Source organism: Kitasatospora sp. NPDC057595 (genome assembly GCF_042800875.1).
Lineage (GTDB): Bacteria > Actinomycetota > Actinomycetes > Streptomycetales > Streptomycetaceae > Kitasatospora.
Genome location: NZ_JBHVGL010000005.1, coordinates 251,741 through 307,744, shown reverse-complemented (window position 1 = coordinate 307,744; position 56,004 = coordinate 251,741). Strand labels below are relative to the sequence as shown.

The following is a 56,004-nucleotide window of genomic DNA, read 5'->3' as shown; positions in this document are numbered from 1 at the left end:
GCTCGGCGGTGCGGTGCTCGGTGGTGCGGTACCGAGCGGGCGGCGGGTCAGCCGGCGGGCTGGTCGTGGGTGGAGCAGTGGATGCCGCCGCCGCCGGAGGCGAGGGTGTCGATCTGCAGCGGGACGATCTCGCGCCCGGGGAACAGCTCCCGGAAGACCTCTTGGGCGTGGTCGTCGGCCCGGGGGTCGCCGAACAGCGGCAGGTAGACGCCCTTGTTGCCGACGTAGAAGTTCATGTAGGAGGAGACGAAGGCGTCGCCGCGGCCGGTGATCCGGTCCGGGTCGGGCTGCGCGACCTCGATGACCTTGAGCTTCTTGCCGGTGGCGTCGGTGGCCTCGGCGAGGACGGCGCGGGCCTGGTCGGCGGAGCGGGACCAGACGTCCGCCGGGGTGCCGGGGAAGGCCCGGTCCAGCAGGACGACGCCGGGGGCGGCGAAGCGGGCCAGACAGTCGACGTGGGCGTCGGTGATGTCCTTGCCCCTGACCCCCGCGAGCCAGACGATCTTGCTGAGGCCCAGCGCCCGCTTGAGCTCCGCCTCGATCTGGTCGCGGGTGCGGCCCGGGTTGCGGTTGTCGTTGACGATCGAGCTCTCGGTGATCAGCAGGGTGCCCTGGCCGTCGGTCTCGAAGGAGCCGCCCTCGGCGGTGAGCGCGGTCTCGATCCGCTCGGTCCCGTACTTTTCCAGGACGGTGCGCGCCACGCGGGCGTCGTTGCCGTGCTCCTGCTTGCGGCCCCAGCCGTTGAAGTTGAAGTCGACGCCCTTGACCTTGCCGCCCTCTTCCACGAAGACCGGCAGGGTGTCGCGGGCCCACAGGTCGTCGACCGGGACGCTGAGCAGCTCGACGTCCGTGCCGCAGGCGTTGCGGGCGGAGGCCTCCTGGCCGGGACGGACGAGCAGGACCACCGGCTCGCGCCCGCCGATGGCGCGGGCGACCGCGGCGATGTCCTTGCGGACGCCCGCGAGCTCGTTGCCCCAGACGTTCTCGGAGGCCGGCCAGGCCATGAAGGTCCGCTCGTGCTTCTCCCACTCGCCGCCGAGCCGTCGCCCCCGCTCGGGGGCGGGGACGGGGGCGGGGGCAGCCGTGGCGCCGGGATCGGCGGCCGTGGCGGAGGCGGACGGGGCCGCCGGGTCGGCCGGATCGGTCAGCTCGTCGATGCCGGGCAGGCAGGCGCTCGCGCCGAGGGCGACCAGGCCGGCGCCGGCGAGGGAACGCAGCACCGTGCGGCGCGCGAGGGGGGAGTGGGACACGGTGGCCTCCGGTGGGGCTCGGGGTGGATCGGTCCGGCGCGAAGGCGAGGGGCTCCGGGGGAGCGGTGCGCACGGGCGCCGGGCGGGCGGCGGGCGGACTCGCCCGGCATCGCCTGGACTGAACTGTCGCACTGACTGAAAAATCAGTCAAGCTCAGGGCCGGCGGGCGCCACGGACCCCGGCCATCGGGGCGCGTAGGGCGGAGAGCGCTCAGCCCTTGCGGCGGTAGCGGTCCAGCGAGACGGTGACCGGCCCGTCCGCTCCGGCGGCCGACAGCACCCGGACGACGGCGAGGTCCCGTCCGTCGGCGGAGCGGACGCAGAAGGCGCCGCGCGGCCCGAGGGCGCTGAACGGCACCTGCCGGGACGGGCGGGTCGCGAGCCCCTGGAGGCAGTCGGGGACGCCCAGGCCGGCGTCCCGGCCGATGAAGGCACCGGCGCTCTCCGGGACGAGGAACTCGCCCTCGCCGCGGCCGACGTACCAGGTGGCGCTGTCGGCCGGGACCACGGTGCCGGTGGAGAGGTCGAACTCGTAGCCGGAGTCCGCCGAGGTCAGCTCGGCCCCGCGGGAGAGGGCGGCGTAGTCGGCGGCCGGCCCCGTGGCGGCGGCCGGCGGGGTGGTGGCCGCGGGGGTGGGGGCCGAAGCGCCGGGCGTCGCGGCGGTGGGCGTCGGCCGGGCGGGGGCGGAGGATCCGCCGGGCACCGGGGTGCGGGGAGCGGCGGAGCCGGGCACCGGGGCCTCGGCGGCCTCCACGGCGTCCAGGTCGTCGATCAGGAAGAGCGTCGCCGCGGCGCCGACGGCCAGGGCGACGCCGGCGGTCAGCGCCGTCCGCCCCAGGGCGCGTCTGCGACGGCCCGTCCCCCGGTCGGCGGTCGGCACGGCGGGCACCCCGGGCACCTCGGGCACCCCGGGCACGGCGGGCGCCGGCGGCGCCTGGGGCGCGGGTGCCAGGGTGGTGGCCGCGAGGAGGGTGGGCGTGGCCGCCGCCTCCCCGGCCGGTACCCGCGGCAGCTCGGCGTGCCGGGTGATCTGGCTGGTCAGCGGGTGTGGCAGCCAGTCCTCGCCGAACCGCAGCCGCCCGCCGACGGCCGGGTGGTCGCGGGCGGCGGCGATCACCTCGGCGGTGGTGGGCCGGTCCTCGGGCCGCTTGGCGAGGCAGCCCAGCAGCAGTGGGTGCAGCGACTGCGGCACCCGCTGGAGGTCCGGCTCCTCGTGCACGGCCCGGTAGAGCGCCGCCGCGTCCGGTCCGTCCCCGAACGGCGGGGCGCCGCCCGCGACGTGCACGGCGAGGGCGCCGAGCGCGTACACGTCGGTGGCCGGGCCGGCGGGCAGGCCCATCGCCTGTTCGGGCGCCATGTAGGCGGGCGATCCGATGCGCAGCCCGGTGCCGGTGAGGGCGGTGGCGTCGGCGGCCCGGGCGATGCCGAAGTCGATCACCCGGGGGCCGTCGGCGGCGATCAGCACATTGCCCGGCTTGAGGTCGCGGTGCACCACGCCGGTGTCGTGGATCGCCTGCAGCGCCTCGGCGATGCCGGCCGTCAGCAGCAGCACGGTCCGCTCGGGGAGCGGGCCGAAGTGCCGCACCACCTGCTGGAGGGACGGGCCCGGTACGTAGGTGGTGGCCAGCCACGGGGTGGCGTCGTCCACCCCGGCGTCGACCACCTGTGCGGTGTACAGCCCGTGGATGCGCCGGGCGCTGGCCACCTCCTGGGCGAAGCGGGCCCGGAACTCGGGGTCCCCGGCCAGCTCGGGCCGCACGACCTTGAGCGCCACCGGGCGGCCGCCCGGGGTGTACGAGAGGTAGACCCGGCCCATGCCGCCCGCGCCGAGCCGGGCGTAGAGCAGATGGCCGCCGACCTCGCGCGGGTCGTCCTGGCTCAGCCCCTGGAAGACCGGCTGGAGGGGGAAGGGGGATCGGTCGGCGGACATGCGGGCTGCCTCTCTCGGCGGTCACGGAGTGGGGCGCGCGCAGGGGGGTCGGCCCGGAGGCACGGGCGTGCGGGTGCGCGGCCTCGCAGAGTTTAGAGGTTTTGTCAGGATCGGCCGAATCCGGTCCCCCGGCGGCCGGATTCGCCCCGCCCGGCCCCGCGGAGCGCGCCCGGTCAGGCGCGCTCCAGCTCCGCCGCGACGGCCTCGCGCAGCAGGCGCCGGGCGTGCTCGACCGGCAGGGAGTCGCTGAGCCAGCGCACGCTCAGGCCCTCGACGAGCGCGGTCAGCCGCTCGGCCGCCGCCGCGTGCGCCGGGGCGGTGCCGCCCGGGTCGGCCCGGGCGAGCAGTTCGGCGATGTCGTGCACCCAGGTGTGGGTGGCCCGTGCGAGGTCCTCGCGCAGCTCCGGCTCGAACACCGCCGTCGCTCTCAACTCGCCCCAGGCGGTGCTGTTCTCCCGTACCTCCGCGGTGTCCTGGAGCTCCAGCAGCAGGACCTGTTCCAGGTCGGCGCGGGGGTCCTCGGTCCGGGGCGCGGACGCTTCCTCGGTGGTGTAGCGGTCGGCGCGGTCGCTGATGTGGTCCAGGGTCCGGCGCAGCAGGCCGGCCCGGTCGGTGAAGTGGTAGTAGATCAGCGAGGTGGACACTCCGGCCTCGGCCGCCAGCTCGCCCACGCGCAGTCCGCGCACCCCGCGGCGGGCGATCGCGCGGGTGGCGGCCTTGAGTATCTCTGTCCGACGGTCCGACATGGGCGTCCACCCTAGAGCCTCTCCGGTGGCCGGGGCCACTGTCCTGATGATCGTTTCAGTATTGCTGCCCGATCTGTTGCCCAAGTATTGACTGAATTTTCAGTTCGATGGAGGATGCGGGACAACTTCGGCCCGCGCACCGATCGCGCCGGGCCGGCCGGCCCCCAACGGAAGAGGTTTCCCGTGACGTACCGCATGCCCGCCGAGTGGACCGAGCACGAGGGCTGCCTGATGGCCTGGCCCGTGCGGCCGGACCTGTGGGGCGACACGCTCGACGAGGTCAAGCAGGAGTACGCGGCCGTCGCCCGCGCCGTCGCGGCGTTCGAGCCGGTCACCATGGTGGCGCCGCCAGGCCACGGCGAGGAGGCGCGCGCCCACTGCGGCGCCGCCGTCACCGTCGTCGAGCTCCCCCTCGACGACTCCTGGTTCCGCGACTCCGCGCCGATCTTCGTCCTGGACGCGGACGGCCGCCGCGCCGGCGTCGACTTCCGGTTCAACGCCTGGGGCCGCAAGCACCACCCCTGGGACGCCGACGACCGGATCGGCGGCCTGCTGCTGGAGCACCTCGGCACCCCGGCGATCCGCTCCGAGATGATCCTCGAAGGCGGCGCGATCACCGTCGACGGCGAGGGCACCCTGATCACCACCGAGCAGTGCCTGCTGCACCCCAACCGCAACCCCGGGATGACCCGCGAGGAGATCGAGGCCGAGCTGAAGGCGCGCCTCGGCGTCACCAAGGTGATCTGGCTGCCCTACGGCGGCGCACTGGACACCGAGACCGACGGACACGTGGACGGCGTCTGCGCCTTCGTCGCGCCCGGCCGGGTCGTGGTGCAGCTCCCGGCCGATCCGGAGCACCCCGACTACCTGCGGATGCGGGCCAACCGGGCCGTGCTGGAGCACTCCACCGACGCGCACGGCCGGCCGTTCGAGATCGTCGACCTGCCGCAGTCCGCCTTCGTCGAGGTCGACGGCCACCGGGTGGAGGTCGGCTACCTGAACTTCTACCTCGCCAACGGCGGCGTCGTCGTCCCGGTCGCCGACCACCCTGAGGACGCCGGGGCGCTGGCCGTGCTGGCCGCCGCCCTCCCGGACCGCAAGGTCGTCGGCGTGCGCGCCCGGGTGATCGCCCACGGTGGCGGCGGCATCCACTGCATCACCCAGCAGCTCCCCGCCGCCGGCGCCTGAGCCCTCGCCGGCGAACGGAGAACACCCTCATGACTCCCCCCGCACCCGCGAGACGCCGCCCGCCGCGGCGCTGTCGCGCCCTGACCGCCGCCCTGCTCGCGTCGGCGGCCCTGGTCGCGTCCTGCGCCGGCCCGCCGCGCACCGACGCCGACCGCCCCCCGGTCCGGCTGTCCGCCGACACCCCGCCCGCGAAGGGCGAACTCGACTCCTTCAGCTGGGCCTCGTACGCCGAACCGCCCACCCTCGACTACCTCCAGGCCTTCGACTACCCGCAGAACACGGTGCTCGCCAACGTCTGCGAGAGCCTGATGCGCTGGACCCCCGGGCTCACCGTGGCCCCCGGTCTGGCCGAGCGGGCCACCAACCCCGACCCCCTCACCTGGGTCTACGACCTGCGCCCCGGCGTGCACTTCCACGACGGCTCGGTGATGACCGCCGAGGACGTCGTCTACAGCCTCGGCCGGCAGATGAACCCGGACAACGCGGCGGCCTGGGCCCAGGTGTTCCAGAACGTCGAGTCCGTCACCGGCACCGGCCCGCTCCAGGTCACCGTCAGGCTCAAGCAGCCCGACTCCCAGTTCCCGCAGTACATGGCCACCGCCGCCGGCACCGTCGCCGCCAAGGCCGGGGTCCAGGCCGAGGGCCGCGACTACGGCACCGGCGGAGGCCTGCACTGCACGGGCCCCTTCGCCCTCGCTGCCTGGGCCAAGGGCCAGTCGATCGAACTCCGGCGCTTCGACGACTACTGGGGCAGCAGGGCCAAGGCCAAGAAGGTCGTCCTCCGCTTCCTCACCGACTCGTCCGCCCGCATCAACGCCCTGCTCACCGGCGACGTCGACGGCGGCTACCTGATCCCGACCGAGAGCTACGACCGGCTGCGGGCCGGCGGCTCCGGCACCCTGTACTTCGGCGAGGGCCTGAGCACCGTCAACCTCAACGTCACCAGCATGGACGGGCCGCTCGGCGACCTGCGGGTGCGCCGGGCGCTCTCGCTGGCCCTCGACCGCTCCGGCTTCGTCCGCACCGGCCTCGCCGGAGCCGGCACCGTCACCGGATCGCTCACCACCGGGGCCGCCTGGGCCGGCGCCCCCGAGTCCGTCCGGACGACGGCCTTCGCGCACCTCACCCCCACCACCCAGGACATCGACCGGGCCAAGGCCCTGGTCAAGGAGGCCGGCGCCGAGGGCGCCAGGATCACCGTCGCCACCAGCAGCATCGGCCAGGACGTCTCGCTGCTCGCCACCGCCGTGCAGGCCGCCGGCGCGCGGATCGGGCTGGACGTGCGGCTGCGCACGATCGCCCCGAACGCCTTCACCGCGCTGTTCACCGACCCCCAGGCCCGGGCCGGCCTGGACGCGTTCCCCGAGACCTACTACGACTCCATCACCGACCCGCTCGACCTGCTGGTCAACTTCAGGACCGGCGCCTACCAGAACTTCGCCGGCTTCAGCGACCAGCGCTACGACGACCTCGTCGACCGGGCCACCGCCGCCTACGACCCGGCCGAGCGCGGCGCGATCGAGGCCGAGCTCCAGCGGACCGCCTCCGAACAGCTGCTGTGGATCCCGGTCGCCGAGTGGCCCACCACCGTGTTCCTCAACAAGCGCATCACCGGCGCCCCCACCACCATCGCCTACCTCTACTACCCGTGGGCCGCCGACGTGGGGGCCGCCCAGTGAGCTTCCTGCGCTTCGCCGCCCGCCGGCTGGCCGGGATGGCCGCCACCCTGCTCGCCGCGTCCTTGGTGGTCTTCGGCGCGATGTACCTGGCGCCCGGCAGCCCGGCGAGCTTCCTGCTGTCCGGCCGCTCGGCCTCACCGGCCGCCCTCCGGGCCGTCAACGAGCAGTACCACCTCGACGACCCCTTCCTGCTGCGCTACCTGCGCTGGCTCGGCCAGGTGCTCCAGGGCGACTTCGGACGCTCCCTCACCTACCGGACCGACGTCTCCACGCTGCTCGCCGACCGGCTGCCCGCCACCCTGACGCTGGTCGCGATGGCCCTGCTCGTGGTCGTCGTCATCGGCCTCGCGCTCGGCTGGATCGGCGCGGTGCGCGGCGGCGCCACCGACTCGGCGATCCTGCTCTCCACCACGCTCGCCGTCGGCACCCCCTCCGTCGTCGCGGCGGTCCTGCTGCAGGGCCTGTTCGCGGTCCAGCTGGGCTGGTTCCCCACCGGCGGCACCGGCGAGGGCTTCGGCGACCTGCTGTGGCACCTCACCCTGCCCGCGATCGCCCTCGCCCTGTACCTGATCGGCATGCTCGCCCGGGTCACCCGCTCGGCGATGCTGGACGCGATGGAGGGAGAGCACGTCACCGTCGCCCGCAGCCGCGGCGTGCCCGAACGCGAGGTGATCCGCCGCCATGTGTTCCGCAATTCGCTGGGCACCGTGCTGACCACCGGTGGACTGATCGTCTCCACCCTGCTGGTCTGCACGATCCTGGTGGAGTCCGCGTTCAGCGTCGGCGGAATCGGCCAGCTCCTCGAACTGGCCACCACCACCAAGGACTTCCCGACCGTCCAGGCCATCTCGCTGATCATCGTCGCCCTGTTCATGACCGTGAACCTGGTGGTCGACCTGCTGCAACCGCTGGTCGACCCCCGGGTCACCCTCGGAACGCGGAGGGCCGGGGCATGAGCGCCGTCCTCACCCGCAGGCCCGGCCTCGCCCGGCTCAGGGCCACCCGCGCGCCCCTCCACCTGGCCTGCCTCGGCATCGTCGCCCTGGTGGTGCTCGCCGCGCTGCTCGCCCCCTGGCTCGTACCGGACGACCCGAACGCCGTCGACCTCGGCGGCGCCCTGGCCGGCCCCTCGCCCGAGCACCCGCTCGGCCTCGACGCCGCCGGCCGCGACACCCTCGCCCGGCTGCTGCTCGGCGCCCGCACCTCCCTGCTCGGACCGCTCGGCGTGGTCGTCTTCTCCACCGTCGCGGGCGTCCTCGTGGGCCTCGCCGCCGGCTGGCGCGGCGGCCGGCTCGACGCCCTCCTCTCCCGGGGCACCGAACTGGTCTTCGCCTTCCCCGGCATGCTGCTCGCCATCCTGATCGTCTCCGTCTACGGGGAGGGCCTGCTCGCCCCCGTCACCGCCCTCGCGATCGCCTACCTTCCGTACGTCTCCCGGCTCACCCGCTCGCTGGTCGTCGCCGAAAGCGCCCGGCCGTACGTCGCCGCCCACCGCGTCCAGGGCCACTCCGGCGCGCAGATCTGCCTGCGGCACGTCCTTCCCAACATCGCCCCGACCGTCCTCGCCCAGTCCACCATCAACTTCGGATACGCCCTCATGGACCTCGCCGGCCTGTCCTTCCTCGGCCTCGGCGTCCCCGCGCTCACCCCCGACTGGGGACGCATGGTCTTCGACGGCCAGACCGCGATCCAGCACGGCTACCCGCTCTCCGCGATCCTGCCCTGCGTCCTGGTCGTGCTCACCGTCGTCGCCTTCAACGTCGTCGGCGAGCGCTGGGCCGACCGCGTCGCCCGGAGGACGCCGTGACACCGGAGGAGCCCGTGAACGCCCTCGACATCCGGGGCCTGCGGCTGCGCCTGCCCGGCACCGCCCGCCCCGTCCTGGACGGCGTCGACCTCACGGTCGCCCCCGGCGAGACCGTCGCCCTGGTCGGCGAGTCCGGCTCCGGCAAGAGCCTCACCTCCCGCAGCGCCCTCGGCCTGCTGCCGCCCGGCGCCACCGCCGGGGGCAGTGTCCTGGTCGACGGCGAGGACGTCCTCGCCATGGGTCCCGACCGGCTGCGCGCCCTGCGCACCGGCCGGGCCGCGATGATCTTCCAGGACCCCCGCGCCGCCATCAACCCGCTGCGCCGCATCGGCGACTTCCTCACCGAGGGGGTCCGGCTCGGCGGCCGGACGGGCACGGCCGAGGCCGAGCGGCGCGCGGCCGAACTGCTGGACGCCGTCGGCCTCGGCCCGGAGCTGCTGCGCCGCCACCCCGGGCAGCTGTCCGGCGGCATGCTGCAACGCGTCATGATCGCCGCCGCGCTGATGGGCGACCCGGTCCTGCTGCTCGCCGACGAGCCCACCACCGCGCTCGACGTCACCAGCCAGGCCGAGGTCGTCGCGCTGCTCGGCCGGCTGCGCGAACGCTTCGGCACCGGGCTGCTGTTCGTCACCCACGACCTGGGCCTCGCCGCCGCGATCAGCGACCGCGTCCACGTCATGTACGCCGGCCGGATCGTCGAGAGCGGCCCCGCCGGGGCGCTGTTCGAGCAACCCCGCCACCCCTACACCGCGGCGCTGCTGGCCGCCACCCCCGCCCTGGACGCCCGGCCCGGCCGGCTCGCCGCGATCGAGGGTCAACCCCCGGACCTTCGGGAGGAGTTGACCGGCTGCGCGTTCGCCGCCCGCTGCTCGTTCGCGACCGATCTGTGCCGCGCGGAGAGCCCGGCGGCGCACCCGGTCGCCTGCCACCACCCGCTCGAAGGGAGCCGTACCGATGGCTGAGGCCGTACTGGAGGTCACCGGGCTGTGCCGCACCTTCGGCACCGTCCGGGCGGTGGACGACGTCTCCTTCACCCTCGCGGCCGGCGGATCGCTCGGCATCGTCGGCGAGTCGGGATCCGGCAAGACCACCACCGCCCGGATCGTCGTCGGCCTCGAACAGGCCGACACGGGAAGGGTCCTGGTCCGCGGGCGGGAGCGCGGCGGGCGGGCCCGGGGGAGGGGCGAACGCCTCGCCCGCGCCCGCGAGGTGCAGATGGTCTTCCAGGACCCGTACCTCTCGCTGGACCCGCGCACCAGCGTGGCGGCCGCGCTCCGGGAGACCCTGCGGCTGCACACCCCCGGCACCGACCACGCGGCCCGGATCCGGGAACTCCTCGACCAGGTCGGCCTCGGCGGCAGGGCGGCCGAGGCGCTGCCCCGGCAGCTCTCCGGCGGCCAGCGCCAGCGCGTCGCCATCGCCCGGGCGCTCGCCGTCGAGCCGGCCGTGCTGGTGCTGGACGAGGCGGTGGCCGCGCTGGACGTGTCCGTACAGGCGCAGGTCCTCAACCTGCTCGCCGAGATCCGCGAACGGACCGGCGTCGGCTACCTGTTCATCACCCACGACCTCGGCGTCGTCCGCTGCGTCACCGACGACGTCGTCGTCATGCGGCACGGGCGGATCGTCGAGGCCGGTCCCACCGGGGAGGTGCTGGACGCCCCGCGGCACCCCTACACCCGGCTGCTGCTGGAGTCCGTCCCCCGGCCCGGCTGGGATCCCGAGCGGATCGCCGCCGCGCGCCGCGCCCTGTGAGGCCGCCCCCTGCCGGGGACGGCCGGGCCGTGGATTCCCCCCGAACGGCTGATGCGTGCCGCGCCGGGTCCCGCCCCGGTCGTCAGTAGCCTGCGGGAACCCCGCCCCACCGACCGGAACGAGGCTCCATGGCTCATCCACGGCCCTCCCGTCGCTCGTTGCTCCAGTCCGGGGCGGCGCTCGCCGCGCTGGCCCTGGCCGGCGGCTGCTCCTCCGACAGCGGCGAGGAGCAGCCGTCCGGTCCGGCCGCTACGGTGGCCACCACCCCGGCCGCCACGACGGACACCGGATCGGCGGCCCGGCGCGCCATGCCGGCCGAGTCCGCCCCGCACACCCGCACCTTCATGGCCTGGCCGGCCCTGGAGGAGGTGTGGGGCGACCAACTGCCAGGCGTCCGGCAGGACATCGCGGGCCTGGCCCGGGCCGTGGCCCGGTTCGAGCCGGTGGTGCTGCTGGCCCGCCCCGACCAGGCCGAGCAGGCCCGCCGGGCCTGCGGTTCCTCGGTGGAGGTGCTGGACCTGATGGTCGACGACCTGTGGGCCCGGGACACCGGGCCGACCTTCGTCACCGGCCCGCAGGGACTCGCCGGGGTCGACCTCGACTTCAACGGCTGGGGCGGCAAGCAGACCCACGCCAACGACGGCCAGGTCGCCCGCGGCCTCCTGGCCCACTACGGCATCACCCGTGTCCAGGCGCCGATCACCGGCGAGGGCGGCGGCATCGAGGTGGACGGGGAGGGCACGCTGATGGCCACCGAGAGCTCCTGGGTGAACGACAACCGCAACCCCGGCGTGTCCCGCGACCGGATCGAGGCGGCCTTCAAGGAACTGTTCGGCGTCGAGAAGGTGATCTGGTTCCAGGGCGTCGCCGGGCAGGACATCACCGACTGCCACGTCGACGCCCTCGCCCGCTTCGCCGAGCCCGGCACCGTCCTGCTGCACCGCCCCGCCGCCGACACCCCGCCGGACGTCTGGACCACGGCCTCGGCGCAGGCGCGCCAGGTGCTGCAGTCCGCGACCGACGCCAAGGGGCGCCCGCTGCGGGTGGTCGACCTGCCGGAGCCGGACTTCGAGCTGATCCAGGGCGGGGGCAAGGACTTCCTCGCCACCTACGTCAACTACTACGTCTGCAACGGCGGCGTGATCGTCCCGCGCTTCGGGGACCGGGCCGCGGACGACCGGGCGGCCGGGGTCATCGGCGACCTGCACCCCGGGCGCACGGTCACCCAGGTCGACATCAACCACATCGCGGCGGGCGGCGGCGGCATCCACTGCGCCACCCAGCAGCAGCCCGTCGCGCCCGGCGCCGGTCCGTCGTGAGCGCGCCCGGTCCGCTCACACCGTCGAGGACAGGGCGTCCAGCAGGGTCCGCAGCACCAGTCGGGCGTCCACCGCCGCGTCCAGCGAGCCGATGGCGGCGAGTCCGTCCACGGCCGCGCCGAAGGCCTCGCCGAGCGGAACCGGGTCGGCGGCGCTGCCGCGCTCGTCGACCAGGCACCGGAACAGGCGGACGAAGGAGGACCGCCAGCGCGCGTACTCGGCCTCCAGGCTCGCGTGCACGCGTTCGTCGTCGAGGGCGAGCCAGTGCAGGGCGGCGTGCAGGCGCGCCAGGTCGGGGCTCTCCGGCCGGGTGAGCAGGGCCAGCACCCGCTCGGACCGTTCGGCGTGCCCGCCGGGGCCGGCCACCGCCTCCTCCAGCGGGGTGATCCACTCCGGGCGGATGTCCGCCACGACGGCCACGATCAGGTCGGTGCGGTCGGCGAAGTGGTAGTGGCACATCCCGTGCGACACCCCGGACAACGCGGCGACGTTGCGGGTGGTGAACCGGCCGGCGTCGCCGCCCGCGAGCAGGGTGCGGGCCGCCGCGACCAGCCGGGCCCGGGTCTGCTCGCCCTTGGCGGACGCGCGCGCCCGGCCGGTGCCGCGCGGTCCGGAGGCCGTAGCCGGAACTGTGCCTGTCGCCCGAGTCGCCATGGGCGCCACTGTAACGACCGGGGGAGTGCGGCAGGGGCGGTTCGGGGCCGATCTCCGTCCGAAGTATTGACCGAGCGCTTGGTCAGTTCTAGCTTTTCGGTCAACTGCTCGACGAGCACAGCACTTTGAGAGGGAGGCAGTGATGGACGAACGCTTCGAACCCGGGAAGCCGTTGGACCGGAACCTCGGCCGCCGCCGGTTCCTGGCGGCCACCGGGCTCGCCGTCGCCGGAGCCGCGCTGGCCGGCGCGGCCGGCGGCCCGGCGCAGGCGGCCGCGCGCCGGACCGCCGCCGCTCAGGCCGCCGCCGGCTTCCGGGTGCCGCTGGACACCGCCCGGCACACCCGGACCTGGATGGCCTGGCCGGACAGCAGCACCATCTGGCGCGGCCGGCTCGCCGCGGTCCAGGCGAACATCGCCCTGATCGCGAAGACCGTCGCCAAGTACGAGCCGGTGACCGTGTGCGCCAACCCGGCGAGCGTCGCCAAGGCCCGGTCGATGTGCGGCTCGGCCGTCACCGTCATCGGGGACATCCCGGTCGACGACTGCTGGATGCGCGACACCGGCCCGGTCTTCCGCACCGACGGCGCGGGCGGCCTCGACACGATCGGCCTCAACTTCAACGGCTGGGGCAACCACCAGAACCCGCACGGCAACGACGCCCTGGTCGCCCGGCGCCTCGCCGCCCACCTGGGCCTGCCGTTCACCGCCGCAGGCCTGGTCGCCGAGGGCGGCGGCGTGGAGACCGACGCCGCCGGCACGCTGATGGCCACCCGCAGCAGCGTCCTCAACGCCAACCGCAACCCCGGGATGTCCCAGGCGCAGGCCGAGGCCGCGCTGTGCGCCGCGTTCGGCGCGTCCAAGGTGATCTGGTTCCCGGGCATCGCGGGCCAGGACATCACCGACGACCACGTGGACGCCACCTCCCGCTTCACCGGCGGCGGGGCGGCCGTCGTCCAGAGGCCCGTGGCGAGTGACACCGACGTGTGGGCCGAGGACCAGCGCCAGCAGTACCGGGCCCTGACCGCGGCCACCGGTGCCCAGGGCACGCCGTTCGCGGTCAGCCAGATCCAGGGCCCCGACTACAACCTGATCCGCTCCACCGACCCGAACTTCGTCGGCTCCTACGCCAACTACTACCTGTGCAACGGCGCGGTGATCTCCGCGCAGTTCGGTGACACCAGGGCCGACGGCGCCGCCAGGGCCACCCTCGCCCGGCTGTTTCCCGGCCGCACCGTCGAGCAGCTGAACATCGACGCCCTCGCGGCGGGCGGCGGCGGCATCCACTGCGTCACCCAGCAGCAGCCCGAGGCCTGAGGCCGTGGGGCCGGTCCCGGCGCGCACCCGGGCCGGCCCCGTCGGCTACGGCAGCGGCTCGTGCATGGTCGAGCAGTGGATTCCGCCGCCGCCGGCCATCAGGCGGTCGACGTCGAGCTGCACCACCTCGCGGCCGGGGAAGGCGGCGGCGAGCGCCTCCCTGGCGGCGGCGTCCTTGCGGGCGTCGCCGAACTGGGTGGTGATGACACCGCCGTTGACGAGGTGAAGTTGAGGTAGGAGTCGACGAACTTCGAGCTGCGGGAGCGCACGGTGTCCGGGCCGTGCACGGGGACGACCTGGAGGCGGCGGCCCCGGGCGTCGGTGGCGGCGGACAGCAGGGCGAACTGCTCGCGGGCGTCCCGGGCCCAGGCGTCGTTCCGGTCGGCGGGCGGCAGCTGGACCATCACCACGCCGGGGCGCACGAAGCGGCTGGTGACGTCGACGTGGTCGTCGGTGATGTCCTGGCCCTTGATGCCCGGCAGCCAGATCATGGTGTCCGCGCCGTAGGCCTCCAGGACGGCGTCCTCGATCTCGTCCCGGCTCATCCCGCGGTTGCGGTTCTTGTTGACCAGGCTGCTCTCGGTGGCCATCACGGTGCCGTCGCCGTCGGTCTCGATCGCGCCGCCCTCGCCGACGAAGTCCGCGTAGGAGTGGCGCAGCCCCCGGCGGGCGGCGAGCCGCTCGGCGACCCGGGCGTCGTCGTGGTGGACCTGCTTGTTGCCCCAGCCGTTGAAGTTGAGGACCACGGCGTCCAGGCCGCCGTAGCCGTCGCGGCGGAACACCGGGGCGATGTCGCGCATCCACAGGTCGTCGGTGGGGATCGCGGTGATCACCTCGACGCCGGAGCCGCACATCGACCGGGCCTTTCCCGCCGTCCAGTCGTCGGGGGCGCACATCACCACCGGCTCGAACTCGGCGATCGTCCGGGCGATCAGCGCGATGTCCTGCTGGACCCCGCCCAGCCGCAGCCCCCACACGCCGCGCCGGGACGGCCAGGACATCCAGGTCCGCGCGTGCGGGACGTCGTCCGCCGGCACCCAGGGGAAGGGCTCGGTGGACCGGTCGTCGCGGTAGTGGCTCATGAGGGTCTCCAGATCGTGCGGCGGTGCTGCTCCAGCGTCGCACTGACTGAAAAGTCAGTCAAACCGACAGGCCGCGGTACCCCGGCGCATTGGTGAGCGGGGAGGTACGCGGTGCGACGGCCCGGCGGTCGGTCCCCTCAGGGCCCGAGCCGGGCCACCTCGGTGTCGATCGCGTCGGTCATCAGTGTCCGGGCGTGCGCCAGCGGCAGGCTGCCGCTCAGCCAGCGGGTGCTCAGCCCCTCCAGCAGCGCGGTCAACCGCTCCGCCGCACCCGCCAGCGCGACCGCCGAGGATATCGGCTGCACCGCGCCGAGCAGCTCGGCGATCTCCTGCACCCAGATCCGGGTGGCCCGCGCCAGGTCCTCGCGCAGGGTCTCGTCGAAGACCGCGCTCGCCCGCAGCTCGCCCCAGGCGGTGCTGTTCTCCCGCACCTCGACGGTGTCCTGGAGTTCCAACAGCAGCGTCTGCTCCAGCTCCTCGCGGGCCGTCAGCGGTGGCGCGTCCGCGGCGCGTTCGGTGGTGTACCGCTCCGCGCGGTCGTTGATGAACTCCAGCGTCTGCTTGAGGATCCCCGTACGGTCCTTGAAGTGGTAGTAGATCAGCGCCGTGGACACCCCCGCCTCGGCGGCGAGCTCCTCCACCCGCAGCCCGCGCACCCCGCGGCGCGCGATCACCCGCGCCGCTGCTTCCAAGATCGACGTTTTACGACTGGCCATGATCCGCCACCCTACCCCGGGCCGTGTTCGGTCCGTCTGCTGAAGGTCCCGTCAGCCGGCGGCCCTCAGGCGACGGCCGCCGGGTGCCAGTCGGCCGGGCCGGTCGGGGGGAGGTGGCGCGGGAGGCCGTCGGTCCAGCGTTTGGTGCCGTCGGGCAGGACGGCCAGGGCCTCGAGCCCGGGCTGCCGGGAGACCCAGGCGAGGGCGCGGTCCGGGCCCATGGCGAAGGCGGCGGTGGTCCAGGCGTCGAGGCGGGCGATGCCGGTGCCCGGGGCCCCGACCAGGGTCAGCGAGGTCAGCCCGGTCGCCGGCCGGCCGGTGTGCGGGTCCACGATGTGCGGGCCGCGTTCGGCGGTGCCGGAGGTGGCCACGGCGAGGTCGCTGCCGCCCAGGACGGCGGCGAGCAGCCCGGGCTGCCACGGGTGGGCCACCCCGACACGCCACGGGCCGCCCGCCGTCTGCACGTCCCCGCCGCCGCTGACGCAGAACCGCCGCGCGCCGTCGCGGCGCAGCATCCGGGCCGCCTCCTCGACCGCCCAGCCCTTCACCCAGCCGCTGGGGTCGAGCCGGCCGCCCGGCCGGTGGGTGAAGTAGCCGTCGGTCCGCTCGGCGGCCTCCCGGCAGGCGTCCAGCACCTCGTGGACCTCCGGGGCGCAGGCGTCGAGGCCGAGTTCGCCGCGGTCGAGGCGGCTGATCTCGCTGTCCGCCCGGTAGGTGGAGAACCGCGCGTCGATGCGGTGCAGCCGCTCGGCGATCCGCCGCAGCGTCGCCGGGGTGCCCGGGCCGGGATCGCGGACGACGAAGGAGAAGACGGTGCCCATCACGGGTTCGGCGTGGCGCAGCACGGGGCGGTTCACCGCCCGGCCCGGTCGAGCGCGCTCTGCAGCGAGCGGACGTAGCCCTGACTGGTGTACGTCGCGCCGCTGACCACGTCGATCGCGGCGCTCTGGGCGGCGGTCGCCTCCCGGTTGAGCAGGGGCAGCGCCGAGCCGTTGATCTCCCGGTCCCGGCGGTTGTCCGTCGGGTACTCGACCACCTCGACGCCGGTGATCCGGCTGCCGGAGAGGGTGACGCGGACCTGGACCGGCCCGTAGCGGGTGTTCACCGCGTCGCCGGTGACGCTTCGGGTGCCGCCGCCGGTCGTGGCGGTGGCTTCCGGGGACGGCACGGCGGTGCCCGACGGGCCCGTGGCGGCCCCGGGGGCCTCGCTCCCGCCCGAGCCGATGACCGCGGGACCGACGGTCCGCAGTGAGTCGAGGGACAGCAGCAGGACGATTCCGGCCGCGCTGGCGGCGCTGCCGACGACGGCTCGGCGCATGACGGTGACTCCTCGGGGTTCGCTTCGGGCACGTGGGCTGGCTGCCGGGGCGTGAACTCGACGATCGGGACATGGACGTGGGGGCCGGTACGTGGACGCGGGCTCAGAACGTGAACGACTCGCGATGGATGCGCCCCCGCCGCACACCGGCGGCCCGCAGCGAACGGACCGCCTCCGCCGTCATCGCCTCCGGCCCGCACAGATAGACCTCGTGGTCGGCGAGGTCGGGGACCAGCCGGGCCAGCGCGGTCCCGAGGTCGCCCACCTGCGCCCGCGACCCGGTCAGCTCGTGGACCCGGGCGCCGCGCCGGCGGGCCACGTCCGCGAACTCCGCTCGGAAGAGCAGGTCCTCCGGCCGCCCGGCCCGCTGCACCAGGGTGAGCTCGCCGGGCATCGTCTCGAACAGGGCCCGCAGCGGGGTGATCCCCACGCCCGCCCCGAGCAGCAGCACCCGGCGCCGGCGCAGGCCGCGCGCCGTGAACGCCCCGTACGGTCCCTCGGCGCGCACCCGGGTGCCGGGGCGCAGCGCGGCCACCGCCGCACTGTGGTCGCCGAGGCCCTTGACGGTGAAGCGCAGGAAGTGCGGGTGCGGCGCGGCGGACAGCGAGTAGGGGTTGGCGGCCCAGCGCAGGCCGGGTGCGTCGAACTGCAGCCGGAAGAACTGGCCTGCCTCGGCCCGCAGTTCTTCCAGCCTCCGGCCGCTCAGGTAGAGCGACACGACGCCGGGGCCCTCGGGGCGGACCTCGGCCACCGTCAGCCGGTGGCGGCGGTCGCGCAGCCACGGCCGGACCAGCCGGTACCAGCCGAGCAGGCCCGCGGTGGCCAGGTACAGGGCGCACCAGGCGGCCGTGGCGAGGCCGCCGCCGAGGTCGGCGCCGGTGGCCAGCTGGTGGCCGAAGGCCAGGGCCACGGCCAGGTAGGTCGCCAGGTGGAGGTAGTACCAGGTCTCGTAGGACAGCCGGCGCCGGGCGGCCCGGGCGGACACCGCGCCGGTGCCCAGCATCAGCAGGGTGGCCGCGGTGGCCTTGAGCATCTCCGGGAAGTGGAGGACGATCTCCATCCCCTCGCCGATCAGTCCCCTGCCGTCGGTCAGGGCGTACCCCCAGACGACGGTCAGCACGTGCGCGCTCACCAGGGCCACCAGCCACCGGCCGCCGCGGGCGTGCCAGCGGGTCAGCCGGTCGGCGCCGATCCCGCGCTCCAGCGGCGGCAGCCGGGCGACCAGGAGCAGCAGAACGGGGGCCGCGTACCCGGCGAGCAGCCCGCTGACCCGGCCCGCGGCGGTGGCCCAGCCGGCCACACCGGTGACCGCGGTGGTGCCCGTCCACCACAGGGCGACGGCACCGGCCGCGCCCGCGGCGAGCAGCCCCAGGACAGCTGCCGGTGCGGCGGCGCGCGGACGGCGCGGTGCGGCCCGGCGGCCCGGGCGCGGACGGCGCGGGCGTGGTGGGGCGATGGTGGCCATGCGGATCTCCTCACTGCCGGCGGCGCGGGGCCGCCGGGGTGATCACGATGGCACCGTTGGCTCTCAGCCGGCTCTGAACCGGCGCGCGTTCCCCCCGGTTCGCAGGGCATCGCAGCAGCTCACAGGGGGTTTCCCGGATCCCGGGGCCGTCGCGCTCTCATGGCTTTCTCACCGGGCCGTGGCCACAATGAGCGGCGAGCACGGCAGAACAGCGGGAACCGAGGGAGCAGCATGGACGACACCGCCGATCCGCGCGCCTGGCGGATCCTCGTGGTGGACGACGAACCCGATCTGGTCGAGGTCGTCTGCGGCGCGGTCCGCTACGAGGGCTGGCGGGCCCGCGGCGAGGGCACCGGCCTGGCGGCCGTCCGGGCCGCGGCGTCCTGGCGGCCGCACGCCATCGTGCTCGACATGATGCTCCCCGACCTCGACGGCCTGGAGGTGCTGCGCCGCGTCCACCGGGAGCAGCCCGAGGTCCGGGTGCTCTTCCTCACCGCCCGGGACACCGTGGAGGACCGCATCGCCGGCATCGCCGCGGGCGGCGACGACTACGTGACGAAGCCGTTCAGCCTGGCCGAGGTCGTCGTCCGGCTGCGCGGGCTGCTGCGCCGGGCGACCCCGGCGGGGCTGGCGCACCCGCCGCCGGAGCACGCGCTGGTGCTCGGCGACCTCGTCCTCGACGAGCGGGCGCGCGAGGTCAGCCGGGGCGGCGACACCATCGAGCTGAGTCCCACCGAGTACGCCCTGCTGGCCCATCTGATGCACCACCCGCGGCAGGTGCTGAGCAAGGCGCAGATCCTGGACGCCGTCTGGTCCTACGACTTCGGCGGACAGGCCCACGTGGTGGAGCTGTACATCAGCTACCTGCGCAAGAAGCTGGACGTCGGCCGGCCACCGATGATCCACACGGTGCGCGGGGCCGGCTACCTGATCAAGGCGGCCGCGTGAGCGCCGTGCCGCGCGGCCGGGCCGCCCGGCTGGTCCCGCGGACCCTGCGCGCCCGGCTGATCGCCGGACTGCTGGTGCTCCTGGTGGTGACCTGCGCCGCCGTCGGACTGGCCACCACCGCGGCGCTGCGCCACTTCCTGGTGGACCGGCTGGACCAGCAGCTCGCCGACACCGGCGGACGCTACGCGGCCAGCCTGGAGCACGCCGGACGGGACGGCGACACCAGGGCCCAGGCGCCCGGCACCTTCGGCGCCCGCCTGGTGGACGGCCGGGTCACCGCGGCCGGCGTCGTCGACGGCGACGCCGACGACGCGGACGAGCCCAACGCGGACGACCGGCTGGCCCTGCCGCCGGCCGAGCAGCACGCGCTGGCCGCGCTCGTGCCCGGCGGCCCGGCCCGCACCGTCGACCTGGGTGGCACGGCGGGGGACTACCGGGTGCGGGCCACGGCCGGCCGGGACGGCGACGTGCTGGTCGCCGGGCTGCCGCTGCGCCCGGTGGAGGACACCGTCGACCGGCTGGTGACGCTGGAGCTCACGGTGTTCGCGCTGGCCGCCGCCGGGGCGGGCGTGGTGGGGGCGCTCTGGGTCCGCTGGGCGCTGCGCCCGCTGGACCGGGTGGTGCGGACCGCCGAGCGGGTCGGCGCGCTGCCGCTCGCCAGCGGCGCCGTGACCCTCGCCGAGCGGGTCCCGGACGAGGACCCGCGCACCGAGGTCGGCCGGGTCGGCATCGCCCTCAACCGGATGCTCGACCACCTGGGTGCCGCCCTCGCCCGGCGGCACGCGGTCGAGGAGCGGCTGCGGGCGTTCGCCGCCGACGCCAGCCACGAGCTGCGCACCCCCGTGGCCGCCGTCCGCGGGCACGCCGACCTGGCTCTGCGCCACCCCGGCGAGGTGCCCGAGCCCGTGCGCCACTCGCTGGAGCGGATCAGCGCGGCGGCGCACCGGACCGGGACGATCGTCGAGGACCTGCTGCTGCTCGCCCGACTGGACGCCGGCCGGCCACTGGCCGAGGAGGAGGCCGACCTGACGCTGATCGCCCTGGACGCGCTCGCGGACGCCCGGGCCGCCGGGCCGGAGCACGACTGGCGCCTCGTCCTGCCCGAGGAGCCCGTGCTGGTGCGCGGGGACGCGTACCGGCTGACCCAGGTGGTGGCCAACCTGCTGGCGAACGCCCACACCCACACCCCGCCCGGCAGCGAGGTCGAGCTCAGCCTGACGCGGTCGGCCGGGCAGGTCCGGCTGGCCGTCGCGGACAACGGCCCCGGGATCGCGCCCGAGCTGATCGACCGGGTCTTCGAGCGCTTCGTCCGCGGCGACCGGGCCCGCTCGCGTGCGACCGGGTCGACCGGGCTGGGCCTGTCCATCGTGGCGGCCGTGGTCCGGGCGCACGGCGGCGAGCCGGAGGTGACCAGCCGGCCGGGACGCACCGTGTTCACCGTCCGGCTCCCGGCCGTGGCGCAGGCCGGTGGGTCGGCCTGCGCGTCGGCCGGGACAGAGCCCGTGGCGCCGACCGGTGCACCGGCCGGTACGCCGTCGGGTGCGCCCGGCCGTCCGGCGCCCGCCGACGCGGCGGATCAGGCGAAGATCCGGGCGTAGAGCTCCTCGATCTCGGCGGCGGTGGGGACGGCGGGGTTGTTCGCGGGCGAGCCGGAGGCGAGCGCCTGCTCGGCCATCAGCGGGGTGAGGCGGGTCCAGGCGTCCTCGGCGATGCCGTAGCTGCGGGGGGTGGGGACGTCCAGGTCGCGGCAGAGCGTGCGCAGGGCGTCGACCAGCCGGTCGGCGGCCGCCTCGTCGGAGTCGGCGGCGGTGGCGGCTCCCAGCGCGCGGGCGCAGTCGGCGTACCGGGCGGGGGCGGCGTGCACCGAGAAGGCGGTCACCGCCGGGAACAGCATCGCGTTCGACAGGCCGTGGGCGACGTGGAAGTGCGCGCCGATCGGGCGGCTCATGCCGTGCACCAGGGCGACGCTGGAGTTCGAGAACGCGATGCCGGCCTGGGTCGCGGCGAGCATCATGGCCTCGCGGGCCGCGGCGTCCGAACCGTCCGCGTAGGCGCGACGCAGGTGGCGGCCGATGGTGCCGATCGCGGTCAGCGCGAGGCCGTCGGAGAACGGGTTGGCCTTGCGGCTCACATAGGCCTCGACCGCGTGGGTGAGGGCGTCGATGCCGGTGTCGGCCGTCAGCCGGGGCGGCATCGACATGGTCAGTTCCACGTCGACCACGGCGGCGATCGGCAGGAACGCCGGGCCCGGACAGAGCATCTTCTCGTCCGTGGCGCTGTCGGTGATGACGGTGAACTGGGTCGCCTCCGAGCCGCTGCCCGCGGTGGTGGGCACCGCGATCACCGGCAGCGCCGGCCCCCGGTTGACCCGCGGCGCCTTGTAGTCCCGCATCTCGCCGCCCCGCACGCCCAGCAGGGCGAGGGCCTTGGCGGTGTCCATCGGGCTGCCGCCGCCGAACCCGATGACCGAGTCGGCCTCGTGCTCCTGGAGCGCCTTCACCCCCGCGACCAGGGAGTCGGTGGTCGGGTCGGGCACGGTGTCGGCGAACAGCCGCGGGTGCAGTCCGGCGTCGAGCAGCGTCGCCGTCAGGCGCTGCGCGGCGCCGCTGCCGACCAGGAACGCGTCCGTCACCAGGAGCGGGCGGGCCAGCCCCAGTTCCTTGAGGACGTCGCCCAGTTCGGCGGCGGCGCCGCGGCCGACGCGCAGGATCCGCGGCAGGGAGAGGCCGGCAACCATGGGGCACCCCTCGACGGTGGGAGGAAGACCGGCCGGTGTTCCGGCCGGGGAGGCTTTCGACTGTGACGCCCGCGCGGGTGTGCGTTCAATCGCCAATCACGCAGACGGCGTGTGCGCAAATGCAGATACGCTGACCGCGTGCGCTCCCGCTCCCGCCCGGTCGGCGACCGGCTCCGTGCGGACGACCTCCGCTACCTGCTCGCCGTCGCCCGAACGGGCCGGCTGGTGAGCGCCGCCGACGCGCTGGGCGTGGACCACACCACCGTGTCCCGCCGCATCGCCGCCCTGGAGAAGGGCCTCGGCGTGCGGCTGATGGAACGCGGCACGGAGGGCTGGGCGCTGACGGACGCCGGCAAGGCCGTCTGCGAGAGCGCGCGGGCGATCGAGGACGCCCTGGTCCGCGTCGTCGACGCGGTGTCGGGCCAGGACAGGCCGTCGCTGCACGGCACCGTCCGGGTGAGCGCCCCCGACGGCTTCGGCACCGCCTTCGCCACCCCGGCGCTGGCCCGGGTGCGCCGCCGCCACCCCCGGCTGCAGGCCGAACTCATCACGGCGACACGGGAGTTGCCACTGCGTCCGGCCGGCTTCGACCTCGCCCTGACCATCGGCAGGCCACCGCGCAGCCGACTGGTGACCGAGCACCTCACCGACTACGCGCTCGGCCTGTACGCCGCCGACGACTACCTCGCGCGATGCGGCAGCCCCGGCTCGGCCGCCGAGTTGAGGGAGCATCCGCTGGTCTTCTACATCGAGTCGATGCTCCAGGTCGGCGACCTCGACATCGAACGCCACCTGCCGGGCATCACGCCCGCCTTCTCCTCCACCAACGTCTTCGCCCAGGTCGAGGCCACCCGCCTGGGGGCCGGCGTCGGTGTGCTGCCCGCCTTCCTCGCCGAACGCGCCGGGCTGCGGCGGCTGCTGGCCGACGAGGTCGACATCCGGCTGCCGATCACGCTCGCCGTACGGCGGGAGGCGGTGACCCTGCCCGCCGTCCGGGCCGTGCGCGACGCCCTGCACCGGGAGGTCGCCGACCGCGCCGCCGAGCTGCTCCCGGAGCCGGCCGGGGACCGCTGGTCGCAACGGCCGGGTCGTACCCGTCGTGACGCTGCGGAGGGTCTCGGTGACCGATCCGTAAGGCCGTCGTAGGGTGGGGCCCACCGAACGACGGCTCGATCGAGGATGGCCCGGATGGCACGAACTCCCTTGTCCTGGTTGGCAGGACGCTACACACTCGGACCGCGCAGCATCCGGGCGGCGGCCGTGGCCTCGGTGGTGGCGGCGATCGGCATCATCATGACCGGCGGCGTCGTCCGGGTGACCGGCTCCGGCCTCGGCTGCCCCGACTGGCCGATGTGCACCGACAGCACGCTCGCGCCGACCGCCGAGATGGGCCTGCACGGCGCGATCGAGTTCTCCAACCGGATGCTCACCAGCGTGCTCTGCGTGGTGGTCGGCTGGGTGATCATCGCCGCCCGGCTGCAGAGCACCCCCATGCCGCGGGTGCTCCGGGGCGGCTGGGCGCAGTTCTGGGTCGTGGTGCTGAACGCGGTGGTCGGCGGCGTCACCGTCTGGCTGAAGCTCAGCCCGTACATCGTCGCCGCGCACTTCCTGGCCGCGATGCTGCTGCTCACCACGGCAGTGGTCACCTGGGACGCCACCCTGCACGCCACCTCGGGCGAGGCGGCGGACGCCGCACCGGACGACCGGCGGAGCGTGCCGTCCGGGCGGGCCCGAGGTCTGGCGACGGCGCTGATGGCGGTCACCGCGGTGATGGTGGTGGTCGGCACGGTCACCAGCGGCACCGGCCCGCATGCCGGCGACTCCTCCGACGTGCCCCGGATCGGCCTGGACTGGACGACGGTGACCGTGGTGCACGGCGTGCTCGCGGGGGCCGTCCTGGTGCTCGCGGCGCTGCTGTTCGCGGCGCTGCGCCCGGACCCGTCCGGTGGTGGCGCCCGGCGCCGCACGGCGCTCTTCCTGGTGGCGCTGGTGGCCCAGGGCCTGCTGGGCGTGGTGCAGTCGCTGACCGGTCTTCCCGAGGCGGCGGTGATCCTGCACCTGCTCGGCGCGGCCATGGTCTGGGTGGGCGCGCTGCGGGTGCTGCTCGCCGTCCGCCCGGCGCGGCGGCCGGTCCCGGCCGGACCTGAGACGGCCGGACCGGAGACGGCGCTCCCGGCACCGGGCGCCCGGACCCCCGAGCACGCGGCCTGAGCACGCGGCCCGCGCACGTGTGGCCCGAGCGCACGCGGCTCGGGGGGCCCGGCGCCCGCGCCGCGTCGCGGGGCGGGGGTCAGCGGTGGGCGGCGCGGGCCGCGGCGTCGACCCGGTCGGCGGAGAGATAGAGGGTCAGTTCGCGGTCGGGCCGGGCCAGTTTGGCAGCCGCCCAGTGGAACGGGTTGCCGGCCCCGCCTCCGCCCGGCGCGGCTCCGCCCCCGTCCGCCCCGCCACCGTCCGCTCCGCCACCGCCCGGCGCGGCCGCGCAGTGGGTGACCAGTGCCTCGACCAGCCCCCGCGACTCCGGTGCCAGCAACCCGGCGAGCCGGGCCGACGCCGCCTCCGGTCGCGGGGTGTAGTGGTTGAACGGCAGGTAGAGCGCGGCGTCCTCGGGCCGCCCGGGGCACCGGGCGGTCAGGCTCCAGCAGAGCGTCGGCCGGATCCCCGGCGCCGCCAGCGCCTGCGGCCCGGCGACCGGGAGGGCGGCCAGCAGCGCCGCGGTGCGCCGGCGGGCGGCCGGGGAGAGCCGGGCCATCCGCTCCTCCAGCAGCTCGGCCGACCGCTCGGTCACGGTGGTGTAGAACTTCGCCCGGGCGGCCGGCGACTCCACCAGGTCCAGGGAGAACACCGCCGGCATCGGCACCTCGATGCTCGCCGGGTCGTTGCGGCGCAGCCACCGCCAGGCCTCGCCGTGACCCAGCCGTTCCAGCGCCTCGCCGACCAGCTCCCGGTTGCGCGCGCGGCCCTGGGCGAGGGTGTCGAAGTAGACCTTGACCCCGGAGAGTCCGCCGGGCCGGACCGAGGCGGCCAGGCAGAGCCCGAACGAGGCCTGCCGGTCGACCGGGCGGAAGAGGTCGTACAGCGCCGTCGCCCGGCCGGTCGAGGCGAAGCCCCGCCGCTCCAGGGCGGCGAGGATCCGCCGGCCCTGCTCCCAGCTGCCGAGCGCCGTGGTGTCCCCGGCCGGGGGCAGCGGGCGCAGGAAGATCCGCAGCTCGGGCGCGCCCCCGCCGAGCACCACCGAGTACTCGAACGGCGCCACCCGCGCGGTGGGATCGGCCGAATCGGAGCAGCGCGAGTCCCGGTGGCCCCAGCCGTCGAACAGCAGGGGCACGGCGTCGTCGACGGCCGCCGCGACGTCCGGGCCCAGGCCCAGCGTGCCGCTCAGCAGGCGCAGTCCGCGTGCGGCACGCCCGCCGAAGCCGTCCGCCGCCGGTGACGCGTCCGCCCGTGTCCGCCCACGCGTCGCGGTGGCCGGGGGAGCGGGGCGGGTGCCGGGGCTGCCGGGGCCGCTGGTCATCTCAGCGGCCCCCCGCTCGCGGCCCGGCCGGCGCGTAGGGAGCGGTGTCGATGCCCGGGTACAGCTCGGCCAGACGCTCCAGCGACTGCTCCGTCCAGTAGCGGTCCCCGGGCGGGGGGAAACCGAGCAGGTGCCGCTGGCGGGGCGAGAGCCCGACCATGAACTCGCGGAAGTCGTCCCAGCCCGGGGAGGCCGGCCGCATCGACCACAGGTGCTTGTCGGTCCACCGGGCCACCGCGGCGTGGACGTTGAAGAAGAGGGCGAGCCGCCGCCCGTGGGTGCCCAGGTAGCCGGCGCCGCGGTGCACGATGTCGCCGACGAAGAGCAGCACCGAGCCGCGCTTCGCCTCGATCGGCCGCTGGCGCTCGTACAGTTCGGGGTAGCTCTCCTTCTCGTAGGAGGCCTTGCCGGTCGCCGTGAGCAGCGGTACGCCGAGTTGCTCGGCCCGCGCGACCACGTAGGTCGGGCCGGTGTCGACCGTGACGTCGGTCAGGTAGACGATGCCGAACAGCCGCTGGTAGACGCCGTCGGCGCGGGGCGGCAGCAGGCTGCTGGCCGCCCAGGCGTCGTTGTGCAGCGTCTGGTCGATCGAAGGCCCGTACGCCGTACCGTACTTGGCCTGGATGAACGAGCTGGTGAGCCGCAGGTCGGTGTCCCCCAGCAACTGCTCGGCGACGTCGATCACCCGGGGGTCGAGGGAGAGCCGGTTGAGGGCGTTGGAGGAGAACGGGAACGGCACCGCGTGCTTGAGCGCGGCGACCTCCTCGGCGGTGGCCCGGCCGTCCTCCGGGTCCGGGAAGTAGCCCTCCATCGCGGCGACCGCGTCGGTCAGGGCCTGCCCGGTCACGAAGTCCGGGACCAGCGCGTAGCCGTTGGCGGCGATCTCCTCGGCGATCGCCGCGGCGTCCAGGGTTGCCATCGTCATTCCCCTCCGTCCACGGGGGCCGCCCGTCCGGCCCGGGCGGGCCGGCGGGTGACCAGGATGTTCTTGTGGAAGCCGTCCAGCCGCAGCGGCTCGCCCACCGGCTTCCCGTCGACCTCGATCCAGGCGTGCGCCGCGAACGGCGCGAGGTTCACCCCGGAGACCCAGTCCGCCCAGCCGCCGCGCGCACGCACCAGCAGGACGGCGGCCAGCGAGCGCTCCAGGCAGTACTGGCCGGCGCAGCGGCCGCTGACCGCGACCACGTCCTCGCGCGCCTTGAACGCCTCGGCGTAGGAAGCCGGCCGGGCGCCCGCGCTCAGTCGGCGCAGCAGCCGCTCCAGCCGGTCGGGGCTGGCGGCGGCGGCCAGCAGCCGGCCGGCGGCGACGGCGAGCAGCGGCACGATCCGGCGGTGCGGCGGCAGCCAGGCACGCGGCTCCGGGGTCATGTGCAGGGTCACCGGTCCACCACGATTCCGGCCGCGCGCAACTGGCCGAGCAGCCGGCGGACGTCGTCGGGAATTCTCTCGCGGGCCGCCGGAAACCTCGCCAGGAGGGTTTCCGTGATTTCCTCCGGGGATTTCCTGGCGGATAACAGATCGAAAACGTCGGCGCCGATCCGGTTGAGCCGGAAATAGCGCCCGGATTTCTTGTCGAGGAGCACCGCCGCCTCGCTCTCCCGGACCAGCGCGACATGCTTCGCCACCCGCGGAGTCACGGTGCCACCGGATAGCTGTCCACCAGAATTCCTCCCGGTCCCCTCGGTGCGTCCGCCGTCCGCCCGGCCACCGTGCGCAGCCAGGCCTCGGCGCCGAGCGTCAGCTCCAGCGCCGCCGTCTCGTGCTGGGGGCGCATGGTGTCCCGGATGCTCGCCCGCAGCGCCTCCGGGTCCACCAGCCCGTACGCGGCGAGCAGCGGCTCCTCGACCATCGCGAGCAGCTCCCGCCGGTTGCGTTGCAGGCCGCGGTAGACCGACATGCTGAACTCGCCCTTGGTCGAGCGGGACAGCGCCCCGCTCCCGGTCGCCCCCATCGCGGCCTTCAGTAGCGGTTTGTAGCCCCGGCCCGGCAGTGACTCGCCGCGCGGGACGGCCAGCGCGGCCTCCAGCACGTGGTCGTCCATGTAGGGCAGCGACAGCAGGACCCCGCAGCGTGCCATCAGCTCGCGCAGCGGCCCGAGCCGCTGACCGCCGATCCGCTGCCCGGCCACCGCGGTGTGGGTGGCCCGGTCCGGGGCCTGCGGGCGGGCCGCGGCGGAGCGCTCGCGGGCCACCTCCCGGATCGCCTCGGCGGCGTGCGCGGTGGCCCAGGGCGGCAGGTGCAGGGCCGGACCCCAGCCGACGGTCGGCCCGTCGGCGTCCGGGCGCGGCAGGTGCAGGGTGCGCAGTTCCTCGGTGAACCACGCGGCGTACGTCCGCCGGTCGGCGAGCGACCGCACCACCTGCGGCAGCGTCCACCGGCGCAGCCGGGCGAGCGGACGGATCCCGCGCAGTGCCGCGACCGGCGCGCTCCGGTAGAGGTCGGCGTAGTAGGAGGGGGCGACGGTGAACAGCTCGTCGCCGCCGAAGCCGCCGAGGTGCACGGTCGCGCCGGTGGCGGCGAACAGCCGGGACATGGCGGCCTTGCGGGTGCGGTTGCGGATCAGGGTGTACGGCTCGCCCAGGCCGTAGGGCACCTCGGTGGCCAGGCCGGTGGCGGTGGACCAGATGCCGTCGTACGGGCCCGGTACGTCCTCGGGGCCGAGGACGGTCAGCTCGCGGCCGATCTCGCGCGCCGCGAGGGCGGCCCAGCGGGCGTCGTCGTGGTTGGGGTCGACCGTCTGCTCGACGAACGAGCGGAACGCCGCGCCCTGGCCGGCCAGCAGGTAGCAGAGCGAGGTGGAGTCCATGCCGCCGGAGAGGTCCGCGGAGAGGCCGGCCGCGGTGCGCACCCGCACCGCCACGGCCTCCTCCAGGGCGGCGCGCAGCAGCGGCGCGCCCTCGGCGAGCGGCAGGTCCCCGGCCGGGGGCCGCCACCAGGGCCGGGGGTCGGCGTGCTCGGCGGTCAGCCGCAGCCGGTGGTCGGCGGGCAGTCGGCGCACCCCCGTCCAGTGGGTGCCGTCGGTCAGTCCGTAGTCGAAGCCGGGGTGGACCAGCCCCCAGGCGGCCATCTCCGGCCGCGGGGCGCCCCCGCTCCAGTCGATCAGGGGCTCCACCGCGTCGGCCGCCGCGTAGCCGCCCTCGGGATGGCGGGCGTAGCAGACCTGCCGCAGCCCGGAGGCGGTGCCCTGGACCCAGAGCGCGTCGCCGTCGGCGCAGATCAGGTGGAAGCTGCCCGGGAGGCGGTGTGCCGCGGCCAGCAGTCCGGGCACGTCGTCGTGCCGGTCGAGCAGCCGTGCCAGGTGCCCGGCGTCGGTGTCGAACTCGCCGAACAGCGCGAGCCGCCGGCCGGGCGGGCCGGCGACCACGAGCCGGGCGTGCGAGGCGTCCGTGACGATCCACGGACGCCCCGACGGGTGGTGCACCACCCGCACGCCCTCGGCCGGCACCGGGATCCTGGGCGACGGACCTTGGGCCTTCTCGGGGAAAGCGACGAACCAGGACGTGCCCACAACCCCTCCTTCACCGGCCTGTTTCACGGGGTGGGATCAGATGATCGCCACGCCCTCACCGTCGTTGCTCGCCCAGCCGTACCAGGTGGTCACCTCGTTGAATTCACCGACCGGCAGCAGCGCAGGAGCCTCGTACTCCATCTCCTCGATCTCCTTCATTGATATTCACCTCCTCCGGCAAAGTTGACTGGAGCTAATCACGGTTCGGTAGCGGGGGCAAGAGTGCGTACAAGTCTCATCCATTTCCCGGTTTTCGGACGCACGAATTCCGGAAGGCCGGGCGATGGTAAAGCAGCGGCCATGTGCCGGGAGTGTCTGCGCGAACTCCGACCGGAATCCGGGGGAAACGTTCGCCGGGCCTTCGGGGGTCGTCCACATCCGGACCGATGGTCTGCCGGTTGCGGGGGAGTCCTCTCGGCGCGGGCTCCGGCGGGCGCGTGGACCGGTTGGCCCGGCGTCGGACTGACGCGGCGTCCGGGTGGCGGTGCGTCGCCCCGGACGGCGAAGGCCCTCCGATGGGTCAGGTGACGGTCCGCCAGCATGACAGAAAGTAATGATGTGTGCACATAGTGTTTTCATGACAAGAGATCTTCGCGGGCCGTCGCGCCTTCTGGAACGCACGGCCCGCCTCGTGACGGCAGCGACCATGCTGGGATTCCTCAGTGCCGGCATCACCGGACTACCGGCCCGGGCCGTACCGGCTCCGCAGAAGGCGCCGCCCGCCAGCAGCGGCGGGCACGCCGCCGCCGGTGAGCGCGTCCTGGCGACCGGTACCCCACTGCTGCAGGAGACCTTCACCGGGGCCACGGCGGACTCCCGCTTCACCGCCGTGGGCACCGCGTGCCTCACCGGTGCGCCCGCCGGCGCGTTCACCCCCGGCAGCCACCCGCTCGCGGGCTGCCCGGCGGTCGAGGTCGGGCCGGTACCGCCGGTGAACGGCGCGCCGCACGGATACCTCCAGATCACCGACTCCGGTTTCGACGAGGCGGGCGCCGTCCTGTTCGACCAGGCGCTGCCGGCCGGCAACGGTCTGGACGTCTCCTTCGACCAGTGGCAGTACGGCAGCACCACCCCCGCCACCCCGGCCGACGGCATCTCCTTCTTCCTGGTCAACGGCGACACCGCGCTCACCCACCCCGGGGCCTTCGGCGGCAGCCTCGGCTACGCGCAGAAGCTTCCCGACGACAACCCGAACCTGACCTTCCTGCCCGGCGTCGACCGCGGCTACCTGGGTGTCGGTCTCGACGTCCTCGGCAACTACTTCGGCGACTGGGAGCACCGCGGCAACGGCTGCGCGACCCGCTCGCCGGCCGGCACCGGCTTCCGCATCCCCGCGCCGGGCGCCAACATGGTCACCGTCCGCGGCCCCGGCGACGGCACCACCGGCTACTGCTTCCTGACCGCGACGACCAGCAACTTCACCACCTCCGGCCCGTGGCCCTCGACCCTGCCGGGCACCCTGCAGGGCCCGCTGACGGTGCTGCCGCCCGCGGTGACCCCGGCGCAGGCCGAGACCCTGCTGGAGCCCTCGCGCCGCCGGGTGAACGTGCACCTGACGCCGGCGCCCTCGCCGGTGCTGACGGTCGGCGTCGACTTCAACGACGGCACCGGGCCGCACCAGGTGCTGTCCACCCCCGCCCCGACGCCGGTTCCGTCCACCTACAAGTTCGGCTTCGCCGGCTCGACCGGCGCGTTCACCGATGTGCACCTGATCCGCAATGTGGTGGTCGGCACGGACCAGCCGCTGCCCGAACTGAACCTGGTGAAGCAGGTCCGCGAGCCACTGCCCGGTCTGATCACGGTCGGCACGCCGGTGCCGTACGACTTCGTGGTCACCAACGCCGGGACCGTGCCGATCGACAACCTGGGTGTCAACGACCCCAAGGTCGGACCGGTCAGCTGCCCGGTGTCCACGCTCGCCCCCGGCGCGACCGTCACCTGCACGGCCACCTACCTGGTGACCGCCGCCGACGCCCAGTCCGGCCACATCGCCAATACGGCCGTGGCCACCGGGACGGCCGACGGCACCCCGGTCGAGTCCCCGCCGTCCATGGAGAACGTCCCGGTCGTGGCCCCGCCGGGCATCGAGCTGACCAAGCACGTCGACGCCCCGGGACCGTTCGCGGTCGGCGAGACCGTGCCGTACACGTATGTGGTCACCAACACGGGCGGCGTCCAGGTCGACGCCGTCGGCATCACGGACGACAAGGTCACCGGCATCACCTGCGCCGCCACCACGCTCGCCCCGGCCGGCAGCCCCGGCGACAGCACCACCTGCCACGGCAGCTACGTCATCACCCAGCCGGACGCCGACGCCGGCGAGGTCACCAACCACGCCGTCGCCAACGGCACGGCCAACGGATCCCCGGTTGTCTCCCCACCGACCCAGGCCACCGTCCCGGTGGTGTCCACGTCGAGTCTGGGTCTGACGAAGCAGGCGAGCACCCCCGGTCCGGTGAGCGTGGGTGACACCATCACCTACACGTACACGGTCACCAACACGGGCGTGACGACGCTGAACGGCGTGAAGGTCACCGACGACCACGTCACGCCGGTGGACTGCCCCACGACGACCCTCATTCCCGGGCAGGTCATGACGTGCACCGGTGGCTATGTGGTGACGGCCGCGGACGCGGTGCTGGGGCACATCACCAATGTGGCGCTGGCGAGCGGTCTCAACCCGCTGGGGCTGCCCGTCGAGAGTCCGCCGGCGGAGGTGACGGTGCCGGTCACGGCTGTGGCGAGCCTGTCGTTGGCGAAGGAGGCGAACACGCCCGGTCCGGTGAACGTGGGTGACACGGTCACGTACACGTACACGGTGACGAATACGGGTACGGCTGCGGTGCACGACCTGACCGTGACCGATGACCGGGTGTCGCCGGTGACCTGCTCGGCGACGACCCTGGCCGCCGGTCAGAGCACGACCTGCACCGGTACCTACGTCGTGACGAGCGCCGATGCGGTGGCCGGTCACGTGCTGAACGTGGCGACGGCGAACGGCTTCAATCCGCAGGGTGAGCCGGTGGCGAGTCCGCCGGCGCAGGAGACGGTGCCGGTTGTGTCCGTCGCGAGCCTCTCGCTGACGAAGAAGGCCGACACCGCCGGCCCCGTCAACGTGGGTGACACGATCACGTACACGTACACGGTGACGAATACGGGTACGGCTGCGGTGCACAACCTGACGGTGACGGATGACCGGGTGTCGCCGGTGAGTTGTGGGGCGACCGCGCTGGCCGCAGGACAGAGCACGACGTGTACCGGTACGTATGTGGTGACCACTGCTGATGCGGTGGCCGGCCATGTCCTGAACGTGGCGACGGCGAACGGCTTCAATCCGCAGGGTGAGCCGGTGGCGAGTCCGCCGGCGCAGGAGAACGTCCCGGTCGCGTCCACGGCGAGCCTGTCGTTGGCGAAGCAGGCGAACACGCCCGGTCCGGTGAACGTGGGTGACACGGTCACGTACACGTACACGGTGACCAACACGGGCACGGCGACGGTGCACGACCTGGTCCTCACCGATGACCGCGTCTCATCGATCACCTGCTCGGCGACGACCCTTGCCGCCGGTCAGAGCACGACCTGCACCGGTACCTACACGGTGACGGCGGCGGACGCCGTGGCTGGCAGCGTGACCAACCACGCCACGGTGAAGGGTCTCGACCCGCAGGGCGAGCTCGTCCAGAGCCCGCCGGCGGAGGAGACGGTCACGGTTGCGTCCGTCGCGAGCCTGTCGCTGACCAAGAAGGCCGACACCGCCGGTCCCGTCAATGTGGGCGACACGATCACCTACACCTATACCGTGACCAACACGGGTACGGCTGCGGTGCATAGCTTGACCGTCACCGATGACCTCGTGTCCCCGGTGACCTGCTCGGCGACGACCCTCGCGGCCGGTCAGAGCACGACCTGCTCCGGCAGCTACGTCGTGACGAGCGCCGATGCGGTGGCCGGTCACGTGCTGAACGTGGCGACGGCGAACGGCTTCAATCCGCAGGGTGAGCCGGTGGCGAGTCCGCCGGCGCAGGAGAACGTTCCGGTCGCGTCTGCGGCGAGTCTGTCGCTGACGAAGAAGGCGGGCACTGCCGGTCCGGTGAACGTGGGTGACACGGTCACGTACACGTACACGGTGACGAATACGGGTACGGCTGCGGTGCACGACCTGACGGTCACCGACGACCGTGTCTCGCCGGTGACCTGCTCGGCGACGACCCTCGCGGCCGGTCAGGGCACGACCTGCTCCGGCAGCTACGTCGTGACGAGCGCTGATGCGGCGGCGGGACACGTCACCAATGTGGCGACGGCGAACGGTCTCAACCCGCAGGGTGAGCCGGTGGCGAGTCCGCCGGCGCAGGAGACGGTGCCGGTTGTGTCCGTCGCGAGCCTCTCGCTGACGAAGAAGGCCGACACCGCCGGTCCGGTGAATGTGGGTGACACGGTCACGTACACGTACACGGTGACGAATACGGGTACGGCTGCGGTGCACGACCTCACCGTGACCGATGACCGGGTGTCGCCGGTGACCTGCTCGGCGACGACCCTCGCGGCCGGTCAGAGCACGACCTGCTCCGGCAGCTACGTCGTGACGGCCGCCGACGCCACAGCCGGCAGCGTGACCAACCACGCCACGGCCAACGGGCTGGACCCGCAGGACCGGCCCGTCCAGAGCCCGCCGGCGCAGACCACGGTGACGGTGAAGGGCGTGACGTCGAGCCTGTCGCTGACCAAGGAGGCCGATACACCCGGCCCGGTGCACCCCGGTGACACGATCACGTACACCTACACGGTCACCAACACCGGCACGACCACGCTGACCGACCTGACCATCAGCGACGACCGGGTCTCGGACATCAGCTGCGCCGCGACGACCCTCGCTCCCGGTCAGAGCACGACCTGCACCGGCAGCTACGTGGTCACCGAGCAGGACGCCAAGGAGGGGCACGTCACCAACCGGGCGACGGCCAATGCCTTCGACCCGGACTGCCGGCCCGTCCAGAGCCCGCCCGTCGAGCTCTGCATCACCGTCGAGGAGTGCCCGCCTCCGCCGCACCACGGCTACGAGTCCGAGCGTCCTGAGTACCTCGACTACATCGACCACCTGGACCACTTCCGCTACTTCGGCTTCCTCGCCGAGGCCGCGTGACAGGCGGGCGATCCGGGTCGATAGCCGACCCGGGTCCGGCAACCGGTCCGTCGCCGTCGCTCCGGCGGCGTCGGGCGGTGCCTTCCCGGGGCCTCTTCGGCGATGTCGCACGGCCCCCTCCGCGCTCCCGTCCTGACGGGGCGCGGAACGGGTGACCGAGCACGGCCGGGCTCCCGCTCCAGATGCAGCGGCCCCACCGGTGATCCGCCCGGTGGGGCCGCTGCGGCGCCCTGGTTCCCAATGGCTCGAAGCCGGAATCCGGATTGCCGCCGGGCCGGAACCCGCGACCATGGAAGCTGGCGAGGAAATGGCTGGAGTCGAGCTCTCCGAGGAATCCCTTCCCGACTTCCATGAAAGGTTCCTGGGATTCGAGGACGGCGTCGTCTCCCGCATCTCCATCGTCCTCCCGAGGGACGGCAATGCCGGCCGGACCGTCGAGGTGGAGGTCCAGGCCATGGAGGAGACGAGTCCGGGAGGCGAAGGAGGGCGCGCCCAGCAGGTCGAATGGAGGCTGGTGAGGATCGCCATGCACGGCATCGATGCCTATCGGCTCACCGAGACCCATCGGTACCCCCTGCAGGTTCTCTCCGACGGTTTGAAGATCGGCTTCGCCGGCGGCTTCTTCGTGCTCGACCTGGACCCGGGGCCGGACGAGTGGTCGGCGCGGGCGATCCACGACACGGCGAACAGCTACTCCAAGCAGTACGTCGTTTCGCAGCGTTGCTCGTTCGAGGTCCTGGACGGTCCCTTCATCTAGCGCTCCCCGTCGACCGTCCCTGAGCGCTGGACCGCAGGGCCCGGATCCGCCGGGCGCATCCGGGTCCGTCGGTGGGCGGAAGCGGGACCTTCGGCCCCCGTCCGGGGCGGTTGCCGACTTCTAGTGTTTGGCCCATGGAGAGCGGGACGAGGGCGGGCGACTCCGGTGCCCCCTGTAACACCGGGTTCCCACCCGGCGCCAGGCCTGGCCTCATCCACTCACCCGACTCCCACCGTCCGATGCACAGCGCGTCCCGCACCATCCGACCCGCACCGCCCGGAACCCGTGGAGGACACCATGCATGACCGGACCGCCGAGTGGCTCGCCGCCGTGAAGGCCGACCTCGGCATCGACCTCGACCTCGACATCACCGAACTGCTCGCCATGACCAGGGTCGTCGCCCACGGCGTCGCCCGGCCCGCGGCCCCGCTGACCGCGTTCCTGGTCGGCTACGCGGCCGCCCGTGCCGGCGGCGACGAGGCGGCGGTCCTGGAGGCCAACCGCCACGCCGCCGAGCTGGCCGACCGCTGGACGGCGATCGAACGGCACGAAGACCTGCAGCCCGTGTGACCCTGCTGATCCTTACCGCCCCCGCCGGGCAGGGCACGCCGCACCCGTGCGGCGTGCCCGGGCGCGCCCGTGACGCCCCTTCCGTTCACCGGTCCGGCCGTGGTCCGAGGCCCGGCCCGCTATCCGGCGGCCAGTTCGGCGGCGAAGCGCTCGGCGGCCTCCGCCAGGCCGCGCGCGTACTGGTCGAGGTGGGCGTGGTCCCCCAGGAAGCGGCGGGCGGCGGCGAGGTCGCCGTCCAGCAGCTCGGTGACGAGCACCAGGGCGTCGGCGGGGTACATGTAGTGATTGGTCAGCCAGCGCTGGACCGCGGGCATGCCCTCGCGGGCCAGGACCTCCCGTTGCCCCTCGATGACGGGTGCGAGCCAGCGCGCGCGCAGCGCGTACTCGCCAGGGCCCGCGAAGGTGGTGGCGAGTCCGGCCAGCAGTTCGGCCGGGTACTGCTCGACCGGTCCGGTGAAGTCGGGGTAGTCCTTGGCGAACTCCGACCAGTCGGCTTCGAGTTCGGCGATCCTCCCGGGGAGCAGCGGCCACCGGGCGTAGCCCGCATCGGACCGGGTGAAGACCTCGCGCAGCAGGTCGTAGGACATTTCGGCGGTGCGCGAGAGCAGAACGGCGTCGTAGAGGTCCTTGCCCTGCGGATGGGAGTCGAAGATCAGCCAGAGGATCTTCCAGGCGAGCGAGAGCTCCGGCGTCGCGGCGAGCAGCGGGCCGTCGACGCCGGGCAGGTCGCAGGGCCGCGGCGCGGCGGGCAGGTGCTCGGTGAACACGAAGTCCAGCTGGACGGTGCCGCCGGGCAGGTCGGGGGCCGTCCACGGCAGCACCAGCCGGCGCCCGGGGACCCGGCCGTACGTCCAGATGTCGTCATCGACGGCCCGGTCGGCGTGCAGCCGCACCGTGCCGGAGCGCGCCTCGGCGCCGGCGGCGAGCTCGGCGAGCATCCGGCCGGTCCGCTCGTCCTCCAGCAGCCAGTCCCTCGGCTGCACCACGAAGTCCAGATCGCCCGGCTCCCTGGCCTGTTCGCCGTACCAGGCGCGCAGCAGGAAGCTGCCGCGCAGGACGAGGTGCTCCGCCCACGGCGAGGCGGCGACGGCGGACAGGACGGTGCTCAGCGCCTCGCGGCGGGCGGTGAGCCAGCGCTCGGCGAGCCGGGGGTCGTCGAAGACGGGTTCGCTGGGCCGCAGGGCCCGGGCGTAGCCGGCGAGCGCGGGGTCGAAGACCGGCTGCTGGCGCACCGCCTCGTCGTCGATCGGCCGGATGGACCGTGGCAGGTCCCGCTCCTTCCGGACGTCCTCCGGCGGGGGCTGTCCGGGCAGCAGCAGGCCCTGCCACGGCCCGTACTCCAGGCCCTCCCAGGCGAGGGGTTGCTCCTTGGTCATCGGGGATCTCCTTCTGCGGTGCGGTCGTGGTCGGTCAGCCACCCCGCGTCCAGCGCCTCGTCGCTGTCCACGGCGACGAACTCGCGTTCCACGGAGGCGATCAGGTGGCCGTCGGCGGCGAGGTCCGTGAGCAGTGCCTCCAGGCGGTGGCCCGCGGTGGCCAGGCCGACCCGGCGGCACCGCTGGGTGACGAACCACTCGCGGCGGCCGTCCTCGCGCACCCGGCGGGGATTGTGCGAGAGGTGGGCGCCGTGCCGGACGGCGAGTTCGGCGAGGCCGGGCGCCGGGGCGGGCCCGGGCAGCAGCAGTTTGACGTGGTGCTCGAAGTAGCGGGCCGGGCCGTGCGCGGCGGCGTCGCCGTCCTCGGCCGGGACGCCCAGGGCCCACGGAGTGGCCTCGATCTTGGTGCGCAGCACGGCGAACCCGGCCGCGGCCAGCCGCCGCGCTGTTCGGGCGGCCGTCGCGGCGACCTCGTCCAGCTCGCCGGTGGCGCGCAGGGTGAGCATCGGCTGGGAGGGCGACTCGCCGCGGTCGAGCAGGATGTGGGTGAACTTCAGGCCGTGGCCGGCGGCCCAGGCGGCCAGCGCCTCGGCGGCGCCCGGTCGCACGGTGAGGTGCACCTCGAAGTCACCCCGCAGGCCGGGGAGGGCCGGGGCGTCGTCGGGGTGGCGGTCGGTGCGGGTGACGAGCATGACGGCATCCTTGCAGGGGCCTGTGACAACGCTGCCGGGGGGCCGGTGCTCCGACGGTGCGTCAGGCCGGCTGCGGGTGGCCGGCGGAGGCCCGCGCCTCCTCGTCGGCCGTGAGCCGGGGGAGCCCGCGGCCGCCGTCGGTCTCACCCCCCGGCGGAGGAAGTCACCCCCGGTGCCGGCCGGCCGGGAGCGCCTGCCGACCGGGGATACTGGCCGGATGCGTACGTACTCGCCGGTCGCCGCGGTCGTCAACCTGCTGTTGGGGGTGCCGGCCGTGGTGCCGGTCTGGCTGCTGTGGTACTTCGCCGTCAACTGGCCGCTGGAGGCCCTGGGGTGGACGGTGGGGGAGCCGACGGAGAACGACGGCCCGCTGCCGTGGCTGGTCCTCGGCGGACCGGTCGTGCTGGCGTCCGCGGCGCTCTGGTGGCTGGCCAACCAGGGCCTGCGACGGCGCTCCGGCGGCGGCCGGGCGTACTGGCCGGTGAGCGCCGGGCTGACCCTGCTGCCCACCGGCGTGCTCATCGCGATGTCGTAGCGGGGGCGGTCAGCAGCGCGGTGACGGCCGCGAGCAGGGCGGTGGCGCCGGCCAGGAGCAGGACGGTGGAGGGGGTGGTGCGGTCGACGACGGCGCCGCCGAGCAGGGCGGCGATGCCGATGGTGGCCTGGAAGGAGGAGGTGAAGAGCACACCGGCGGCCTCGGGGGCGTGCGGGGCGGCGGCGAGGAACCAGTTGAGGGAGCAGACCGGGACGGCGCCGTAGGCGACTCCCCAGAGCAGCAGCAGGACGGTGGCGCCGGGGCCGGTGGTGCCGAGGACGGGCAGCAGCAGGGTGGCGGCGGCGAGCAGGGCGGCGGCCGTGGTGAACGCGGGTCGCAGGGCGCGGGCGGCGCGGTGGCCGGCGAGCAGGTTGCCGAGCAGGCCGGCGGCGCCGTAGGCGAGCAGCAGACCGCTGATCACGGCCGGTCCGGCGTGGGTGACCTCGGCCAGGAACGGCGTGACGTAGGTGTAGCCGCCGAAGTGGGCGAGGACGATCAGGAACGTCACCAGCAGGCCGGTGCGGGTGCCCCGGCCGGTGAGCAGTCCGCGCAGGACACCGAGGCCGGTGGTGGTGGCCGGCGGGGCCAGCGGGGGCAGGCAGAGCGACAGGGCGGCCAGGACCAGCAGGGTGAGCACGCCCATCGCGGCGAAGGCCGCGCGCCAGCCGGCGAGCGAGCCGAGCAGGACGCCGGCCGGGACGCCGAGGACGGAGCCGAGCGGGACGGCGGTGAAGATCACCGTGTTGGCGCGGGCCTGCCGGTGCGGTGCGACCAGACGCGGGGCGAGTCCCGAGCCGATCGACCAGAAGGCGCCGATGACCAGGCCGAGCGCGACCCGGGCCACCAGCACGGCCGCGTAGACCGGGGCGAAGGCGTTCAGCAGGTCGGCGAGGGCCAGCAGCAGCAGGAGGGCGCGGAGCACGGTGCGGCGGTCGGCGCGGCGGGTCGCCACGGTGACCACCGGCGCGGCCACCGCGGCGACCAGCCCGGGCAGGGTCATCGTCAGCCCGGCGGTGCCGTCGGAGATCCGGAAGGTGGCGCCCATCGGGGTGAGCAGGCCGACGGGCAGGATCTCGGTGGTGACGATGGCGAAGACACCCGCGGTGACGGCGAGGACGGCGGGCCACCCGCCGGTCCGGGACCGGGGCTCCGGCAGGGGTCGCGAGGTGACGGCGGCGGTGCGGGGCATGGCGGCGTTCCTGTCCGGGCGCGGCGGGTGATCGGTGCCCGAAGTCCACCAAGCGGACGGGGGGTTGGGCTGGCGAGAATCGGACGTCAACCGTTCCGGAGGCCGGTTCGCTCCGGCCTGCCCTGGACGGGTGGCTCTCACTGAGAGGTAAAATCGGACCATGAGTGCGGCCGCCCCGGACACGTCCGACACCGCGCTGGGCGAGGAGTTCTCCACCCTCCTCGCCGGCATCCAGCGCCTGGTGCGACGCCGGTTGCGCGAGGGTCTGAGCGAACCGAGGCTGCGCGGCGCGCAGGTCGAACTGCTGCGCCTGGTCGCGGACTTCCCCGGACTGCGGGTCTCGGACGCCGCGGAGGAGCTGTGCCTGGCCGGCAATTCGGTGTCCACCCTGGTCAACCAGCTGGTCGCGCTGGGCCTGCTGCGCCGCGAGGTGGACCCGGGCGACCGCCGGGCGGCGCTGCTGTACGCCACCGACGAGGCCGTCGAACGACTGGCGGCCTGGCGGGCCCGGCGCGAGGCGCTGGTCGGCGAGGTGCTGGCGGGGCTGTCGGCGGACGACCGGGCGGCGCTGGCGGCGGCGCTGCCCGCGCTGCGCGGCGTCGCGGCGGGCCTGCGCGGGCGGGCGGCCGAGCCGGGATGGGTGCCGACGGCCGGAGGGAGAGCCGGGCGATGACCTACGGACCGGACGAGGCGCCGGTGGCGGCGGTGGTCTGCCGCGGCCTGGAGTACACCTTCCACCGCGGCCGGCGGAAGGGCGGGGGCACCAGGGCCGTCGACGGCGTCGACCTGACGGTGCGGGCCGGCGAGGTGTTCGGCCTGCTCGGCCCCAACGGGGCGGGCAAGACCACCACGATCCGGGCTATCACCACCCTGCTGCCCACCGCCTCCGGCATGGTCCGGGTCTTCGGCCACGACGCGGCCCGGCGGCGGGTGGAGGTCCGTCGGCTGCTCGGCTACGTGCCGCAGCAGCTGTCCGCCGAGGCCGGGCTGACCGGGCGGGAGAACGTCTCCCTGTTCGCCCGGGTCTTCGACGTGCCGCGCGCCGAGCGGGCCGCCCGGGTGGCCCAGGCGCTGGCCGCCGTCGACCTCACGGAGGCCGCCGACCGGCTGGCCGGCACCTACTCCGGCGGCATGGTGCGCCGGCTGGAGCTGGCCCAGGCGCTGGTCAGCGCGCCGCGGCTGCTCGTGCTCGACGAACCCACCATCGGCCTGGACCCGATCGCCCGGGCCGGCGTCTGGGAGCGGATCGACGCCGTCCGCCGGGCCACCGGCATGACGGTGCTGGTGACCACCCACTACATGGACGAGGCCGACCGCCACTGCGACCGGGTCGCCCTGATGGACCGCGGCCGGATCCGCGCGCTCGGCACGCCCGGGGAACTGAAGGCCCGGGTCCGCGAGCAGGACCCGCGACTGCCCGACCCCTCGCTGGACGACGTGTTCCGCCACTTCTCGGGCCACGGGCTCTCCCGCGGCGGCCCGGGGGAGGGCGGGGAAGGAGACTTCAACGATGTCCGCCGAACCCGCCGCACGGCCAACCGCGTCGGCTGACGGGCCCGGGGCGGCGCCCGCCCCGCCCGACCTCGGCCTGCTGCTGGTGCCCCCGCCCGCCCGCACCGGCTGGCGGCAGGTGCCGGCCCGGGTCGCGGCGATGTGCGCGGTGGAGCTGCAGAAGCTGCGCCACGACCGCACCGAGGTGTACACCCGGGCGGTCCAGCCCGCGCTCTGGCTGCTGATCTTCGGCCAGACCTTCACCCGGCTGAAGGCGATCCCGACCGGGGGCATCCCGTACCTGGACTACCTGGCCCCCGGGATCATCGCCCAGTCCGCGATGTTCGTCGCGATCTTCTACGGCATCATGATCATCTGGGAGCGCGACTCCGGCGTCCTCACCAAACTGCTGGTCACCCCGACCCCGCGGGCCGCGCTGGTGACCGGCAAGGCGTTCGCCGCCGGGGTGAAGGCGGTGCTGCAGGCCGCCGTGGTGGTGGTGCTCGCGGCGCTGCTGGGAGTCGCGTTGACCTGGAACCCGCTGCGGCTGCTGGGCGTGGTGGCGGTGGTGGTGCTCGGCTCGGCCTTCTTCTCCTGCCTGTCGATGACCATCGCCGGCATCGTGCTGACCCGCGACCGGCTGATGGGCATCGGTCAGGCGATCACCATGCCGTTGTTCTTCGCCTCCAACGCCCTCTACCCGGTGGACCTGATGCCCGGCTGGCTGCAGGCGGTCAGCCGGGCCAACCCGCTCAGCTACCAGGTGGACGCGTTGCGCGGGCTGCTGATCGGCACGCCCTCGCACCTGCTGCTGGACTTCGGCGTGCTCGTACTGGCGACGGTCCTCGGCATCGCGGCCTCCTCCGCCCTGCTCGGCCGCCTCGCGCGGTGATCACCGGGTGGCCGCCGCGGGTCGGCGGGTCGGCGGGTGATCGGGGCCGCGCGGGGGGCCGGAGAGCTTCGCGGGGTTGCGCACGACGTACACGACGTAGCGGGCGGTGACGGCTGCCACGCGCCCGCCGCGCTCGCCGCCACGGCGGCGCGGCAGGCGGGCCGACCGGCGGGAGCGGTCGGCCACCGGGTCCGGTGGATCAGATCCGGTCGGCCGACCACGCCGGGTCGCGGCCGGTGAGGGCCAGCAGGAGGTCCTCGGCGTCGGCGCCCGGCGGTGCGGCGCGCGGCGGGTCGAACCGGCCGGAGCCGGCCAGGTCGCGGTAGCCGCGGAACTCGGCGAGCGCGTACCGGGCGGCGCCGGGCGGCATCCGCCCGCGCTCGCCCAGCGCCCGGGAGAGGTCCCAGCCGTGCACTACGGTCTCGGCGGTCAGCTCCCGGGCGTACCCGCCGGCGTCCCGAAGGCCGTACGGCAGGCGCACCAGGAAGTCGGGCGCTCCGGGGCGGTTGAGCGCGCGCAGGGCGCTCTGCACGGCCATCGTCCACACGCCCAGCGGGTTGCGGCCGAGCACATCGCCCTCGAAGCGGTGGCCGAGCTGCTCCGGGGTGTAGCCGGCGACCGCCTGGCACACCCACAGGTGCTGGGCCGCCAGATGGTTGACCAGCGTGCGCACGTCCCAGTCGCGGCACGGGGTCGGCGCCGTCCAGAGGTCCTCGGACACCGAGCGCAGCAGCCGGGCCGTTTCGGCTCCGGCGGCCGCGTACTGTGCGCGGACCTCGGCGTGGAATCCGGGTGGGTGGGGACAATCCATCGCCGGGCCTCCGTCTCCTGCCCTGCTCACTCCCAGTAAACCGCTACGGCGTGTGACCCGCCAGGGGGAGTGGGAACCCGTTCCGCCGGGGATCTCCGTCCACCGGCGCCGCCCGCCGTCACCGAACGTGGCGTCGATGAGGCGCTCTGGTGAAGCGCGGGGGCGCGACTGTAGTGTCCACGCCATGACGACCGCCCGGCGCCGGCTCGCCCTCACCGCGACCCTCATCGGCGCTCTCGCCGCCACCGTCCTCCCCGCCACCGCGGCCACCGCCGCCACCGCGCAGCCGGCCCGGCCGTCCTGTCGGACCGTCGACTCCGCGCCGCTCGACCGGGAGCAGGCGCGCACCGCGGATCCGCGGACCGTCGCCCTCACCGAACGCGGGGGCCTCGGCGACTTCGTCCGCCGCTTCCCCGCCGCGCTCTGCGGCGCGCGCGGCGCCGCGGGGGCGGGCCGGATCGTCGACGCCTGGGGCGAGGCGCTCTGGCGGGCCGGCGTCGACCGCGCCCAGAGCCGTCGCCCCGGCGGCGACCTGCCGGCCGCCGACGACCGTCCGCTGTACTGGACCAGGGTTGCCATGACCGTCCAACTCACCCGCTGGCAGCCGGACTTCGCCGTCGACGCGGCGGCCCTGCGGCAGCGCTTCGAGGACGCCTCGCGCGGCCTGGCCGACAGTGGCTTCGGCGCCCGCCCCGGGGTGCGCCGGATCCTCGTGAGCGGCTTCGACCCCTTCGGTCTGGACGCCGAGCCGCGCCGCGCCAACCCCTCGGGCTCGGCGGTCCTGCAGCTCGACGGACGGCGGATCACCCTCGCCGACGGCACCCCCGCCGAGATCCAGGCGGTGGTGTTCCCGGTCCGCTACGGCGACTTCGACCGGGGCATCGCCGAGCGCGCCTTCGGCCCCCGGCTCGCCCCCGGCCACCGCTCGGCCGACCAGATCACCACCATCAGCCAGGGCTACCCCGGACTCTTCACCCTGGAGGCCTGGGCCGGCCGCGCCCGCTCCGCCGACCCCTACCCCGACAACGCCGGCGTGCTCTCCGGCGGCACCCGCGATCACCCCGTCACGGCCCCCGGGCTCGGCCCCGGCGCGGAGTTCATCGCCACCAGCCTGCCCGCCGGGCCGATGACGGCCGTTCAGCAGCCCTTCCCGGTCAAGCTGAACACCACCGTCACCGAGATCCCCGCCGGGGCGACCGCTCCCGTCGACCGGGCGGACGGCCCGACCCCCGGCTCCCGCGCGGTCGCGGGCGGCGGCGGGGGCTACCTCTCCAACGAGGTCGCCTACCGCAGCAACCGGCTGCGCCTGGAACTCGCCCCGCAACTGCCCGGCGGCCATCTGCACACCCCCGTGCTGACCGGCCTTCCGGAGCGGACGGACGAGCTCACCGGGCCGGTCTTCGAGCAGAACGAGGCCGCCATCGGCGGCGAGGTGCTGGAGATCCTGCGGCACTCGGTGCGCTGACGAGGAGACGCGGCGGGGCCGAGGTCCGGGCTCCGGCGCCATGCCCCCCCGGCCGGCACCCTCGGCATCCCCGGCGTCGCCGGTATTCCCCGCCGAGGGGTGCCGGACGAGTGCCCGCCCGGCCGTCGCGCGACCGGAGGTTTTCCGGTTCGCGGGGCGCCCTGGAGGACAAATACCGCCGATTTGGTACAAGGTGTCCACTGCATGAGCATGGGCCTGCGCTCCACCGAGCGAGCAGGACCAGAAAGGCACCACACCCTCATGCAGACCAGCCCGGCCGTGACCCGGCAGGCACCCACGGCGCAGCCGTCCCCTGCGCAGCCGCTCCCCGGGCAGCCGTCCCCCGGGCCGTCGTCCCCGCCCCCGGCGCCGTCACCCCGGTCCGCCGTCCGCCGCTTCGGCCTGCCGACCGCGACCGCCCTGGTGATGGGCAACATCATCGGCGGCGGCATCTTCATGATCCCCGCCGCGGTCGCCCCGTACGGGACGGTCAGCCTGCTCGCCTTCGCCGTGCTCACCGTCGGCGCCATCACGCTGGCCCTGGTCTTCGGACGGCTGGCGCGCCGCGACCCGCGCACCGGCGGCCCCTACGTCTACGCACGCGAGGCCTTCGGCGACTTCGCCGGATTCGTGGCCGCCTGGTCCTACTGGATCACCACCTGGGTCAGCAACGCCGCGCTCGCCGTCGCCGCCGTCGGCTACCTCGCCGTGCTGTGGCCGGCCGTCGGCCACTCCACCGCGCTCGCCCTCGGCTGCGCGCTGGCCGTCCAGTGGCTGCCCGCGCTCGCCAACCTGGCCGGCACCCGGTACGTGGGCGCCGTCCAACTCGTGGCCACCGTCCTCAAGTTCATCCCGCTGGCGATCGTCGCGGTGGCCGGGCTCTGCTCCTTCGACCCGGCGAACCTCGGCCCCTTCGACGCGACCGGCCAAGGCTGGCTCGGCGGGATGACGGCCTCCGCCGCGCTCCTGCTCTTCAGCTACCTCGGTGTGGAGTCGGCCGCGATGAGCGCGGGCCAGGTCCGCGACCCGGAGCGCAACGTCGGCCGGGCCAGCGTGCTCGGCACCGCGGGAGCCGCCGTCGTCTACCTGCTCGGCACGCTCGCCGTTTTCGGCACCGTCGCCCACGAGCGGCTGATCCACTCCGCCGCGCCGTTCTCGGACTCCGTGAACGCCGTCTTCGGCGGCTCCTGGGGCGGTACGGCCGTCGCCGTCGCCGCCCTGGTCTCGATGACCGGCGCGCTCAACGGCTGGACCCTGCTCTCCGCCCAGGCCCCGTACGCCGCCGCCAAGGACGGCCTGTTCCCCGCCGTCTTCGCCAAGGAACGCCGCGGAGTGCCGGTCGTCGGCGTGCTGACCGGCGTCACCCTCGCCTCGCTGCTCACCGTCCTCGACTTCGCCTCCGGCGCCAAGGCCGCCTTCGACACCCTGGTGCTGGTCACCACCTTCACGGCGACCGTCCCCTACCTGCTCTCCAGCGCCGCCCAGCTCCGCTGGCTGCTGGCCGGCGACCGCGACCGGGTCGCCCCGACCCGCCTGGTCCGCGACCTCACCCTCGCCCTCGGCGCCTTCGCCTTCTCCGCCTGGCTCGTCGCCGGCGCCGGCTACCAGGCCGTCTACCAGGGCGTCCTCTTCCTGCTCGTCGGCGTCCTCGTCCACACCGTCCGCACCGCCCGCACCGCCCGCCGCCGGGCCTGACGACAACGGCACGACGCCGAGGCCCGCGCCGTCCGGTGCGGGCCTCACGACGTTCCCGGGGCGCGCGTCGGGCGGGGAGGGCGTCCGGGGCCGCGGCGAGCGCCCCCCGCGCCGACCGACGCCTCCCGGCCGACCGGCGTCTCCGTGCCGACCGGTGCCCCCCGGCCGACGCGATCGTCTCGGCGGGGCCGTACGGATGTCAGCGCCATCCGCTAGCTTCGCGATCACCAACCGGAGCGGGCGGAGGAGGGCGTCATGACCGGTCCCACGAACGGGACGATCGAGTGGGACGAGGTGAGCGCGCTCATCGCCTCACGGGTGCCGGAGGCGGTGGTCGACCGGCTGTCGACCGTGCCCGCCGACGAGCTGAGCCATCTGCGCACGCCGCTGCGCCGGCTCCGCACCGAGCTGCTGCGCGAGCTCTCCTCGGGCGACCCGCGGCGCTACTCCGCCGCGTACGACCAGCTCGCCGCCCTGCAGTTCGCCGGGGTCCTCTCCGCCGCCACCCCGGCGGAGGCCCTGGACTGGCTCACCGCGCGCCGGCTGCTCTCCGTCACCCGGCCGCTGCCCGGCGGCGGCTCCACCGATGCCGACGCCCGGGACCTCCTGCTGGTCCTGCTGCTGCCGCACCGCGGCGCGGCGTTCCAGCGTGAACTGGCGGTCCGGCTCGCCGAGTGGCTGCCCGCGCGCGGCGACGCCTCCCGCTGGCTGATCACCCACGGCCTCGCCGTCTGGTCCGGCGCCGAGGTTCCCGCCACCGACGGCTATCTGATCGGCTGGCTGCGTGAGGGCACCCTGATGCGCTACGACCACCAGGAGATCGGCGAGTGGTTCGCCGATCAGGGCCTGCGCCCGCCGGTGCCGCACCACGACACGCTGCTCTCCTGGCTGCGCGCCCAGCCCAGGCTCGCCGAGTTCGTCCGCCGACTGTTCGAGTTCCCGGACGTCGGCTCCGAGTTCACCGATCCCCACGCCGCCCGCTTCGGACCGGACAACGAGTGGCCCAAGGCGCTCGCGGCCCTGGCGGGCGAGGGGGTGCTCGACCGCGCCGAGCTGATCGACCGCTGCCTCGGCCGCCTGCTGCGCGGCGACCGGCCCGGCAACCTGCGCGGCTTCCTGCGGCTGTACGCGGAGCTGGCCCCCGACCCGGAGGAGGTCGCCGCCCGGGCCCGCGACCACGTCCGGCTGGCCGTCGACGGCGCGCCGACCGCCGCCAAGGCCGCCCAGGCGGCGCTGCGGTCGGTGGACACCCGGCTCGCCGCCGAGCTGTTCACCGAGCTGACGGCCGGGATCCTGGCCCGTCCGGAGAAGACGCTCGCCACCGTCCAACTGAGCTGGGCCGACGCGGCGCTGCGCCGCGACCCGGCCGGGGCCGACGAGCTGCTGCCCGCCCTCGCCGTGGCCTTCGCCCACCCGGCGCCCGCGGTCCAGGAACGCGCCCTGCGCCTCGTCGCCCGCCACCTGCCCGACGCCGCCGATCCGGCGGTGGCGGAGGCCGTGCGCGCCGCCGCCACCGCCCTCGGCCCCGCCCTGCGGTCGGACGCGCACGAGCTGCTGGCGGCCGCGCCCGCGACGGCCGAACCCTCCGTGGCGGTGGGGCCCGGTCGGGCCGCCGCTCTTCCGCCCGCGCCGGGCGGGCCGTTCGAGCTCGCCGAGCGGTTGTCCGCGGTGCTGGCCGACCGGACGCCCGACCCCGGGGAGTTCGAGGTGGTGCTGGCCGCCCTGGTCGCCGAGCACCACCGCGACCGGGCGGCCCTCGCCGACGCGCTCGCTCCGCTCGCCCGGGGCCGCGGCGGGGATCCGGTCCTCCTCGCGGGCATCGGCAGCGTCGGGGGCGCGCTGGGCTGCCTGCTCGACGCCCTGACCGGCCGCGAGCACCGGTCCGCCGCGCTCGGCGCCGAACTGCTCGCCCTCCGGGACCCGTTCCGCGGCCCCGCCCTGATCCCCGCGCTCCGCATCTTCGAAGCGGCGTGCGGCGTGGCCGACGCGCCGATACCGGTGCTCCTCGCCACCCCCACCGCCGCGGACGGCACCCTCGATCCGTCCGTGCTGACCGAACGGCTCGCGGCCCACCGGGCGGCCGGTGCCCGCCCCTGGCCCGCCGATCTGGCCCAGGCGCTGCTCCGGGTGCCGCCGCCCGCGCTGCCGGCGGTCCGTGCGGCGGCGGCCGGACTCGGCTGCGACCTGCCGCCCGACACACCGCCGCCCGCACCCGAGGGCTTCCACGTCCAACCCCCGGACCGGCCCGAGCGGGTCGACCCGAACGACTGGACCCCGCCGACGGCCCCGCGCATCGCCCCGCTCGCCCCCGCCCCGGCCGTGTCCGAGGGGGTGATCGGACTGCTCCACGCACTACCCGACCCCACCCGGGTCGGGTGGTGCGCGGCCGTGTTCCCGACGTCGGTCGGCCAGCTCGCCCAGCTGCCCTGGCTGGCGCCCTGGGACCCGGAGACCGTCGCCGCGCACGGCCTGCCCACCCTGGCGCTCCAGGTGTCCGATCCCGGCCCCCGCGAACCCAACTCCCTGTTGCCCCGGCTCGCGGAACTCCCGGGCGAACCGGGCCCGGTGAGCCATCTCCTGCTCGCCTACGGGATGACCGCCGCCCGGGCCGAGCACCGCACCGCGGCCCTGGACGCCCTGCTGGCGCTTGTCGCCCGCGGACGACTGCGGCCGGAGGCGCTCGGCGAGTGGCTGGCGGCGCTGTGGCGGCTGTCCGTCGCCAAGCCGAACCGGATCATGCCCGTGCTCACCGACGCCGCCCGCAGCGGCGCGAGCCGGCAGGTGTTCGCCGTGCTCGCCGCGATGCTCACCGACCTCGCACCCGACCCCGCGCGCCGCGGACTGCCGGCCGTCCTCACCCTCGCCGCCGACTGCGCGGCCGCCGAGGGCATCCGCACCACCGTCCCCGCCCTCGACGCCCTGACCGCCCCCACGGCGCCCCGCCGCCTCCGGGCGGAGGCGACCCGCCTGGCCGGGGTCCTCGCCCGCTGACCGCGCCGGGCGGGGCCGTCCGGGATGCGCGCGGTCCGGTTCGCCGGTGGGTGTGTTGGCGGTGTGTCGGGCCGGCCGGCGCCCGTGACCGCTGCCCGCCCCTCCCCGGGCCGAAGCGGACCCGGGCGGTGTCCTGTCGGTCCCGTCGTCAGGCGTTCGCTGAGGGGCGGCTGCCGGGCGTGGTCCCCGCCGCGGAGCGGTACCGGCCACTGGCCGGCGGCGGTCCGGGGGTCTGGCCGGCGGCGGTCCGGGGGCCCGGCCGGCGGCGGGGTGCTGCGCCGCAGGTCGGGGGCCGGATGGCAGGTACAGGGTAGGGGTGGGTCCAGCCCCACCCCGAAGAGTGAGGCGGGGTGGATTCCGCCTCGATCGTGTCCGTCCTAGCGTTGCCTCGGGTCGCCCGGAGGGGGTGGGCCGGGTGCGGGTGGGAGGGTGCGGTGCGAGGAGCGGTGCGGGTGGAGGGCGAGGGTGTGCCGGCCCTGCGGCTGATGGGGCTGAGCAAGCGGTTCGGGTCCCACCGGGCGGCGGACGGGGTGGAGCTGACCGTGCCGAGCGGATCGTTCTACGGGCTGGTCGGGCCGAACGGCGCGGGCAAGACGACCTCGCTGTCGATGGCGGTGGGGTTGCTGCGTCCGGACGCGGGCCGGGCGGAGGTGTTCGGAGTCGACGTGTGGGCCGATCCGCTGCGGGCCAAGGCGCTGGTCGGCGTGCTGCCCGACGGCCTGGCGCTGCCGGAGCGGCTGACCGGCCGGGAACTGCTGCGGTACCTGGGCCGGCTGCGCGGCCTGGACGGGCGGACGGTGGACAGCCGGACCGAGGAGCTGCTGGTCGTGCTGGAGCTGGCGGATGCGGCCCGGACGGCGGTGATCGACTACTCCACCGGGATGCGCAAGAAGATCGGCCTGGCCACCGCGCTGCTGCACGCGCCCTGGCTACTGGTTCTGGACGAGCCCTTCGAGGCGGTCGACCCGGTGTCGGCGGCGACGGTCCGCACGATCCTGCAGCGGTTCGTCGCGGCGGGCGGTTCGGTGGTGCTCTCCAGCCATGTGATGGCCCTGGTCGAGAGCCTCTGCGACCACGTCGCGGTGATCGCCCGGGGCCGGGTGGCGACCGCCGGGCCGGTGGCCGAGGTGCGGGGCGGGCGGGCTCTGGAGGACGTGTTCGTCGAGCTGGTCGGCGCCCGGACCGGGGGAAAGGAGGGGCTGGAATGGCTGGCCTCCTGACGGTTCCGCCGGCGGCGGGCGGCCGTGTGGCGATCACCGTGCTCACCGGCATGAAGGCGACCGTCCTTCGGCGGTCGATGTCCGGCCCGCGCGCCGCCGGGCTGGTCGTCGGCACGGTGTGCGGCGGGGCGGGGGCGGTCGGCACCGCGCTGCTCGGCTTCGCGGACTACGCCACCCCGGAGGCCGGTTTCGGCGTCCTGGCGCTGGCCCAGCTGCTGTGGAGCCTGGGGTGGGCGCTCGGGCCGCTGGTCACCGGCGGCGACTCCACCCTGCGGCCGGCCTGGTTCGCGATGGTGCCGATGCGCCCGCGCAGTCTGGCCGTCGGGCTGCTCGGCGCCGCCTTTGTCGGGGTCACCCCGGTGCTCGCCCTGGTGGCCTTCGGCGGGCTGCTCGCCTACGGCGTCCGCCAGGGGCCGGCGGCGGCGGTGGTCGCGGTGCCCGCCGTGCTGCTCCAGCTGCTCTTCGTGGTGGTGCTGGCGAAGTTCACCCCACAGGCGCTGGGCGGGGTGCTGCGCTTCCGCCTCGGCTGGGAGCTGTCCGCGCTACTGGTCGGCCTGGTGATGGCCGGCCTGAACTCCGGGTGGTTCGCGATCGGCTTCCTGGTCCGGCTCGGCACCGGTGACTGGGCGGCCGGGGCGCGGACCGCGGTGCGGGTGCTGCCCTCGGGCTGGGCGGTGGTCGCGGTGGACGCGGCCCGCCGCTCGGACTGGCCGACGGCCGCCGCCGCGCTCGGCGCCCTGGCCGCCGTGTGCGGGCTGCTGCTGGCGGCCTGGGCGGCGCTGCTCTCCCGGCAGTTGGTGCGCGGCCGCACCGGCCGCCCCCACCGGTCCGCCGCCCGCCCCGGGGCGCGGAACCGGCTGCTCCCCGACACCCCGGCGGGCGCGGTCCTGGCCAAGGAACTGCTGCTCTGGCGGCGCGACCCGCGCCGGGCCCGGTTCCTGCGGACGGCGCTCTGGACGGGCGTGTTCACCGGCCTGCTCCCCCTGCTCGACGGCTTCGCCCAGCTACTGCCGTGGACGGGGGTGGTCGCCGCGGTGTTCGCCGGAGCGTTCTGCGTCAACCTGTACGGCCTGGATGCGGGCGCGCTCTGGCTGACGCTGGTGGTGCCGGGCGCGGAACGGGCCGACGTCCGGGCCCGGCAGGCCGCCTGGCTGCTGGTCACCACCCCGGTGGCGGTGCTGCTGACGCTTGCCGCGCTCCCGGTCACCCCGGGTGCCGTCCGGCCGTGGGTGTTCGCGGTGCTGCCGGCCGTGCTCGGCGCGGCGGCCGGGCTGATCCCGCTGATGGCGGTGCTCGGCGCCGCCCCGTCGCCCGACCGCCCCGGCGGCGGCCCGCTGGACGACCTCGCCGACGAGAGCGCCGAACACGTCCGCGCCCAGGGCCTGGCGGCGTTCTGGCTGCAACTGCTCGCGGCGCTGCCCGCGGCCGGCGTGGTGCTGGCCGGCACCCTGCTGTCCAGCGCCCCGCTGCGCTGGGCCGGGGTGCCGGCGGGCCTGCTCACCGGCGCGCTGTACACGTGGGGGCTGGGCCGCGCGGCCGGGCGCCGGCTGGAGGCGCGCGGCCCGGAGCTGCTGGACGTGCTGCGGAAGGGGCTGCGCCGCACCCCGGAGTCCGCGAGGCCTGCGGGGTCGGCGGACACGAGGGGTGCCGTTCCGTCGGCGGCCGGACTCTCCCGCGGACGCTCGGCGGCGGTCGGCCTGCTGACCACCGGCGGCATCCTGCTGATCGCGCCGCAGGGGCTGGTGGCGCTCGCCCTGTCGCTGTTCGCGCCCTCCGTGCGCAGCTGGTTCCTCGTGCTCTACCTGCCCCGGGCGCTCGGGATACCGCTGGCGCTGGCGTTCGCCCTGCTCGGCGCGTTCTGCCTGCGGACGGCGTACCGGCTGAACCGGCCCGAGCAGCCGGACCGCCTCGACCGCACCGACCACAGCGACCGCACCGGCCGCCCCGACCGCCGGGCCCCGTCGGCGGAGCTGGGATCATGACGGGGCGACGGACCGTCACCCGGGCGGGGCCGCACCCGCACAGGACGACCGACCAGCGACCGGAGGCCCGGTGAACCGCACGCTCCCCGCCGCCCGCGCCGACCGGCCCAGCGACAAAGACCGGCCCAGCCACACCGACCGGCCGAGCCGCGTCGTCGCCCTCGGCCGGCTGCTGGTGCTGACGGCGGTCGTCCCCGCCGAACTGGTGCTGCTGGTGGTCGTCATCGGCAGCTTCGTGCTCTGGTTCGGCCTCGGGATCTTCGTCCTGTTCCCCCTCACCACCCGGCTCGCCCGCGCGGCCACCGGCCTCGCCCGGGCCTACGCCGGCCACTGGTCGGGGGTGCCGGTGCCACCGCCGTACCTGCCGCGCCCGGGGCTCGAACGCACCTTGCACGGCTGGTTCTGGACCGGCCACGACTACCACAAGAACCGCTGGTTCGCGAGCGTCGCCCGCAACATCCGCTGGCTCTGGAAGGATCCGGCGACCTGGCGCGACGTGCTCTGGGTGGTGCTGAACCCGGTGGTCGGCGGGGTGCTCGCCGCCACCCCGCCGCTGCTGCTCGGCGTCGGCCTGTACGCCCTCGCGGGCACCGTCCTGCCGCTGCCCGGCCCGGACCTCGGCCCGGAGCCCGGTCCGCTCCGGGCCCTGTTCGACGGCCGGCCCGTCCCCGCCCTCACCCCCGCACTCACCCTCGCCCTCGGCCTCGCGGGTGCCGCCGCCGGCCCGGCGCTGGCCCGGCCGGCGCTGCGCCTGCACGGCCGCTGGACGCACGCGCTGCTCGGCCCCACCGAACGCTCCCGCCTCGCCCTGCGGGTCGAGCAGCTGACCGAGACCCGGCTGGACGCCACCGAGGCGCAGGCCGCCGAGCTGCGCCGGATCGAGCGCGACCTGCACGACGGCGCCCAGGCCCGGCTGGTCGCGGTGAGCCTGCGGCTGGGCGCGGTCGCCGCGCTGATCGACCGCGATCCGGCCCGGGCGAGGACGGTGGTGACGGAGGCACAGGAGAACGTCACCCAGGCCCTCCAGGAACTGCGCGACCTGGTCCGCGGCATCCACCCGCCGGTACTCGCCGAGCGCGGCCTGGCCGAGGGGCTGCGCGCCCTGGCCCTGGACGTGCCGCTGCGCGTCGAGGTGCGGGCCGAGCTGCCCGGCCGGGCTGAGTCCCCGGTCGAGTCGGCGGTCTACTACGCGGTCAGCGAGGCCCTGACCAACGCGGTCAAGCACGCCGGCGCGCGGCACGCCGCGGTGGAGCTGCTCCACGTGGACGGCCTGCTGCGCGCCGAGGTCACCGACGACGGCCGGGGCGGCGCCGACCCCGGCCGGGGCTCCGGACTGAGGGGCATCCAGCGCAGGCTCGCCGCGTTCGACGGTACGCTCACGCTGATCAGCCCCCCGGGCGGGCCGACCCGGCTGACCATGGAGCTACCGTGCGCGTTGTCCTCGCCGAGGACCTCTACCTCCTGAGGGACGGTCTGTCCCTCCTGCTCACCGCCCACGGGCACGAGATCGTCGCGGCGGTGGGCAGCGGCCCCGAGCTCGCCGCCGCGCTGGCCGAGCACCGCCCGGACGTCGCGGTGGTCGACGTCCGGCTGCCGCCCACCTTCACCGACGAGGGCCTCCAGGTCGCCCTCGCCGCCCGCCGCGCCCGGCCGGGCCTGCCGGTCCTGGTGCTCTCCCAGCACGTCGAGCAGCTGTACGCGCGGGAACTGATCGCCGACGGCGCCGGGGCGGTCGGCTACCTGCTCAAGGACCGGGTGGCCAACGCCGCGCAGTTCATGGACGCGCTGCGCACCGTCGCCTCCGGCGGCACCGTGATGGACCCGCAGGTGATCACCCGGCTGCTCGCCCGCAACGCCGACGACCGGCCGCTGGCGCTGCTCACCCCGCGCGAGCGGGAGGTGCTGGCGATGATGGCCGAGGGGCGCTCGAACACCGCCATCGCCCAGCGGCTGCACTTCAGCGAGGGCGCGGTCAGCAAGCACACCTCCAGCATCTTCGCGAAGCTGGGCCTCGGCGCCTCCGACGACGACAACCGCCGGGTGCTCGCCGTCCTCGCCTACCTCGACGGCACGCGGTGACACGCGTTCGCTCGCGCCCTAGTTCGACGGCACGCGGTCCGTGGCCCGACGCGGCGCCGACGGGGTGGCGCTGCGGCGGGCGACCGGGCGCAGGCCCAGCCGGTGCGCGACCGCGACGGCGAGCCCCGCCAGGAGCGAGACCAGGTGTCCCACGGCGGCGACCTCGCCGTCCGTGACACCGCCGAGCAGGGTGGGCGCCGCCACCGCGAGCATCAGCAGCCAGAGTGCCCGCGACCACACCGGGCGGGCCCGACAGGCCGCCACCGCCAGCGCCGCGACCACCACGTAGGAGGGGCCGGTGTCCAGGGCGTGCGCCGCCTCGGGCGGCAGCGCGCCGTGGTCGATCCGCCACCGGACCAGACCCTCGGTCAGCGCGGTCGCCACCACGTGTACCAGGGCCAGCAGCGCCACCGCCCGCCGGCCGCCGAGCGCCCCGACCACCGCGAAGACGGACAGCGCGAACACCGGCCAGATCCAGACGGTGTCCTGCGGGACGAACGCCGACACCGTCAGCGAGCCGACCGGGTGGCCGTCCGGCCAGGGGCGCAGATTGTCCAGGTCGGTCGACGCCCACTCGCGCAGCGCCAGCACCCGCTCGGCCGGCAGCAGCCGCAGCACCGGCCACATCGCGGCCAGCGCGCTCACGTACCAGAACGCCGGATTGCGCAGCAGCCGCGCACCCACGCCGGGGCCCTACCGGCCGCGGCGCGGCGTCCGCGCCCCGCGGGTCAGCACCGTGCCCACGGTGAGCACCACCGCACCGGCGGCCAGCACCCCGCCCCGGGAGCGCCAGGACAGCACCGACCAGCGCGAGTTCGCGGAGAGCAGCGAGCCGACGCTCAGCCACGATCCGGCCGACAGCACGGAGACCGCCGATCCGGCCGAGCCGATGGACAGGAAGCTGCCGGCCGACCCGATCGAGAGCACCGACCCGACCGACCCGATGGACAGGACCGATCCCACCGACCCGATGGACAGCACGGAGTCCTTGGAACACGCCGCCCACCCGGGCGCGCGGGCGGCCGTGGCGGTCGTTGACGAGCAATCACGAGACTTGGACACGCCCTGATCGTATGCCGCGTCGGCGGCCGGTCACCCGCCGACGTGGGCCGGCAGGCCGTCCGCCACCGGGTACGGCCGCTCGTCGGGCAGCAGCAGCCGCGCGGCCTCCGGCTCGCCGTCGCGCAGATGGCCGTGGATCCGCCGTACGAGCGGCGTGACGTCGGTGACGGACACCGTCCACTCGTCCGCGTACCGCCGCGCCGCCTCGCCCGCCAGTCCGAGCTGCAGCGAGCGGTGGGGCAGCGGCCGCAGGTGCAGGTCGCGCTCGGGGTCCCACGGCACCCGGGCGGGCGCCCGCGGACGGGTCGCGCGATGCAAGGTCATATACAGTGAAAGCCTTCGATTTGCAGGCCTTCGCGCCCTGTGGAACCATAATCCATAAGCATTCAGCGAATCGAACACCGGAAAGTGAAGGATCATGTCGGACGGCGCGCGCGTCATCGTCGGAGTCAGCGGATCGTTGCACAGCCTGACCGCCCTGCACCGGGCGGCGGACGAGGCACGCGACCGGGGCGCCGTTCTGGTGCCGGTACTGGCCTGGACGCCCGCCGGCGGTGAGTACAACTACCGGCTGCGCCCCTGCCCGCCGCTGCTCCGCGCCTGGCAGGGCATGGCCGACGCGCGCCTGGAGCAGGCCCTGGACGAGGCGTTCGGCGGGCTCCCGGCCGGCATCCGGGTGGAGCCCCAGGTGGTGCGCGGCGAGGTCGGCCCGGTGCTGACCTCGCTGGCCGACCGGCCGGACGACCTGCTGGTGGTCGGCGCGGGCCGGCACGGCGCCCTGCGCACGACGGTGCGCCGCCTGTTCCAGGGCGGATCGGTGAGCCGCTACTGCCTCACCCACGCCCGCTGCACCGTGCTGGCCGTCCCGCCGTCCGACCTCCAGGACGACCTGCGCGCCCTGCGCCGCGGCGTGGACCTGCGCGAGCTCGCGGACCTCGTCGCGGCCTGAGCCGCCTGAGTCGCCTGAGCCGCGTGAGTCGCGTGAGCCGGGCCGGCGGCCCGGCGGCGCACCCCGCCCCCCACACGAAACCGGGGTCGGGTGCCGCCCCCCCCCCCCCCCACAACCGCCCCCCCCCGCGGGCACCGCCCCCCCCCACAGCCCGCGCGGGGCGGGGGCCGGCCCCCCCGACCGG

At 75.1% G+C, this 56,004-nt stretch carries 48 protein-coding genes and 2 pseudogenes; 28 read left to right on the top strand and 22 right to left on the bottom strand.

The window, feature by feature from the left end:
- Positions 1-47: 47 nt before the first annotated feature.
- The 3 genes from ACFU9E_RS11645 to ACFU9E_RS11635 all read right to left on the bottom strand — a co-directional run bounded on the left by ACFU9E_RS11645 (position 48) and on the right by ACFU9E_RS11635 (position 3,925).
- Positions 48-1,250 carry an agmatine/peptidylarginine deiminase gene (locus ACFU9E_RS11645; RefSeq protein ID WP_380682538.1) on the bottom strand — a complete coding sequence of 401 codons (1,203 nt, stop codon included), beginning with the start codon at positions 1,248-1,250 and terminating at the stop codon, positions 48-50.
- A 210-nt stretch (positions 1,251-1,460) separates the two neighbouring features.
- Positions 1,461-3,179, bottom strand: a complete 1,719-nt coding sequence (locus tag ACFU9E_RS11640) for a serine/threonine-protein kinase (RefSeq protein ID WP_380682537.1) — start codon at positions 3,177-3,179, stop codon at positions 1,461-1,463.
- A 173-nt stretch (positions 3,180-3,352) separates the two neighbouring features.
- Positions 3,353-3,925: a TetR/AcrR family transcriptional regulator gene (locus ACFU9E_RS11635; RefSeq protein WP_380682536.1), complete on the bottom strand. Its 573-nt coding sequence runs from the start codon at positions 3,923-3,925 to the stop codon at positions 3,353-3,355.
- 183 nt (positions 3,926-4,108) lie between these two features.
- Here ACFU9E_RS11635 and ACFU9E_RS11630 point away from each other — a divergent pair, with 183 nt between their 5' ends.
- The 7 genes from ACFU9E_RS11630 to ACFU9E_RS11600 all read left to right on the top strand — a co-directional run bounded on the left by ACFU9E_RS11630 (position 4,109) and on the right by ACFU9E_RS11600 (position 11,670).
- Positions 4,109-5,113 (top strand): agmatine/peptidylarginine deiminase, encoded by a 1,005-nt coding sequence (locus ACFU9E_RS11630; protein ID WP_380682535.1) that lies wholly within the window; start codon positions 4,109-4,111, stop codon positions 5,111-5,113.
- Positions 5,114-5,142: 29 nt separating this feature from the next.
- Entirely contained in the window at positions 5,143-6,792 is a 1,650-nt protein-coding gene (locus tag ACFU9E_RS11625) for an ABC transporter substrate-binding protein (protein WP_380682534.1), read from the top strand.
- On the top strand, positions 6,789-7,748 hold the full coding sequence (locus ACFU9E_RS11620; protein ID WP_380682533.1) for an ABC transporter permease: 960 nt from the start codon (positions 6,789-6,791) through the stop codon (positions 7,746-7,748). The genes ACFU9E_RS11625 and ACFU9E_RS11620 overlap by 4 nt, the downstream gene beginning before the upstream one ends.
- A complete protein-coding gene (locus tag ACFU9E_RS11615) occupies positions 7,745-8,599 on the top strand; it encodes an ABC transporter permease (RefSeq protein ID WP_380682532.1) in 855 nt (284 codons plus the stop codon). The genes ACFU9E_RS11620 and ACFU9E_RS11615 overlap by 4 nt, the downstream gene beginning before the upstream one ends.
- Before the next feature lie 14 nt (positions 8,600-8,613).
- Positions 8,614-9,561, top strand: a complete 948-nt coding sequence (locus ACFU9E_RS11610; RefSeq protein WP_380682531.1) for an ABC transporter ATP-binding protein — start codon at positions 8,614-8,616, stop codon at positions 9,559-9,561.
- Entirely contained in the window at positions 9,554-10,351 is a 798-nt protein-coding gene (locus ACFU9E_RS11605; protein ID WP_380682530.1) for an ABC transporter ATP-binding protein, read from the top strand. The genes ACFU9E_RS11610 and ACFU9E_RS11605 overlap by 8 nt, the downstream gene beginning before the upstream one ends.
- Positions 10,352-10,479: 128 nt before the next feature.
- A complete protein-coding gene (locus ACFU9E_RS11600; RefSeq protein WP_380682529.1) occupies positions 10,480-11,670 on the top strand; it encodes an agmatine deiminase family protein in 1,191 nt (396 codons plus the stop codon).
- A 15-nt stretch (positions 11,671-11,685) separates the two neighbouring features.
- Here the strand turns inward: ACFU9E_RS11600 and ACFU9E_RS11595 are convergent, their stop codons facing one another.
- Positions 11,686-12,324 carry a TetR/AcrR family transcriptional regulator gene (locus tag ACFU9E_RS11595; protein WP_380682528.1) on the bottom strand — a complete coding sequence of 213 codons (639 nt, stop codon included), beginning with the start codon at positions 12,322-12,324 and terminating at the stop codon, positions 11,686-11,688.
- 142 nt (positions 12,325-12,466) lie between these two features.
- Between ACFU9E_RS11595 and ACFU9E_RS11590 the strand changes: the two genes are divergently transcribed.
- A complete protein-coding gene (locus ACFU9E_RS11590) occupies positions 12,467-13,639 on the top strand; it encodes an agmatine/peptidylarginine deiminase (RefSeq protein WP_380714926.1) in 1,173 nt (390 codons plus the stop codon).
- Between the two features lie 45 nt (positions 13,640-13,684).
- On the opposite strand, the pseudogene ACFU9E_RS11585 reads toward ACFU9E_RS11590, so the two are convergent.
- From ACFU9E_RS11585 to ACFU9E_RS11565, 5 genes and pseudogenes are all read right to left on the bottom strand, one after another.
- Positions 13,685-14,640 (bottom strand): annotated as a pseudogene (locus tag ACFU9E_RS11585) (agmatine/peptidylarginine deiminase).
- A gap of 218 nt (positions 14,641-14,858) precedes the next feature.
- Positions 14,859-15,437, bottom strand: a complete 579-nt coding sequence (locus ACFU9E_RS11580) for a TetR/AcrR family transcriptional regulator (protein ID WP_380682565.1) — start codon at positions 15,435-15,437, stop codon at positions 14,859-14,861.
- 65 nt (positions 15,438-15,502) lie between these two features.
- On the bottom strand, positions 15,503-16,258 hold the full coding sequence (locus ACFU9E_RS11575; protein ID WP_380682582.1) for an FAD:protein FMN transferase: 756 nt from the start codon (positions 16,256-16,258) through the stop codon (positions 15,503-15,505).
- 32 nt (positions 16,259-16,290) lie between these two features.
- Complete coding sequence (locus ACFU9E_RS11570; protein WP_380682566.1) at positions 16,291-16,755, bottom strand: FMN-binding protein; 465 nt, start codon at positions 16,753-16,755, stop codon at positions 16,291-16,293.
- Between the two features lie 103 nt (positions 16,756-16,858).
- Positions 16,859-18,220, bottom strand: a complete 1,362-nt coding sequence (locus ACFU9E_RS11565) for a ferric reductase-like transmembrane domain-containing protein (protein WP_380682567.1) — start codon at positions 18,218-18,220, stop codon at positions 16,859-16,861.
- A 231-nt stretch (positions 18,221-18,451) separates the two neighbouring features.
- Here ACFU9E_RS11565 and ACFU9E_RS11560 point away from each other — a divergent pair, with 231 nt between their 5' ends.
- Both ACFU9E_RS11560 and ACFU9E_RS11555 read left to right on the top strand, forming a co-directional pair.
- On the top strand, positions 18,452-19,168 hold the full coding sequence (locus tag ACFU9E_RS11560) for a response regulator transcription factor (protein ID WP_380682569.1): 717 nt from the start codon (positions 18,452-18,454) through the stop codon (positions 19,166-19,168).
- Positions 19,165-20,766, top strand: a complete 1,602-nt coding sequence (locus ACFU9E_RS11555; protein ID WP_380682570.1) for a sensor histidine kinase — start codon at positions 19,165-19,167, stop codon at positions 20,764-20,766. Before ACFU9E_RS11560 ends, ACFU9E_RS11555 begins: the two co-directional genes overlap by 4 nt.
- Here ACFU9E_RS11555 and ACFU9E_RS11550 read toward each other — a convergent pair.
- The gene (locus ACFU9E_RS11550; protein ID WP_380682571.1) at positions 20,745-21,905 is read right to left on the bottom strand and encodes an iron-containing alcohol dehydrogenase; all 1,161 of its coding nucleotides are present in this window, start codon (positions 21,903-21,905) and stop codon (positions 20,745-20,747) included. The genes ACFU9E_RS11555 and ACFU9E_RS11550 overlap by 22 nt on opposite strands.
- A gap of 138 nt (positions 21,906-22,043) precedes the next feature.
- On the opposite strand from ACFU9E_RS11550, the gene ACFU9E_RS11545 reads away from it, so the two are divergent.
- Both ACFU9E_RS11545 and ACFU9E_RS11540 read left to right on the top strand, forming a co-directional pair.
- Positions 22,044-23,051: a LysR family transcriptional regulator gene (locus ACFU9E_RS11545; RefSeq protein WP_380682572.1), complete on the top strand. Its 1,008-nt coding sequence runs from the start codon at positions 22,044-22,046 to the stop codon at positions 23,049-23,051.
- A 42-nt stretch (positions 23,052-23,093) separates the two neighbouring features.
- Positions 23,094-24,116, top strand: coding sequence for a heme A synthase (locus ACFU9E_RS11540; protein WP_380682573.1), 1,023 nt, complete (start codon positions 23,094-23,096; stop codon positions 24,114-24,116).
- 79 nt (positions 24,117-24,195) lie between these two features.
- On the opposite strand, the gene ACFU9E_RS11535 is transcribed toward ACFU9E_RS11540, so the two are convergent.
- The 6 genes from ACFU9E_RS11535 to ACFU9E_RS11510 are packed head-to-tail and all read right to left on the bottom strand — an operon-like array spanning position 24,196 to position 29,083.
- Entirely contained in the window at positions 24,196-25,416 is a 1,221-nt protein-coding gene (locus ACFU9E_RS11535; RefSeq protein ID WP_380682574.1) for a hypothetical protein, read from the bottom strand.
- 1 nt (position 25,417) lies between these two features.
- A complete protein-coding gene (locus tag ACFU9E_RS11530) occupies positions 25,418-26,341 on the bottom strand; it encodes a phytanoyl-CoA dioxygenase family protein (protein ID WP_380682575.1) in 924 nt (307 codons plus the stop codon).
- Positions 26,338-26,796 carry a lasso peptide biosynthesis B2 protein gene (locus ACFU9E_RS11525; protein ID WP_380682576.1) on the bottom strand — a complete coding sequence of 153 codons (459 nt, stop codon included), beginning with the start codon at positions 26,794-26,796 and terminating at the stop codon, positions 26,338-26,340. The genes ACFU9E_RS11530 and ACFU9E_RS11525 overlap by 4 nt, the downstream gene beginning before the upstream one ends.
- A complete protein-coding gene (locus ACFU9E_RS11520) occupies positions 26,793-27,041 on the bottom strand; it encodes a PqqD family peptide modification chaperone (RefSeq protein ID WP_380682577.1) in 249 nt (82 codons plus the stop codon). The genes ACFU9E_RS11525 and ACFU9E_RS11520 overlap by 4 nt, the downstream gene beginning before the upstream one ends.
- A gap of 8 nt (positions 27,042-27,049) precedes the next feature.
- A complete protein-coding gene (locus tag ACFU9E_RS11515) occupies positions 27,050-28,924 on the bottom strand; it encodes an asparagine synthase-related protein (protein ID WP_380682578.1) in 1,875 nt (624 codons plus the stop codon).
- Positions 28,925-28,960: 36 nt separating this feature from the next.
- On the bottom strand, positions 28,961-29,083 hold the full coding sequence (locus ACFU9E_RS11510) for a lasso RiPP family leader peptide-containing protein (RefSeq protein WP_380682579.1): 123 nt from the start codon (positions 29,081-29,083) through the stop codon (positions 28,961-28,963).
- Between the two features lie 418 nt (positions 29,084-29,501).
- On the opposite strand from ACFU9E_RS11510, the gene ACFU9E_RS11505 reads away from it, so the two are divergent.
- From ACFU9E_RS11505 to ACFU9E_RS11495, 3 genes are all read left to right on the top strand, one after another.
- Positions 29,502-34,064, top strand: coding sequence for a hypothetical protein (locus tag ACFU9E_RS11505; RefSeq protein WP_380714924.1), 4,563 nt, complete (start codon positions 29,502-29,504; stop codon positions 34,062-34,064).
- A gap of 151 nt (positions 34,065-34,215) precedes the next feature.
- Positions 34,216-34,821, top strand: coding sequence for a hypothetical protein (locus tag ACFU9E_RS11500; protein ID WP_380714922.1), 606 nt, complete (start codon positions 34,216-34,218; stop codon positions 34,819-34,821).
- A 297-nt stretch (positions 34,822-35,118) separates the two neighbouring features.
- Positions 35,119-35,391 (top strand): DUF6457 domain-containing protein, encoded by a 273-nt coding sequence (locus tag ACFU9E_RS11495; RefSeq protein ID WP_380682602.1) that lies wholly within the window; start codon positions 35,119-35,121, stop codon positions 35,389-35,391.
- A 119-nt stretch (positions 35,392-35,510) separates the two neighbouring features.
- On the opposite strand, the gene ACFU9E_RS11490 is transcribed toward ACFU9E_RS11495, so the two are convergent.
- Positions 35,511-36,767 (bottom strand): nucleotidyl transferase AbiEii/AbiGii toxin family protein, encoded by a 1,257-nt coding sequence (locus ACFU9E_RS11490; protein ID WP_380682601.1) that lies wholly within the window; start codon positions 36,765-36,767, stop codon positions 35,511-35,513.
- Positions 36,764-37,459 carry a hypothetical protein gene (locus ACFU9E_RS11485; protein ID WP_380682599.1) on the bottom strand — a complete coding sequence of 232 codons (696 nt, stop codon included), beginning with the start codon at positions 37,457-37,459 and terminating at the stop codon, positions 36,764-36,766. The genes ACFU9E_RS11490 and ACFU9E_RS11485 overlap by 4 nt, the downstream gene beginning before the upstream one ends.
- 217 nt (positions 37,460-37,676) lie before the next feature.
- Between ACFU9E_RS11485 and ACFU9E_RS11480 the strand changes: the two genes are divergently transcribed.
- Complete coding sequence (locus tag ACFU9E_RS11480) at positions 37,677-37,994, top strand: hypothetical protein (RefSeq protein ID WP_380682598.1); 318 nt, start codon at positions 37,677-37,679, stop codon at positions 37,992-37,994.
- On the opposite strand, the gene ACFU9E_RS11475 is transcribed toward ACFU9E_RS11480, so the two are convergent.
- Positions 37,978-39,183: an MFS transporter gene (locus tag ACFU9E_RS11475; RefSeq protein WP_380682597.1), complete on the bottom strand. Its 1,206-nt coding sequence runs from the start codon at positions 39,181-39,183 to the stop codon at positions 37,978-37,980. The two genes, ACFU9E_RS11480 and ACFU9E_RS11475, sit on opposite strands and share 17 nt — an antisense overlap.
- A gap of 160 nt (positions 39,184-39,343) precedes the next feature.
- On the opposite strand from ACFU9E_RS11475, the gene ACFU9E_RS11470 reads away from it, so the two are divergent.
- The 3 genes from ACFU9E_RS11470 to ACFU9E_RS11460 are packed head-to-tail and all read left to right on the top strand — an operon-like array spanning position 39,344 to position 41,566.
- On the top strand, positions 39,344-39,856 hold the full coding sequence (locus ACFU9E_RS11470) for a MarR family winged helix-turn-helix transcriptional regulator (protein ID WP_380682596.1): 513 nt from the start codon (positions 39,344-39,346) through the stop codon (positions 39,854-39,856).
- Entirely contained in the window at positions 39,853-40,734 is an 882-nt protein-coding gene (locus ACFU9E_RS11465) for an ATP-binding cassette domain-containing protein (RefSeq protein WP_380682595.1), read from the top strand. The genes ACFU9E_RS11470 and ACFU9E_RS11465 overlap by 4 nt, the downstream gene beginning before the upstream one ends.
- On the top strand, positions 40,694-41,566 hold the full coding sequence (locus ACFU9E_RS11460; RefSeq protein WP_380682594.1) for an ABC transporter permease: 873 nt from the start codon (positions 40,694-40,696) through the stop codon (positions 41,564-41,566). Before ACFU9E_RS11465 ends, ACFU9E_RS11460 begins: the two co-directional genes overlap by 41 nt.
- A 199-nt stretch (positions 41,567-41,765) precedes the next feature.
- Here the strand turns inward: ACFU9E_RS11460 and ACFU9E_RS11455 are convergent, their stop codons facing one another.
- Positions 41,766-42,377 carry a TIGR03086 family metal-binding protein gene (locus ACFU9E_RS11455; RefSeq protein ID WP_380682592.1) on the bottom strand — a complete coding sequence of 204 codons (612 nt, stop codon included), beginning with the start codon at positions 42,375-42,377 and terminating at the stop codon, positions 41,766-41,768.
- Positions 42,378-42,561: 184 nt separating this feature from the next.
- Between ACFU9E_RS11455 and ACFU9E_RS11450 the strand changes: the two genes are divergently transcribed.
- From ACFU9E_RS11450 to ACFU9E_RS11420, 7 genes are all read left to right on the top strand, one after another.
- The gene (locus ACFU9E_RS11450; RefSeq protein ID WP_380682591.1) at positions 42,562-43,842 is read left to right on the top strand and encodes a pyroglutamyl peptidase; all 1,281 of its coding nucleotides are present in this window, start codon (positions 42,562-42,564) and stop codon (positions 43,840-43,842) included.
- A gap of 261 nt (positions 43,843-44,103) precedes the next feature.
- A complete protein-coding gene (locus tag ACFU9E_RS11445) occupies positions 44,104-45,537 on the top strand; it encodes an amino acid permease (protein WP_380682605.1) in 1,434 nt (477 codons plus the stop codon).
- A gap of 255 nt (positions 45,538-45,792) precedes the next feature.
- The gene (locus ACFU9E_RS11440) at positions 45,793-48,528 is read left to right on the top strand and encodes a DUF6493 family protein (protein WP_380682589.1); all 2,736 of its coding nucleotides are present in this window, start codon (positions 45,793-45,795) and stop codon (positions 48,526-48,528) included.
- A 485-nt stretch (positions 48,529-49,013) separates the two neighbouring features.
- Positions 49,014-49,748 carry an ABC transporter ATP-binding protein gene (locus tag ACFU9E_RS11435; protein WP_380682604.1) on the top strand — a complete coding sequence of 245 codons (735 nt, stop codon included), beginning with the start codon at positions 49,014-49,016 and terminating at the stop codon, positions 49,746-49,748.
- Positions 49,733-51,730, top strand: a complete 1,998-nt coding sequence (locus ACFU9E_RS11430) for a hypothetical protein (protein ID WP_380682588.1) — start codon at positions 49,733-49,735, stop codon at positions 51,728-51,730. Before ACFU9E_RS11435 ends, ACFU9E_RS11430 begins: the two co-directional genes overlap by 16 nt.
- A gap of 70 nt (positions 51,731-51,800) precedes the next feature.
- Positions 51,801-53,195, top strand: coding sequence for a sensor histidine kinase (locus ACFU9E_RS11425; protein WP_380682587.1), 1,395 nt, complete (start codon positions 51,801-51,803; stop codon positions 53,193-53,195).
- Positions 53,159-53,809, top strand: a complete 651-nt coding sequence (locus ACFU9E_RS11420) for a LuxR C-terminal-related transcriptional regulator (RefSeq protein WP_380682586.1) — start codon at positions 53,159-53,161, stop codon at positions 53,807-53,809. The genes ACFU9E_RS11425 and ACFU9E_RS11420 overlap by 37 nt, the downstream gene beginning before the upstream one ends.
- 18 nt (positions 53,810-53,827) lie before the next feature.
- On the opposite strand, the gene ACFU9E_RS11415 is transcribed toward ACFU9E_RS11420, so the two are convergent.
- A complete protein-coding gene (locus ACFU9E_RS11415; protein ID WP_380682585.1) occupies positions 53,828-54,493 on the bottom strand; it encodes a rhomboid-like protein in 666 nt (221 codons plus the stop codon).
- A 61-nt stretch (positions 54,494-54,554) separates the two neighbouring features.
- On the opposite strand from ACFU9E_RS11415, the gene ACFU9E_RS11410 reads away from it, so the two are divergent.
- A complete protein-coding gene (locus tag ACFU9E_RS11410; RefSeq protein ID WP_380682584.1) occupies positions 54,555-54,878 on the top strand; it encodes a hypothetical protein in 324 nt (107 codons plus the stop codon).
- Positions 54,879-54,901: 23 nt separating this feature from the next.
- On the opposite strand, the pseudogene ACFU9E_RS11405 reads toward ACFU9E_RS11410, so the two are convergent.
- A pseudogene (locus ACFU9E_RS11405) lies at positions 54,902-55,168 on the bottom strand (DUF4291 family protein); the annotation flags it as partial.
- A 121-nt stretch (positions 55,169-55,289) separates the two neighbouring features.
- Between ACFU9E_RS11405 and ACFU9E_RS11400 the strand changes: the two are divergent.
- Positions 55,290-55,820 (top strand): universal stress protein, encoded by a 531-nt coding sequence (locus ACFU9E_RS11400; protein ID WP_380682583.1) that lies wholly within the window; start codon positions 55,290-55,292, stop codon positions 55,818-55,820.
- Positions 55,821-56,004 lie beyond the last annotated feature (184 nt).

Bases quoted from the DNA above. Each gene is read 5' to 3' on its own strand.
- ACFU9E_RS11565 (WP_380682567.1), bottom strand. From the start codon at position 18,220: ATGGCCACCATCGCCCCACCACGCCCGCGCCGTCCGCGCCCGGGCCGC.
- ACFU9E_RS11475 (WP_380682597.1), bottom strand. From the start codon at position 39,183: ATGCCCCGCACCGCCGCCGTCACCTCGCGACCCCTGCCGGAGCCCCGG.
- ACFU9E_RS11590 (WP_380714926.1), top strand. From the start codon at position 12,467: ATGGACGAACGCTTCGAACCCGGGAAGCCGTTGGACCGGAACCTCGGC.
- ACFU9E_RS11635 (WP_380682536.1), bottom strand. From the start codon at position 3,925: ATGTCGGACCGTCGGACAGAGATACTCAAGGCCGCCACCCGCGCGATC.
- ACFU9E_RS11625 (WP_380682534.1), top strand. From the start codon at position 5,143: ATGACTCCCCCCGCACCCGCGAGACGCCGCCCGCCGCGGCGCTGTCGC.
- ACFU9E_RS11445 (WP_380682605.1), top strand. From the start codon at position 44,104: ATGCAGACCAGCCCGGCCGTGACCCGGCAGGCACCCACGGCGCAGCCG.
- ACFU9E_RS11535 (WP_380682574.1), bottom strand. From the start codon at position 25,416: ATGACCAGCGGCCCCGGCAGCCCCGGCACCCGCCCCGCTCCCCCGGCC.
- ACFU9E_RS11600 (WP_380682529.1), top strand. From the start codon at position 10,480: ATGGCTCATCCACGGCCCTCCCGTCGCTCGTTGCTCCAGTCCGGGGCG.
- ACFU9E_RS11580 (WP_380682565.1), bottom strand. From the start codon at position 15,437: ATGGCCAGTCGTAAAACGTCGATCTTGGAAGCAGCGGCGCGGGTGATC.
- ACFU9E_RS11440 (WP_380682589.1), top strand. From the start codon at position 45,793: ATGACCGGTCCCACGAACGGGACGATCGAGTGGGACGAGGTGAGCGCG.
- ACFU9E_RS11560 (WP_380682569.1), top strand. From the start codon at position 18,452: ATGGACGACACCGCCGATCCGCGCGCCTGGCGGATCCTCGTGGTGGAC.
- ACFU9E_RS11465 (WP_380682595.1), top strand. From the start codon at position 39,853: ATGACCTACGGACCGGACGAGGCGCCGGTGGCGGCGGTGGTCTGCCGC.
- ACFU9E_RS11530 (WP_380682575.1), bottom strand. From the start codon at position 26,341: ATGACGATGGCAACCCTGGACGCCGCGGCGATCGCCGAGGAGATCGCC.
- ACFU9E_RS11550 (WP_380682571.1), bottom strand. From the start codon at position 21,905: ATGGTTGCCGGCCTCTCCCTGCCGCGGATCCTGCGCGTCGGCCGCGGC.
- ACFU9E_RS11615 (WP_380682532.1), top strand. From the start codon at position 7,745: ATGAGCGCCGTCCTCACCCGCAGGCCCGGCCTCGCCCGGCTCAGGGCC.
- ACFU9E_RS11495 (WP_380682602.1), top strand. From the start codon at position 35,119: ATGCATGACCGGACCGCCGAGTGGCTCGCCGCCGTGAAGGCCGACCTC.
- ACFU9E_RS11485 (WP_380682599.1), bottom strand. From the start codon at position 37,459: ATGCTCGTCACCCGCACCGACCGCCACCCCGACGACGCCCCGGCCCTC.
- ACFU9E_RS11430 (WP_380682588.1), top strand. From the start codon at position 49,733: ATGGCTGGCCTCCTGACGGTTCCGCCGGCGGCGGGCGGCCGTGTGGCG.
- ACFU9E_RS11575 (WP_380682582.1), bottom strand. From the start codon at position 16,258: ATGGGCACCGTCTTCTCCTTCGTCGTCCGCGATCCCGGCCCGGGCACC.
- ACFU9E_RS11400 (WP_380682583.1), top strand. From the start codon at position 55,290: ATGTCGGACGGCGCGCGCGTCATCGTCGGAGTCAGCGGATCGTTGCAC.
- ACFU9E_RS11505 (WP_380714924.1), top strand. From the start codon at position 29,502: ATGACAAGAGATCTTCGCGGGCCGTCGCGCCTTCTGGAACGCACGGCC.
- ACFU9E_RS11570 (WP_380682566.1), bottom strand. From the start codon at position 16,755: ATGCGCCGAGCCGTCGTCGGCAGCGCCGCCAGCGCGGCCGGAATCGTC.
- ACFU9E_RS11640 (WP_380682537.1), bottom strand. From the start codon at position 3,179: ATGTCCGCCGACCGATCCCCCTTCCCCCTCCAGCCGGTCTTCCAGGGG.
- ACFU9E_RS11455 (WP_380682592.1), bottom strand. From the start codon at position 42,377: ATGGATTGTCCCCACCCACCCGGATTCCACGCCGAGGTCCGCGCACAG.
- ACFU9E_RS11435 (WP_380682604.1), top strand. From the start codon at position 49,014: ATGGGGCTGAGCAAGCGGTTCGGGTCCCACCGGGCGGCGGACGGGGTG.
- ACFU9E_RS11450 (WP_380682591.1), top strand. From the start codon at position 42,562: ATGACGACCGCCCGGCGCCGGCTCGCCCTCACCGCGACCCTCATCGGC.
- ACFU9E_RS11595 (WP_380682528.1), bottom strand. From the start codon at position 12,324: ATGGCGACTCGGGCGACAGGCACAGTTCCGGCTACGGCCTCCGGACCG.
- ACFU9E_RS11480 (WP_380682598.1), top strand. From the start codon at position 37,677: ATGCGTACGTACTCGCCGGTCGCCGCGGTCGTCAACCTGCTGTTGGGG.
- ACFU9E_RS11605 (WP_380682530.1), top strand. From the start codon at position 9,554: ATGGCTGAGGCCGTACTGGAGGTCACCGGGCTGTGCCGCACCTTCGGC.
- ACFU9E_RS11490 (WP_380682601.1), bottom strand. From the start codon at position 36,767: ATGACCAAGGAGCAACCCCTCGCCTGGGAGGGCCTGGAGTACGGGCCG.
- ACFU9E_RS11540 (WP_380682573.1), top strand. From the start codon at position 23,094: ATGGCACGAACTCCCTTGTCCTGGTTGGCAGGACGCTACACACTCGGA.
- ACFU9E_RS11460 (WP_380682594.1), top strand. From the start codon at position 40,694: ATGTCCGCCGAACCCGCCGCACGGCCAACCGCGTCGGCTGACGGGCCC.
- ACFU9E_RS11470 (WP_380682596.1), top strand. From the start codon at position 39,344: ATGAGTGCGGCCGCCCCGGACACGTCCGACACCGCGCTGGGCGAGGAG.
- ACFU9E_RS11510 (WP_380682579.1), bottom strand. From the start codon at position 29,083: ATGAAGGAGATCGAGGAGATGGAGTACGAGGCTCCTGCGCTGCTGCCG.